This is a genomic window from Micromonospora sp. DT53, from assembly GCF_049841535.1.
Classification (GTDB): domain Bacteria; phylum Actinomycetota; class Actinomycetes; order Mycobacteriales; family Micromonosporaceae; genus Micromonospora.
This window is the reverse complement of sequence record NZ_JBNCKM010000004.1, coordinates 213073-269661: the sequence shown is the minus strand read 5'-3', so window position 1 is coordinate 269661 and position 56589 is coordinate 213073. Positions and strand designations below refer to the sequence as shown.

Genomic DNA, 56589 nt, shown 5'->3' with positions numbered 1-56589 from the left:
CGTGCGTGCACGTCTGCTCCACCTCGGCCAGCAGGTGACTGGAGACCAGCACCGCCCGACCGTCGGTGGCGTACCGCTGGAGCACCCGGCGCATCTCGGCGATCTGCGGCGGGTCGAGCCCGTCGGTCGGCTCGTCCAACACCAGCAGTTCGGGGAGGCCGAGCATGGCCTGTGCGATGGCGAGACGCTGGCGCATGCCGTGGCTGTAGTTCTTGATCCTCCGGTGCACGGAGTCACCCAGCCCGGCGATCTCCAGCGCCGCGTCGAACTGGGCGTCCTCCCAGGGCCGTCCGGTGGCCCGCCAGTACGCCTTCAGGTTGTCCAGACCGGACAGGTGCGGCAGGAAACCCGGCCCCTCCACGAGCGCCCCGATCCGGGACAGCACAGGCGAGCCGGGCACCAGCCGACGACCGAAGACGTAGATCTCCCCGGCGGTCGGCTGGGTCAGCCCCATCAGCACCCGCAGGGTGGTGGTCTTGCCGGCGCCGTTCGGCCCGAGCAGACCCACCACCTGACCCGGGTGCACCTCGAAGTCCACGTTCGACACGGCGACGAAGCCGTCCGCGTACTCCTTGCGCAGCGCGCGCACGGCCAGCGGTGTGTCCGCGTACTCCGGATGCACCGACCGGTCCTGTCGGCGGTGCCGGCGGCGAACCAGGGCGACGACCACGACGAGCCCGATCACGATGGCGGCGAGCAGGCCGGCAAGCACCCAGCGCCAGATCGTCGCCGCGGTGGGGATCGGCTCACCGCTGACCGTGGGCAGGCTGACCGCGCCGTCCGCCGCCACCGTGTAGACGGTCGGCGCGGCGGGCGTGGTGTACGCCTGGTCGGAGGTGGCCACCACCAGCCGCAGCCGGTGCCCGGCCTCGACCCGGCGGACGATCCCGGGCAGCGTCACGGTGACCGGGCGGGCGTCCTGCACCTGCTGCGGCAGGCCGGTGAGCCGGATCGGGGCGACCAAGCCGTTCGGCAGGGTGGCCGCGCCGTCCGGGTCGACGTCGTAGAGCTTGACGAAGAGCACCGCCTCGCCTGTCGGTGACGCGGCCCGCAGGGTGACGGTGGGCGCACCGGCCACGTCGACCGCCTCGGTCAGCGGGGTCGACTCGAACTGGGCGTGCTGGCCGGGCACGTCGCCGGCCACCCCGTCCAGCAGCGAGGCGAGCCCGCCCGCGAACGGGATCGAGGAGATGGCGGCCGGGTTGCCGTTCGGCGGGTTCGCGATGGGCTGCACCGGACCGGTGACCGTCACCTCCCGGCGGGCGTTGCCGGTCAGGCCCGGGTAGTCGGCCCGGCGGAAGCCGGTGGCGACGAGACCCCGGTCGAGCGCGTCGAAGCCGGCGATCCGCGACCAGGTGAAGTCGTCACCGGGCGCGTCGCCCTCGCCCTTGACGTAGTGGTCGAGCCACTGGACGGTCAGGAACTTCACCCGGTCTTCGTCCGAGCGGGGGCCACTGCCGCCGTCGTGCCCGCCGGTGAACCAGGCGACGCGTACCGGGGTGCCGGTGGCGGCGATGCCGCGCGCGTTCGCATCCGCCTCGCCGAGCGGGAAGAGCGTGTCGGCCTCGCCCTGCACCAGCAGGGTGGGCGCCTTGATCCGGTCCAGCACACCCGCCGGGCTGGAGCGGCGCAGCAGGTCCACGGCGGCCTGATCGGCGCGGCCGGTGGTGGCGATCCGGAGGTACGCGGCGCACACGTCGGCGGCGAACCGTCCGCAGGACGGGTCGGCCGCACCGGTCGGGGCGCCACCGGGGCCGGTGCCCGGACCGGCGCCCGGCTCGGGGCTGGGCGGGTTGGCCGACGCCGGTGCGCCCTGCGGCTGGGCCGCGGTCGCACCGGAGAGCCCGGCCGGGCCGGAGCCGACATTGCCGCCCCCACCGAAGAAGAGGCCGGCCCAACCCTTCTTGAACACACCCTCGGTCGGCGCGCCGCCGGTGCTCTCCGGCAGGAACGCGCGGGACAGGTCGTTCCAAGTGATCATGGGCACGATCGCGTCGACCCGACGGTCCTGGGCGGCGAGCAGCAACGCCAACCCGCCGCCGTACGAGCCGCCGACCACACCGACCTTCGGGTCACCGGCGGCGTCGGTGCGCACCTCCGGTCGAGTGGCCAGCCAGTCCAGCAGGCGCTCCGCGTCGCGTACCTCGTAGTCCGGGTTGTCCAGGTGGATCTCACCGCCGCTGCGGCCGAAACCCCGGGCGGTCCAGGTGAGCACCGCGTAGCCGCGCCCGGCGAACTCCTCCGCGTCGGAGCGCACCGACTCCTTCGTGCCGCCGAACCCGTGCGCGAGCAGCACCGCCGGGACCTTCCGACCGGCCGATGCGTCGTCCGGCAGGTAGAGGGTGGTGTCCAGGTCCACCGGCTGGTCACCGGATGGTCCGGAGCGGACGGTGAGCATCGCGTTCTCGGTGCGTACGCCCGGCCCCTGCGGCCACACCGCCCAGGTCACGGCGGCGGCCAACAGTACGACGACCACCGCGGCGGCGGTCGCCCGACGGCGGGTGGGGAGGGCACGCCGGAACCACGCGGCCGGCGACGGCGATGTCATGCGGCACACGGTACGGCCCGCAGCCTGAGCGTTGGCTGAGATCGGCCGTACGTCCGTCCGGTTGCCCCGATCGGTGCGCAGTGGGGTGCGAGCGCGCAACGTCCGACGCGGCACAGCGAGTTGAGTTCGGATCCCGTGAATTCCGATCTTCCGCGGATATCCACCTCGATCCCTCCATGTCACACCCACAGACGACACAGAGCGTGCCGGTAACGAGGACAAATGGTGACATGGCTCGAAGTGACGCGAACCTGACTCGCCGAGTGAGGTCTGACCAGTGGAGGGTTCGATTAGTTTTCCGGTCCGGTGCACGGGACTTGTCGGCGAGTCCGACGCCGCGCCGATCCGCGCCCCACGCCGGAGGAGAAACACATGACAGTCCCCGCGCCGCGGGCCCGTCGACGGCCGTCCACGCTGGGCCGACTGCTGCCCCTGCTGCTCATCGGAGCACTGTTGGCGCCGTTGGGCCTGCTCGTCACGACGAACTGGCGACAGATCACCGACGACCGGGACCTCGCCGCCCGGGAACGGCTCGGCGTGCAATACCTCAAGGCGCTGGCCCCGGTCACCGACGCCCTCGTGGAGGCCCAATCCGCTGCGGTCAACGCTCGCCCGGTCCCCCGCGAAGCGCTCAACCAAGCGGTCGAGGTGGCCGCCGAGGTGGACGCCCGCATCGGCGGTGAGCTGCTCACCCAGGAACGCTGGGCCGGCGTGCGGGCCAAGTTGGAGGCGTTGCGCGGCCGGAGCGCCGCGGATCCTGACTCCGCCTACACGGCGTACGGCGAGGTCTCCGACCTGCTACTGGCCCTGCACCGGAAGGTCCGGGAGAGTTCCGGGCTGGTCCGCGACCCGGAAGCCGACTCGTTCTTCCTGCAGGACAGCGTCGGCCAGGAACTCCCCGAGGCAGTGGTGGCCGCCGGCCGGCTCGGCGACCTCGGCTCGCTGGTCGCCCGCCGGCCGGCCGCCGAGCAACCTCGCGGACTGCTGGAGCTGACCGGCCTGCGGGTCACCGCCCTGGCACCCGCAGCCGACGTCGTGGACAATCTGCGCTCGGCCGTGGACGGCTCGGAGAGCACCGACCTCGGCGCCAACGTGCTGACCCCGCTGGACACCTACCAACGGTCGGTGGAGGCACTTGCCGCGTACTCCGCGCCGCGCCCGGACACCGGCAAGGTGGACCCCACCCAGTTGGGCGCCGCCGCGCTCAACGCGCACCGCGCGGCCCGCCAGCTGCAACCGGTCGTCCTCGCCGAGCTGGACGCACTGCTGGTCGAGCGCATGGATGGCCTCGACCGGGACCGCTGGCTGACCGTCGGGGCCGGAGTCGTCGCCGCGCTGCTGCTGGGCTGGCTGGCCGCACTGCTGATCGCCGCCGGGCGCCGGGCCCGGCGCCGGGCCGCGCAGGCCGCGACCCACACAGAGAGCCCCGATACCCCGCTGCCCCTCGACTCCTGGCAACCGCCGGCCGGCGAGCCGCGGACCCTGCAACCGGCCGGGACGGTTCGTGAGCCGGAGACCGCACAGTGGGGGGCCTTCGATGCTGCTCGGTAGGCTCCGCATCCGCGGCAAGCTCGCGTTGCTCGTGGTGATCCCACTGCTCAGCATGGTCGGCCTGGCCGTACCGGTGATGCTCGACCGGGTCGCCGCGGCACAGCGGGCCGGCGACACCGCCGAACGGGTCCGGTTCGCCAGCCGGGTTGGCAGCCTGGTCCAGGACCTTCAGCAGGAACGCATCCTCTCCGTCGGCTTCCTGCTCGGCCGGGTCGAACGGAGTGAGCTGGTCCGCAAGTCCGCCGACGTGGACGACCGGGTGGCCGACCTCCGGGCGGCGCGCAGCGACGCGTTGACCGACCGGGTCGACAGCGCCCTCGACGGGGTGTTCAGCCTCGTCGAACTGCGGACGGCCGTCCTGGGCCGGACGGCGAACCCGGGCCAGGTGATGGATGCGTTCGGTCCGGTCAACATGGGGATCATCGCGTCGCTGCGGTTGATGTTCGGGGTGGACACCGACACCTTGCCGGGTCGGCAGGTGCTCGCCCTCGACGGTCTGCTCCGCGCCGACGAGGGCCTGGGCGCCTGCGCCACCCTGAGCCTGTTGGTGAAGGCGGTCGGCACCCCCGACACCACCGCCGGTTACGTGGCGTGCATCGCCGCGCTCCAGGTCGACAACACGCGCTTCCGCACTCTGATCACGCCCGAGCAGCTCACGGTGGCCCAGCTCAACGACGCCGCCGTGGCCGCGAGGACCAGCCCCGACTTCCTGGTCAGAAGCGCCCGGGATCCGGCCGCCGCGGTCCGCGACGTGCCGATGGAGGCGCTCTTCCCGGCCGTCCGCACGATGATCCGGCTCGGTCAGTTCGTCGAGAAGAAGCTGGTCGCCGACGTGCTCGCCGAGGTGACGGCGGAGCAGCGGCGCGCGCTGACCGCCGCGTACCTGGTCGGTGCCGTGGCGGCGGTGATCCTGACGCTTGTGGTGCTGCTCAGCGTGGCGGTGGCGCGTACGGTGGCCCGACCGCTGACCCGACTGACCCGTTCGGCCGACCGGGTCGCCAGGGTCGCCGAGGCGGAGCTGGTCCGGGTCACCGACGACGAGGCGGAGACACCTCAGGCGGTCCGGCTGGAGCCGGTGGACATCCGTGCCAAGGACGAGATCGGCGACCTGGCGCGGGCGTTCGACCGGGTGCAGAACACCGCGGCGCGGCTGGTCGAGCGGCAGGTCGCCGGCCGGCGCAACGTGGCGCAGATGTTCGGTCACGTCGGGCGGCGTACCCAGAACCTGGTGGGTCGGCAGATCGCGCTGATCGACCGGTTGGAGCAGCAGGAGGCCGACCCCGGCCGCCTGGAGCACCTGTACCGGCTCGACCACATCTCCAGCCGGTTGCGGCGTAACGCCGGCAGCCTCGTGGTGCTCTCCGGCTCGGCCGGGGCCGACGCGCACACCGCGCCGGTGCCGTTGGCCGACGTGGTCCGGTTGGCGCTCGGTGAGATCGAGGACTACACCCGGGTGGAGGTGCAGGTGCCGGCGGGTGTCTCGGCCGCGCCGGCGGTGGTCGGTGACCTCGTCCTGGCGCTGGCCGAGCTGATGGAGAACGCCACGGTCTTCTCACCGCCGCACACCCGGGTGCTGGTGGCCGCCGAGACGTCCGGCCTCGGTGCGCGGCTCACCGTGGTGGACCACGGCATCGGCATGAGCGAGCAGCGACTGGCCGAGGAGAACGCCCGGTTGACCCGCCGGGAACGACTCGACCTGGCCCCGACCGAGGTGCTCGGTCTGTTCGTGGTGGGCCGGTTGGCCCGTCGGCACGGCTGGCAGGTTGCCCTGGCCACCACCGGCGGCGGTGGAGTGACCGCACAATTGGAGATCCCGTCGGCGTCGCTGGTGCTGCGCCGCGCCGACCGCGCCGGGGCCGCCGTGGCCCGCGCCGCGGTGCCGGACCGGGGCCGGCGTACGACGGCGGCGACTCGCGACCCCGAGCACGACGCGCGGACCCGCGCGACGGCCGTCGCCGCCGTGCCGGCCCGCTTCGACTCGGACCTGCTCAGCCGGGCCACCCGCAGCCTGGACGCCGGCCCGTCCTGGAACGCGTTCGGTCAGGGCCAGCCGGAGCCGGCCGTTCCCGAGCCGCAGAGCCCGGAACCGCAGAGCCCGGAACCGGCGGGCAAACCGGCCGGGCCACGGGTGCGGCAGCGGGTTCCCGGGGCCACTCTGCACGCCACCGCAGCTACGACCCGGCCGGTGGACGCCACCGGCGCGGACCCCGCCGCCGCCCGCGCACTGGTCGAGGCATTCCAGGCCGGTGTACGCCGCGCCGAGCTGCACGTGACACCGGGCCTCGGTGGTGCGCCGGTGCGGACGGGCAGCGACCCGTCGGCCGGCGCCGGGACGGCCGTGGTGGACCCCGGTGCGACAGTCGACCTGCCCAGCACGCCGGGAGGCGCCGGCCCCACGGTGCCACGTGGTGGCGGCTCGGCCGACGCCGCGCCGGGACGGCCCCGGTTGAACCGACGGGTACCGGGGGCGAACCTCACCACCACCCCGGCCTGCCAACCGCTCAGTACGCATCTCGGTGACCCGGCCGAGGTCCGCGACCTCATCAACGAGTTCGAGGCGGGCGTCGCCCGCGCTCTCCGCGAAGTCAGCCCCGACCACCGGAACGAAGAAGGATCATCACGGTGACCAGCCCCTTCCTGCACGACAATGTCGACCAGAGTCAGCCCAGCGCCAATGGGGACCTCAGCCCGGAGGCCCGTACGTTCAACTGGTTGCTGGACTCCTTCACCTCCAGCACCGCGGGGGTCCTGGAGGCGATCGCGGTCTCCTCGGACGGTCTGCTGATGGCCATGTCGGCGATCAAGGATCGGTCCAACGCGGAGCGGTTGGCCGCTGTCGTGTCCGGGATGACCAGCCTCGCCGGTGGGGCCGCCAGTTGGTACGCGCTCGGCGGCTTGAACCGGGTGATCGTCGACATGGCCGACGGTTACCTGTTGATCAGCGCGATCAGCAGCGGTTCCGTGCTCGGGGTGGTCGCCGACCGGTCGGCGAACCTGGGCACCGTCGCGTACGAGATGACGCTCTTCGCCGGGCGGGCCGGTGGCGCCCTGACCCCGCGACTGATCGTCGAGTTGAAGAACGCCGTTCAGCAGTGACCCCCGACGGCGCCGGCGAGGATCCGGATCCGGAACCGAGGGTTCGGATCCGCCCGTACCTGCGCACGCCATCCCCGACCGGGGACGGCGCGGCGGCGACACCGGCCACACCGGGCACGCCGGCACTTTCGGAGCCGGACGGGGACCAGCCGGCCGGTCCCCGTCCGTTCGTGCTCACGTCGGGGCGGGTGGCGGGCGCCGACCCGGCGATCGGGTTGGAGACCCAGGTGACCGCCCGCACGGACAGCGGTTGGTGGGCCGGTCCATCAGACGGTCTGCTGGCACCGGAACTCCAGACGATCATCGCGCTCTGCGCCGAGCCGATCTCGGTGGCCGAGATCTCGGCCCGCGCCCGACTGCATTTCGGCGTGACGCGGGTCCTGGTCGGCGACCTACGCGCCGCCGGGCACCTGGACGTGCACGTCACCGACACCGACGACGCTGTCGACCCCGATCTCATCCTGCGAGTGATTGATGGACTCCGTGCGATCTCCTGAATGGCCGGCCGCCCCGCTCGGCGGGGTCGCCACCAACAGCGCCGCCGCCCGTTACGGCATGTCCCCGGGCACCGGGCCGGTCGCGGGACGAGCCGGTCCACCGCAGGCCGCGCCGCCGCCGTACCGGCCCTCGTCCGGGCCGGGGTCGGTGCCGCCTCCGGCCGGCAAGCCGGCCGCACCGCCGATCCCGGTCAAGATCCTGGTCGCCGGTGGATTCGGGGTGGGCAAGACCACCACAGTGGGTGCGATCTCCGAGATCGCGCCCCTGACCACCGAGGCCGAGATGACCACCGCCGGGATCGGCGTGGACGACCCGGGTGCCCGGTCCACCAAGACCACCACCACGGTGGCGATGGATTTCGGCTGCGTGACGATCGATCGCAGCCTGAAGCTCTACCTGTTCGGCACGCCGGGGCAGACCCGGTTCGGCTTCATGTGGGACGACCTGGCCCGGGGAGCGCTCGGCGCGCTGGTGGTGGCGGACAGCGCACGGCTGGACGACTGTTTCCCGGCCATCGACTTCTTCGAGCGGGCCGGGCTGCCGTTCGTCGTCGGGGTCAACGCCTTCGACGGGCGACTGGCCCTGGAGCTCGGCGAGATCCGCTGGGCGCTGGCCATCGGCGATCATGTACCCCTGGTGCAGTTCGATGCCCGCGACCGGCTCTCGGTGCGGGACGCCCTACTGGTCGTCCTGGACCGCGCGCTGGACCGCGCTACCCGGGACAGGAGTGCCTGAGCCGACCAGCTCCGGCCGTGGCGGGAAGAGGTGATCTGGTGAGGGGCGACCTGGACGAGACGCTGGCCCGGCTGGCCCGACGTGAGGAGGCGTCGCGCCGTCGGGCCACCGACCGTGACGACACCACCGCACCGTCGAGCCCGCCCGGCCCCGGCAGTGACACCCGCACCGCCCGGTCGGGACGGCACGACCCGCGGCACGCGGGGGTGGAGGCCCCGGGCGACGTGGCCGGATGGGGGCCGGTCGAGGAGGTGGCCGAGGCGGTCCGCCAGGTCGTCGGCGCCTACCCCGGGCTGGCGGTGACCGTGCAGGTGGAGCACGCCGGGCGGACGTACCCGATGCGGGTCTCCTGGGACGGGCCCGCCGTCGCGGTCGGGCCGGTGCCCCCGCCAGCCCCGGTGGAACCCCCGCCGGCCTGGCCGCTCTCCGGCCGGACGGTGCCCGCCTGGGCGCCCGGCCCGGACGGGTTGACTCTGGACCCGGCGGCCCGGTTGGCCGAGCTGATCCGACGCGACCCGACGCTCCTGGACGAACTGGATCCGCGGCGCTGACCGGCGGGGCTGGCTACCGGCGGCTACGGTCGGGCAGTGGCGCAACCCGACCTGACCCTGACGGCGAGCCTGCGGCCGGCGGCGCTGGACGCCCGACGGGGCATCGTGCGCCTGCACCCGGAGGCGCTGACCGCGTTGGGGCTACGCCCCGGCGACCCGGTCCGCCTTACCGGCCGCCGGGAGACGGCCGGGATCGCGGCGGCGGCCGGGCCGGACGCGAGCAGCGCCCTGCTGTACGCCGACGACCTGACGTTGGGCAACCTGGGTCTGCGTGACGGCGGTCAGGTGCGGGTGAGTCCGGTGCCGTTGGTGCCGGCGAGCCGGGTCGTCCTGGCCGGGCCGGTGGGGGTCGTCGCGGCGGTCAGCCCGGAGATGCTCCGGCTCGCCCTGCTGGGCAAGGTGCTCACCGCCGGTGACGACGTGTCGCTGCTGCCGCAGGACGTGCTGCCGGACGCCTCGGTCCGCAGCCTGGTCGAGGCGGCGCGACGCAGCCTCGCCAACACTGTCGGTTTCGCCTGGACCAGCACCCTGCTCACCGTGGTCACGGTCGAGCCGGCGGCCGGCGCGCTGGTCACCATGGGCACGGTGATCGGTTGGGAGCACGGCGCGACCACCCACGGCGGGCCCGCCCCGGCCGGCACCGGGCCGAGCCGTCCGGGTACGAGCGCCGACCCGGTTGCGGCGGAGGACGCGCCCGACGTGGACGAGCTGCCTGGGCTGCGGGCCCAGGCCGAGGAGCTGACCGAGCTGCTGGACCTCGGCTTCCACCACCGGGAGGTGTTGGGCCGGCTCGGCACCACCATCTCGTTGGGGGTGTTGCTCGTCGGCCCGGCGGGTTCCGGGAAGTCCGCGCTGGTGCGGGCCGTGGCTGCCCGGGTCGGTGCCCGCGTTCACCCACTCTGGGCGCCGGAGGTTGCCGCGCTGGCCAGTCCGGCCGCCGCCGAGCGGTTGCGCGTCGCGGCGACGGCGGCCCGGGCGGCCGGGCCGGCGGTGCTGCTGGTCACCGACGTCGAGGCGCTCGCACCCGCGGACGATCCCGGCCCGGTGGCGACGGTGTTCCGTCAGGTGCTCGCGGAGAGCATCCGCGCCGGCGTGGCTGTGGTCTGCACCACCGCTCGGCCGGAGGCGGTCGACCCGGCACTGCGCGCGCCCGACCTGCTGTCGCTGCGGATCAGCGTCGCGCTCCCGGATCAGGCGTTGCGCCGAGAGCAACTCACCGTACTGACCCGGCAGGTGCCGTTGGCCGACGACGTCCGGTTGGACGACGTGGCCGCGCGTACTCCCGGGTTCGTCGCGGCGGACCTGGCCGCACTGGTCCGGGAGGCCGGGGTACGCGCCGCGCTGCGACAGAAGTCCGCCGAGACGCCGACGGTGTCGATGGCCGACTTCACCGCCGCCCGGGAGGTGGTCCGGCCCACCACCATGGCGTCGTCCACCCTGGACCTGGCCTCGGTGACCCTGGACGACGTGGGTGGCCTGGACGAGGTCAAGCAGACGCTCACCGAGTCGGTGCTGTGGCCGCTGACCTACCCGGACACCTTCGCCCGGCTCGGCGTGCAGCCGCCGCGCGGTGTGCTGCTCTACGGGCCGCCGGGTTGCGGCAAGACCTACCTGGTCACCGCGCTGGCCGGGTCGGGGCGGGCCAACGTGCTGTCGGTCAAGGGCGCCGAGCTGCTCTCCAAGTGGGTCGGTGAGAGCGAACGCGCGGTCCGCGAGCTGTTCCGTCGGGCCCGGGAGGCGGCCCCCACCCTGATCTTCCTGGACGAGGTGGACGCGCTGGCGCCGGTACGCGGCCAGGCCACCGATGGTGGCACCACGGACCGGGTGGTCGCCGCCCTGCTCACCGAACTGGACGGGGTCGAGACGCTGCGCAACGTGGTGGTGGTCGGCGCGACGAACCGTCCGGACCTGGTCGACCCGGCGCTGCTGCGGCCGGGCCGGTTGGAGCGGTTGGTGTACGTGCCACCGCCGGACGGGCCAGCCCGCGCGGAGATTCTGCGAGCCGCGTCCCGGCAGGTGCCGTTGGCGCCGGACGTCGACCTGTCCGCCCTCGGCGACGAGCTGACCGGCTTCTCCGCCGCGGACTGTGCGGCGCTGGTCCGCGAGGCGGCGCTGGCGGCGATGCGGGAGTCGCTCGCCGCCGCCACGGTCACCGCCGAGCACGTGTCGACCGCTCGGGCCCGGGTACGCCCGTCGCTGGACCCGGACCAGGTCAGGTGGTTGGCCGCGTACGCCGCCGACCGGGAATGATCAGAGCAGCACAACCTTTTGTCGCGCCCGGGGCGTTCCTAGTACGTCACATTCCTCAGTGGAGTCATCCACTGCGACGTCAGGTGGTGTTCCTTGCGCAAGCGGCTTTCTCTCCTCCTCGTTCCCCTCGTGGCGGCGGCGACCCTGGTCTCGGTCGGCGCACCGGCGACGGCCCATCCGGTGAAGCCTTTTCCCGCCCGGATCGCGCTGCCGGACGGGTTCACCCCGGAAGGGTTGACGATCGGCCGGGGCACGACCGTGTATGTGGGGTCCATTTTGGACGGTGCTGTGTGGCGGGGCGACTTACGCACCGGCCGCGGCTCGGTGCTGATCCCGGGCACTCCCGGCACCGACAAGGCGGGCCTCAAGCTCGACCCGCAGGGCCGGCTCTGGACCGCCGACTTCTCCGGCGGCGGCGCGAGCGTGTACGACGCGGGCACCGGCGCCAAGCTGGCCCACTACCAGTTCACCGACGTGCCGGGCAGCTACGTCAACGACCTGGTGATCACCCAGCGGGCGGTCTACTTCACCGACTCCGCTCGCCAGGTGCTGTACGTGGTGCCGCTGGGGCCGGGTGGACGCCTTCCCGCCCCCACCGCCTTCCGGGTGCTGCAGCTCAGTGGTCCGGCCGCCACTCCGGACGTCTACCACAACGGGATCGTGGCGCTGCCGGACGGCGATCTGCTGGTCGCGCAGATGCTGTCCGGTCGGCTGGTGCGCGTCGACCCGCGTACCGGCGGCAGCCGCCTCGTCGACCTGGGCGGCTACTCGGTGGAGCGGGCCGACGGGCTGGTGCTGCGCGGACGCACCCTCTACGTGATCCGGAACCTGACAAACGTCGTAGCTGTGGTCCGGATGAACGCCGGATACACCGCCGGGGTGGTGCAGCGCGAGATCACCGGCCCGCAGCTGCGGTCACCGGCCACCGGCGACCTGCTCGGCTCGGCGTTGTACGTGGTGAACGGCAGGTTCGACGTGGAGTCGACGCCGACCACCGACTACGACATCGTCCGGCTACCGGCCTGACCCAGGCGGCCGGCGGCGGCCCCCGCGGTCGCCGCCGGCCCGACGGGCACCTCAGAAGGCGGGTGGCGTCGAATCGAGGCAGATCTCGGCGCGCACCTTGCCGTCGTCCTCGCGCAGTTTCGCGCCGCACTTCCGCAGGACGGCGACCGCGCCGATGTTGTCCGGTGTCGTCTCGGCCACCACCGCCCGCATACCCGCCCGGGCTGCGGCGTTCAGCAACTCCCGCAGGGCGGCCGCGCCGATCCCCTGCCCCCGTGCCGAGCGGCCGAGCCACATCCCGGTCTCGACCGTGCGCGGCTCGTCACAGCGCGTCATCCGGATCATGCCCAGCACCTCACCACCGACGACGATGGCGTACATCTGTGCCCGGGTCGGGCCGTCCAGCCCGCCGAAGCTGGCCCGGTGGAATTCCCGGAACGCCTCGCGACGGGCGAGCGACCAGCCGGCAGGCGCCTCCACCGGGGGCATCACATCACCGGGCTCCGCCTCCGCAGCCGCTACGGAGAGCAACGACTCCAGGTTCCGCTCGTCCACCGGCTCCAGCCGGACCGCACCCGCCACGTGCCGCAGTCTGCCGCCCTCATCGGCCGAAGTCCACCCCATTGGCCATCCACTGGCGGTCCGGACAGCGGTACCGGCCGGTCGGAGGGCCTGGGTGTTCCACATCACGCTCTGTTGTCACCCGACCGGGTGTCGAACGCTCAAAACGCCGACCCGAACTCGCAGAACACCACCGACGCGTCGTCGGTGGACTTGTGCCGGCGCAGCCGGTCGGGGTGGTCGCGCTCGGCGTCCCGCACCCGGTCGATCAACACACCCGGGCCGTCGGCGCTCAGCAGGTCCAGCAGACCAGCCCAGTCGGTCAGCGCGAACTGCTCCACCGCGCTGGACGCGCCGTCACTGAGCAGCGCCGCCCGCCGCAGCGCCCCCGGACCATGCCGGGGCGCGGTCCCGGTCACCGCGTGGAAGGCCGCGTCCGGGTCGGAGGCCGCCACCCAGTAGCCGTGGGTGCGGTTCATCCGCTCCCGCTGGACGCTCACGGCGTGCCGGAACCGGGTGACCGGGTCCGCCGCGCCGCCCGGCACGATGGCCACCGTCTCCCGCAGCTCGGCCATCGCCGCGTCCAGCCGGTTGTCGGTGACCACGCTGACCTGCCCGCCGACGTCGAGGACCAGTGGGCTGTCGCAGAGCACCAGGTAGTCCACCTGGTCGCCGCAGTCCCGCAGCAGACAGACCGTGCTGGACGGGGTGCCCGGATGGTCGAGGTCGCACTGCCCGCCGTGGTCGGCGCGCACCGCGAGGATGGCCGCGGCCAGGTTGCTGGTCAGCCGGGCGGCCGGGCGTACCGCCTCGGCGACCCCGATCCGGGCGGCCAGGTGCCGGACGTACCACTCGGGCCCGTGCACGCAGCCGGTGTCGAACCCGTCCGGCACCGTCGCGCCGTCCAGGACACCGACCAACGGGCCGAACCGGAAGACCAGATCCTCGTTGACCGGCCGGCCCGGGGCTGGCGCGGACGCGGAGCGTACCCGCATCACAGGCGTTCCCCCGTCGGAATGCTGCCCCTCATAGCCCGCCCCCTCCGTCGCCTCGGGCTCCCCGCGTACCCCTTGGGTTCGGCTACATTCCTGCCCCGGCCGGTAGCGCTCAGCGGCGGCGGTTGCGGGCGCGCGACGAGCGCAACCGGCGGAGTCTGCTGATCAGCACGGGGTCGGCGGCGAGTGCGGCCGGATTGTCCAACAGACCGTTGAGCAGCTGGTAGTAGCGCGTCGACGAGATCCCGAAGGTGTCCCGGACGGCCTGCTCCTTGGCGCCGGCGTGCCGCCACCACTGCTGCTCGAAGGCGAGGATGGCGCGCTCCCGCTCGGTCAGCCCCGCCGCCGCATCGGCGGGCTGTGCCGACTCGTCGGCGGGCGGCGCGTCGGCGGTCTCGATGGGCGGCGCCGGTCGGGGACTCGGGACGGTCGGCCCGGCGGCACCCGCTACCTCACCCGGACGAGCGTCGATGGACGGCTCGGGGGCGGCCGGGGTGGTGTCGGCGGACATGTCGCTCAGCCTAGCCAGCGGCGACCAGGGACGCAGCAAGCGGCGCGGCCGGTCCGCACCGCCGGGAACCCCGACGGCCGGGCCGGCCGCGCCGCGTCACTTCGGTCAGGTCAGGTGATGTCGCGGCGACGCATCGCCCAGAGCGACGCTCCGAGGATCACCACCACCCCGACCGAGAGCAGGACGGAGGACTGCTGCCAGGTGATGTCCATCGTGGCCGGCTTGCACTCCCCGTAGTAGGTCGCGTTGCAGGCGTTCCAGTCCTGCAACGTGACCTTCTTCGTCATCCAGGCCAGCGCGTACGTGGGCAGCAGCCACGCCTCGGCGAACCGCACGCTCGCCATGGACAGCAGGATGCCCAGGCCGAACTGGCCGACCACCATCAACGCCACCACGCCACCGAGGGCCATCGCGGTGTGCCGACCCAGCGAGGCGAGGGCGAAGCCGATGGTGGTGAGCACCAACACCAGCACCACACCGCGTACGCCGGTCAGCATGAACGACTGCCAGACCCCCGAGGTCATCTTCTCGGTGCTGCCCCGGAAGTTGGCGACCGCCCAGAACCCGGCAAACCACAGCACCGCGGCCGGAAGCGTCACCGCCAGGATGCCGGTGAGCAGCGCGGCCAGCTTGGTGAGCAGCACGGTGAGCCGCTTCGGCCGCCAGAGCAGCAGGTTCATCATGCCGCCGGTGCTCCACTCGGCGCCGACGAAGGACGCGCCGACGACGAACCCGACAAGGGCGAGGATCGCCGCGAACGGAATCAGGGTCTCGTCGAACGTCTCCTTGAAGTCGAACGTCGAGGGCAGGAACCAACTCGCCTCGATCTGGTCCCGGGACGGCGCCGTGATCATCGCGCAGTCGGGCGGGTAGCGGCCGTCGGTCGCCGTGCCGGCCGTCTTGGCCTGCTCACACGCGGCGCGCTCCTGCTCGCTCCAGCGCACCTGCTCCTGGTACTGCTGGTCGGCCTGACGCTCGGCCTGGGCGAGCTGGCCGGCGTCGATCTTCTGGTTGGTGAAGAACACCCCGACCACCACCGCGGCCAGCACCAGCAGGCCGAGCAGTGTCATGTAGCGGGTGAAGCGCCGCTTGCTGAGCCGGCGCAGCTCGGTACGAAAGAGGCTCACGCGCCCCACCCTCCCCCGGCGGGACCGGGCTGACCCGTCCCGCCGACCTTCATGGACTCGTCGACCTGCCGGTGCTGACCGGGTACCGGAGCGGTGGCGGTCAGTTCGAGGAAGACGCTCTCCAGATCGACGGCGATCGGCGCCAGCTCACTGACGTAGAGGTTCTTCTCGGCGAGCAGCCGGGTCACCGACGCCGGCTTGTCGACGCCGGCCAGCATCAGGTGGTCCGGGTGACCGGTGACCCGGATCCCCGCCTGGGTGAGCGCCTCGGTGGCCACCGGCAGGTCGCTTACCGCTTCCAGCCGGATCCGGACCGCACCGGACGAGTGCTGCGCGAGCACCTCGTCGACCGGGCCGAACGCGACCCGCCGGCCCAGCGAGATGATGGTGACCGAGTCACAGATCAGCTGGATCTCACCGAGGATGTGACTGGACAGCACCACTGTCATACCGGACTCGGCGAGGGTGCGCATCAGCGTGCGCATCTCTCGGATGCCGCCCGGGTCGAGGCCGTTGGCCGGCTCGTCGAGGATGAGCAGCTTCGGGTTCTTCAGCAGGGCCGAGGCGACGGCGAGCCGCTGCTTCATGCCCAACGAGTACGTCTTGACCCGCTCGCCGGCCCGGTCGCGTAGCCCGACGAGTTCCAACACCTCGTCGACCCGGGTCTGTGGCACCTCGCCCGCCCCGGCGAGCAGGGACAGCGTGTCCCGTGCCGTGAAGTGCGGGAAGAACTGCGGGCTCTCCACGATCGCGCCGACCTGGCCGGCGACCGTGGGCAGCGCGTCGGGAACCTCGTGCCCGAGCAGGGCCATCCGGCCGCCGTCGGGTCGGATCAGGCCGAGCAGGGTACGCAGCGTGGTGGTCTTGCCGGACCCGTTGGGACCCAGGAAGCCATGCACCTGCCCCGCGTCGACCCGCATGTCGAAGCCGTCGAGCGCGTTGCGGGTGCCGCGTCGACGACTCTTGTACGTCTTACGTAGACCTTCGATCTCCAGGACAGCTGGCAAGCTGCACCTCCCCCGATGGGTGGGCGTGACAGCCGACACCATACGCGGTATGCAGGAGCGCGCAATACGCGGTATGCATCGACGCGCCGAACGGGCTAGTTCATCGACGGAACGTGACCGTTCAGGCGCAGATGACCTGTACGCCGGCCGCGCGGAACGCGTCCACCACCTCCGGCGCGGCACCGGAGTCGGTCACCAACGTCTCCACCCGCTCGACCGGGCAGATCCGGGCGAAGGCGTGACCCCCCAGCTTGGACGAGTCTGCAATGATCACCACGCGCTTGGCGCGGGCCACCATCAGGTTGTTCATCGCCGCCTCCCCCTCGTGGTGGGCGGCGGCGCCGAGCTGCGGGTCGATCGCGTCCACACCGAGCAGGGCGACGTCCAGGGTCACCTCGCGCAGCAGTGCCCCGCCCAGCGGGCCGACCAGCTCGAACGACTTCGGGCGCACCACTCCGCCGGCCACCACGACCTTCATCCGGGATCGGACCAGCAGCTCGTTGGCGATGTTCAGCGCATTGGTCACCACGGTGAGCTGGGCGCCCTCGGCGCTGGTGTTCAGATCCGGTCGTACGGCGAGCGCCCTCGCCACCTCGGTGCTGGTGGTGCCGCCGTTCAGGCCGACCACGGTGCCCGGCGTGACGAGCGCCGCGGCGGCCGCCCCGATCCGCTGCTTCTCGGCCGAGTGCTTGGCCGTCTTGTAGCGCAGCGGCAGGTCGTACGACACGCCGTTGGCGACCGCGCCACCCCGGGTCCTCGTGATCATCTGCTGCTGGGCGAGCTGGTCGAAGTCACGCCGGATGGTGGCCTGGGAGACGTCCAGTCGCTCGGCTGCCGCCTCGACGCTGACCCGGCCGTTGTCGGTCAGCATTTCGAGCAGGGCGTTCCATCTGGCGTACCGGTCCACTGCGGGGGCCCTCCCAGCAACTGCACGGACGGTGATTGATTGCGTGCACACTAGTGCGCAAAACTAGGCTGGTGCAAAAGACCTACCTGCGCGATCGGCTGGTCGGTTGCCATGGTCACCCGCGTTCGCGCAGAATAACGCGCGAAATGCGGGTCTAACGAGCCGTATTGCGCACCGATCGGCCCTGCGAGGAGTTTCCCATGGCGCACGTGGACGCGGAGATCGCGAGCCAACCCGACTGCTGGCGGGAGGCGGCCAGGCTGGCCGAGGTCGTCCACGGTGACCTGCCGCGCCCCGGCGAGCGGGTCGCCGTCGTCGGTTGCGGCACGTCGTGGTTCATGGCGATGGCGTACGCGGCCCGCCGCGAGCAGGCCGGCCAGGGTGAGACCGACGCGTTCCAGGCGTCCGAGTTCCCCGCCGGCCGCCACTACGACCGGCTGATCGCGATCACCCGTTCCGGCACCACCACCGAGGTGCTGGAACTGCTCGCCGCGCTACGCGGACGGACACCCACCACAGTCATCGTGGGTGACCCGGCGTCCCCGGCGGTCGAGCTGGCCACCGCCACCGTGGCCATGCCCTTCGCCGACGAGCGGTCGGTGGTGCAGACCCGCTTCGCGACCACCGCGTTGGCCCTGCTCCGGGCGCAGCTAGGCGACCCGGTGACCGCGCTCGCCGCCGACGCCGAGGTGGCGGTGCGATCCCCGCTGCCGATCGACCCGGCCACCATCGGGCAGGTCACCTTCCTCGGTCGGGGGTGGACGATCGGGCTGGCTCAGGAAGCGGCCCTGAAGTGCCGCGAGGCGGCCACCTTCTGGGCCGAGGCGTACCCGGCGATGGACTACCGGCACGGCCCCATCTCGGTCGCCGCGCCGGGCCGGCTGGTCTGGGCGTTCGGTGAGCTGCCCGACGGGCTACCCGAGGATGTGGCCGCCACCGGCGCGGCCTTCGTGCACAGCCGCACGCACGGTTGGCGCACGGTTTTGGGCAGCTGGTCCGCCGGCCGGACCCCGGTCGACCCGATGGCCGACCTGATCCTGGCCCAACGCTTCGCGGTCGCGCTGGCCACCAGCCGGGGCCTCGACCCGGACGCGCCCCGACACCTGACCCGGTCCGTGGTGTTGGCGTGAGCGACCGCGTGGTCGTTGCGCTGGACGTCGGCGGCACCGGCATGAAGTGCGCCCTGGTCCGACCGGACGGCGTGGTGGTCCGCACCGAGCGGCACCCCACCGACGCCGCTCGCGGCCCGGCCGCCGTGGTCGGCACCATCCTGGACGTGGCCGGCGGGCTGGCCGACAAGGCCCGCGCCGACGGGCTCACCCCGATCGCGGTCGGCATCGCCGTGCCGGGTGTGGTGGACGAGGCACGCGGCGTCGCGGTCTGGTCGGCGAACGTGGGCTTCCGGAACGTACCCCTGCGGGACCTGACGGTGACGCGGCTCGGCCTGCCGACGGCGCTCGGCCACGACGTGCGTGTCGGTGGTCTCGCCGAGGCCCGGCTCGGTGCCGGACGCGGCACCGGGCATGTGCTGTTCGTGGCCATCGGCACCGGCATCGCCGCCGCGCACGTCGTCGACGGCACGGCCGCCGTGGGAGCCCACGGCGCCGCCGGGGAGATCGGTCACATCCTGGTCCGGCCGGGCGGCCCGCGCTGCGGCTGTGGCCGCCCCGGCTGCCTGGAGGCGGTCGCGTCGGCCGCCGCGATCGGCCGCCGCTACGCCGAACTCGACGGCGAGACCGCCGACGCGCCGGTGACGGCGGCCGAGGTGGCCGAACGGGCCGCGGCCGGCGAACCGCTCGCCGGCCAGGTCTGGCAGGAGGCGGTCGAGGCGCTCGCCGATGGCCTGGCCAGCGGGCAGGCGTTGTTCGACGTGGCGACGATCGTGCTCGGCGGTGGCCTGGCCCAGGCCGGGGATCTGCTGTTGACGCCGCTGCGGGCGGCGCTGCACGAACGAATGACCTTCCACCGGGAGCCGCGGCTGGTCGCGGCAGCCCTCGGCGACGAGGCCGGTTGCCTCGGTGCCGCCCTGCTCGCCCTGGACGCCGTGGGTGTCCGTGACCATCAGGAGAAGCGATGACCGTACGGGTGAACGGCCGAGTGGTGACCCCGACCGGAGTCGTCCGCCAGGGCTGCGTCGAGTGGGACGGGGGTCGGATCACAGCGGTGGCCGAGTATCCGTCGGTGCGCGACGGGCACTGGATCCTGCCCGGCTTCGTCGACATGCACACCCATGGCGGCGGCGGCCACACCTTCACCACCGGGGACGCCGACGAGGCCCGCGCGGCGGCCGGTTTCCACCTCGCGCACGGCACCACCACGCTGCTAGCCAGCCTGGTCAGCGCGCCCTTTCCGCTGATGCGTACGGCCACCGAGGCGTTCGCCCCGCTTGTCGACGAGGGGGTGTTGGCGGGGATCCACTTCGAGGGGCCGTACCTGTCGGCCGCCCGCTGCGGCGCGCAGAACCCGGAGTTCCTGCGCGACCCGTCGACGGACGAGCTGACCGAGCTGATCGAGCTGGGCCGGGGCGCGATCCGGATGGTCACCCTCGCCCCGGAACGCGACGGCGCGCTAGAGGCGATCAAGCTGCTCACCGCGCAGCGGGTGGTGGCGGCGGTGGGCCACACCGACGCCACGTACGAGCAGACCCGCGCCGCGGTCGCCGCCGGCGCCAGCGTCGGCACCCACCTGTTCAACGGGATGCGGCCGGTGCATCACCGCGAGCCGGGGCCGGTGGTGGCTCTGCTCGACGCGCCCACCGTGATCTGCGAGCTGGTCGCCGACGGGGTGCACCTGCACGACGGCATGCTGACCTTCGTCACGGCGACCGCCGGTCCGGACCGCGCCGCGTTGATCACCGACGCGATGGCCGCCGCCGGAATGCCCGACGGCGAGTACGAGTTGGGCGGCCAGGCCGTCACCGTCGCCGACGGGGTAGCCCGCCTCGCCCGCGACGGCGCGATCGCCGGCAGCACCCTGACCATGGACGCTGCGCTGCGGCACGCCGTGAACGCCGGAATCCCGATCGCCGACGCCGCGCGGATGGTGGCCACCACCCCGGCGCGGGCCATCGGCCTGGGCGACCGGGTCGGGGCGCTTCAGGTGGGCCTGCGCGCCGACCTGGTGGTGCTCGACGACGACCTCAACGTGGTGCGGGTGCTGCGCGGAGGCTCCTGGGTGGAGTGACACCGAGGCCGGTCGCGCCGGTCGCGCCGGTCGGGACTGTTGCGCCGGTCGGGCCGGTCGGGACTGTCGCGCCGGTCGGGCCGGTCGAGACTGTCGGGCCGGTCGAGACTGTTGCGCCGGTCGGGCCGGTCGAGACTGTTGCGCAGCCTGTCGAGCTGCCCCACGTGTGGGGTGCACGGCGGGCAGCGGGCGGCAACGAGCGGGCAGCGGGCGGGCAGCGGGCGGGCAGCGGGCACTTCGCGGGCAGACGTACATGCGGATGCTCGTTGTCGGCAGCGGCACCGCAGCCCGCCCCACATTTGGGGCAGCTCTACAGGACTACCAGAGACCGTCCGGAGCTGAATCGTCTACGACATCAGCTCCAGAGGCAGCGCCCAGACGCCACGTCACGCCACGCCGGGCCGTCGGGCAGCCGGTGAGCACGACGACCCGGCCGCATCTCAGCCGAGGCTGGGAACCTCGACGCCGAGGACGGCCTGCTCGTCGGGGCGGTGCACCAGCACGTCGGACAGGTACGACTGGACCGCGTGGCGCATCCCGACGTCCCGGCCGGCCTGCTCGGACAGCAACCACTTGTGCTCGATGATCTGGGCGAACAGCTCCTGCGGCTCCAGCTTGCGGCGCAGGTGGGCGGGGACGGCCCGGACCACCGGCTCGAAGACCTCGGTGAGCCAGCGGTGGGCGGCCTGCTGCTCGTCGATCAGGTCGCTCTCCGCGCGGTAGGCGTCCAGGTCGTTGAGCAGCTTGCGTGCCTGGTTCTCCTCGGCGTCCAAGCCGGTCAGCCGCAGCAGTCGCCGGGTGTGGTAGCCGGCGTCGACGACCTTCGGCCGGACCAGGAAACGCCCGTCGTCGATTGACGACATGGCCACCTCGGCGACGTCGAAGCCCAGCTCGTTGAGGCGGCGGATCCGGCCCTCGATGTCGTGCCGGGCCTCCCGCTCGACCGCCTGCTCATAGGTGATCTCGTGCCAGAGCCGCTCGTAGCGCTGCACGACCTCCTCGCAGACCACCTCCGGGTCGATGGACTCGTGCAGCAGGCCGGCTGCCTGCAGGTCCAGCGCCTCACCGAAGATGTTCACCCGGGCGATCTCCAGGTCCTCGCCGCGCTGACCGTTGGAGAGCGAGTTGTGCAGGGCACCCGTCTCCGCGTCCACCAGGTAGGCGGCGAAGGCGCCCGCGTCCCGCCGGAACAGCGTGTTCGACAGTGAGCAGTCGCCCCAGAAGAAGCCGGTCAGGTGCATCCGCACGATCAGGGCGGCGAGCGCGTCGAGCAGCCGGCTCATCGTCTCCGGCCGAAGGGTGTGCGAGAAGAGCGCCCGGTACGGCAGCGAGAACTGCAGGTGCCGCGTGATCAGCACCGATTCGAGGGGTTCCCCGTCCGCAGTCTGCCGGTCGGCGACGACCGCCACCGCCTCGACCGAGGGAAAGTCGATCCGCTCCAGGGCCCGGAGCAGGTCGTACTCCCGCTCGGCGATCCGCTCGCGGGTCTCCTTGAACGCGTACACGAACTCGCCCAACCGGACGAACCGGACGATGTGCCGGGAGATGCCCTGCGGCAGCGCGACCAGGTGTTGGGCAGGCCACTCCTCCAGCGGTGTCGACCAGGGCAGGTCGAGCAGCGCCGGGTCCACGAGGGCAGACGTGATCCGCACGGGCACAAGCATGACTGGTCGCCCCCGCATCCGCCCCTGATCGTGGTTCGGCCCACAGCGCCGGACACCCCGGCCTCGCGCCGTGCCGGTAGCGTGGTCGCGTGCTCAAACCCACAGCGGTACGACGTGAGCTGCGGCTACGGCCCGTCCGCCCGGCCGGCTGGTGGTTCGACGCGCTCCTGCTCGTCGGGTTCGGCGCGTTGACCCTGGCCCTTGCCCGCGGGGCGCTGCTCGGTCTGGATCTCGCCGTTCGCGAGTGGGCGTACGCCCATCACCCGGCGCCGATCTACTGGACGGCGCGGGCTTTCAACTTCCTCGGGCAGGGTGGCTGGCTGCTGATGCCGATCGCCGGGGCGCTCGGCCTGGCGGTCGCGTGGCGTGCCCGCACGGTTCGGCCGCTGCTGCTGCTGGCGGGGGCGTTCGTGCTCCTGTACCTGACGGTCGGCCCCCTCAAGGTCCTGACCGACCGGGCCGCACCCAGCTCGCATCTGCCACCGAGCGAGTCGGTCCGGATCTTCAACGACCTGCCGCCCACCGAGTACGACCTCTCCTACCCGTCGGGGCACGTCGCCAACGCGATCGTCTGGTACGGGGTGATCGCCGTGCTGCTGACGGCGCTCATGGCCGGGCGGATGCACCCCGTCGTGCACCGGCTGATCCGTTTTGCCCCACCGGCGATCCTCCTGGTCACCACCACATACCTGAACTTCCACTGGCTCACCGACGGCGTGGCGGCGTTGCTGCTGGGGCTGTTCCTGGACCGGCTGCTGCACCGGGTGCCCTGGGACGATCTGCCGCTTCCCGGCCGGCTACGCCAATGGGACCGGCCGTTCACCTCGTACCCCTAGATTTGGCCTGTGGATCAACTGGCGCGGCGGCTGGGCGTACCCGATGCGGTTGTCATCGGGTTGGGCTCGATGCTCGGCGCGGGCGTCTTCGTGGTCTTCGGCCCGGCAGTGGCGGCGGCCGGCGGCGCCGGTCTGCTGCCCGCGCTGGTGCTGGCCGGCTTCGTGGCCTTCTGCAACGCGACCAGCTCGGCCCGGCTGGCGGCCCGTTATCCGGAGTCCGGCGGCACCTACGTCTACGGCCGGGAGCGTCTCGGGCCGTTCGCCGGGTTCGTGGCCGGCTGGGGCTTCGTGGTCGGCAAGACGGCGAGTTGTGCGGCGATGGCGTTGACCGTCGGGGCGTACCTGTGGCCGGGTCAGGCTCGGCTGGTCGCCGCCGGCGCGGTGCTCGCGGTGACCGCGGTGAACCTGCGCGGCATCGCCAAGACCGCCGCCGTGACCAGGGCGTTGGTGGCGCTGGTGCTCGCGGTGCTGGCAGTGGTCACCGTCGTCGGTGTGGTCGGTGGGCCGGTGCGCCTGGACCGGCTCGGTGAGGCCGGCGGTTCGGCGCGGGGTGTGCTCGCCGCCGCCGGGTTGCTCTTCTTCGCCTTCGCCGGGTACGCCCGGATCGCCACGCTCGGTGAGGAGGTTCGCGACCCGCAGCGGACCATTCCGCGGGCGGTGCCGTTGGCGCTCGGGGTGGTGCTCGTGATCTACCTGGTGCTGGCCGTGGTCACGCTCGGCGTGCTCGGCGGCGACCGGCTGGCCGATTCCGCCGCGCCCCTGGTCGACGTGGTGACCACCGCCGGGCTGCCCAGCCTGGCGTGGGTGGTCCGCGCCGGCGCCACCGTCGCCGTCGTCGGGGTGCTGCTGTCCCTGGTCGCCGGGGTCGGTCGGACCACCCTCGCCATGGCCCGCCGCCACGACCTGCCCGGAGCGTTGGCCGCCGTGCACCCGGTGCGCCAGGTGCCGCACCGGGCCGAGCTGGCGGTCGCCGCCGTGGTGATCGTGGTGGTGCTGCTCGGCGACGTGCGCGCCGCGATCGGCTTCTCCAGCTGCACGGTGCTCGTCTACTACGCGATCACCAACGCGGCGGCGCTCACCCTGGGCCGGGACCCGGACCGGCGGTTGCCGGTCCGGGTGCTCGCCGGCCTCGGGCTCTTCGGTTGTCTGGTGCTGGCGGTCAACCTGCCGCTGGGCAGCGTTCTCGCCGGCTTCGGCGTGCTCGCCGTCGGTGCCGCCTCCTACGCCCTGCGGGCCCGCCACTGACCCCGGCAGGCGGCCGCAGTCAGCGACTCAACCGCCGGTAGCGGCGCACGGCCAGCGGGGCGAACGTCGCGATCAGCAGCACCGGCCACAGCACCGCCAACAGCATCGCGTGCTCCGCCGGCCAGGAATCGCCACCCAGGCCAGGGTTGCCGAACAGCTCGCGGATCGCCGCCACTGTGGCCGACAACGGGTTCCACTCCGAGATCGCCCCGATGACCGGTGGCATCAGCTCGGGCGACACGAAGACGTTGGAGATCGCGCTCAACGGGAACGCCGCCGGAAAGACGATCACACCGACCGTGTCCGGGTTGCGGACCAGCAACGCCAGGTAGATCCCGACCCAGGTGATCGCGATTCGCAGCAACAGGAGGAGACCGACGGCGAGCATCGCCTTGCCGACACCCTGTCGCCACTGCCACCCGACGAGCAGCCCGCAGATCAACAGGGTGGACATCTCCAGCAGGGCGCGCAGCAGATCGGCGGCGCTGCGACCGGTCATCAGGGCGGACCGTGCCATCGGCATCGACCGGAACCGGTCGAGCACACCCCGGCTGAGGTCCAGCGCCACGCCGGTCGCGGTGGCCCCCAGCCCGTACAGCATCGTCATCACGAACACCCCGGGCAGCAGGAACTCGCGGTAGTTGCCGCCACCCGCCACCTGCATGCCGCTGCCGAACACGTACCCGAAGACCAGCACGAACATGATCGGCAGCGAGAAGTAGAGGATCAGCTCCTCCGGCGCGCGGACCACGTGGGTCATGTTCCGCCTGGTCATCGTCCAGCCGTCGGCGATCACAGTGGTCATGCCATCTCCACAGTTCGTCCGGCCCCGACAGGCTCGCGGGCCTCGTCCGGCCGGTGCCCGGTCAGGTGCAGGAATGCCTCGTCCAACGTCGCGCGCCGCAGGCCGACGTCCTCGACAGCGATCCCGGCGTCGTCCAGCGCGCGAACCACGTCGACCAGGCCGGCGACGCGATCGACCACCGGCACGCTGAGCCGTCGGATCTCCGGATCGAGTTCGGGCTCCGCGCCGCAGATCGAAGCGACGAGGCCTGCCGCGTGGCCCAGCTCGGCCACGTCGCGGACCACCACCTCGACCCGGTCACCACCGGTCATCGACTTCAGCTGGTTGGGCGAGCCCTCCGCCACCACCCGACCGGCGTCGATCACCGAGATCCGGTCGGCGAGCTGATCGGCCTCCTCCAGGTACTGCGTGGTGAGCAGCACCGTCGTCCCGTCCGCCACGAGACCGCGGACCAGGTCCCACACCTGGTTGCGACTGCGCGGGTCCAGGCCGGTCGTCGGCTCGTCCAGGAAGAGCACGCGCGGCGTACGGATCAGGCTGGCGGCGAGGTCCAGTCGGCGGCGCATCCCACCCGAGTACTCACCGGCGGACCGGCCCGCCGCCTCGTCGAGCCCGAACCGTTCCAGCAGTTCGCCAGCGCGTCGACGGGCCTCCCGTCGGCCGAGCCGGAACAGCCGCCCGAACAGCTCCAGGTTCTGCCGGCCGCTGAGGATCTCGTCGACCGCGGCGTACTGCCCGGTCAGCCCGATCCGGGCGCGCACCTCGTCCGGCCGACGCAGCACGTCGTACCCGGCCACGGTCGCCCTTCCCGTGTCGAAGCGCAGCAGCGTGGTGAGGATCCGCACGGCCGTCGTCTTGCCCGCGCCGTTCGGTCCCAGCAGTCCGTGGACCGTGCCGGGCGGCACGGTCAGGTCGAACGTGTCGAGCGCGCGGGTCGGGCCGTACCGCTTGCCCAGACCCTCGGCGACCACCTCGAATGTCGTCATGCCCCCACGGTGCGGTGGGGCGCTGACGGGTCACGCACCGTCCGCTGACGGCCGCGCACCAGCCTGTTCCGCCTCGGTGATCTGCTGGAGCACGAGGATGATCTCCGCGCGGGTGGCCTCGCCGATGAACCAGCCGGTGAGCCCGCCGGCCAAGGCCTCTTCGCAGAGTCGCCTCGCCTCGGCCAGGTCTCCGCGCAGTCGGGCCAGCTTGGAGAGGCCGAGCCGGGCGCTGGAGGCGAACTCGGGAGCGCCGCTGCGCTGCGCGAGGAGCAGCGCACGCCCGAAGTCATCCCGCGCCGCGGCGAGGTCACCGGTGTGCAGCCTTATCTCACCCCGGGTTCGCACCATGTCGGCCTGGTCGACGGCCGACCCGAGGTCCTCGGCCAACCCCATGGCCTGATCGATGTGGGCGCCGGCCGCCTCCGGATCGCCGCGCCAGGCCGCGAGTTCACCAAGCGCGCCGAGCGTAATCATCGATCCCCACCGGTCTCCGGTGCTCCGGAAGCCGTCCAGCGCAGTGGTCAGCGCGACAATGGCCCGGTCGCCCTCGCCACTCCACATCAATGCCGAGCCTCTCCCCATGCCGCCGAGCGCGTTGATCCACCCGTCCGGGCCGACGAGCTGTCGCAACTCCCCCATCAGCTCGTCCACGTCCTCGACTCCACCGGACGGCGGGCCGGTGGAGATGCCCGACAGGTACAGCAGGAACGGCTGTCGGGGCGGGCGGTCGAGGCTGCGGATCACGGACCGCTGCGTTCCGAGGGTCGGCAGGGGGCCGGAGCCGGCGAGCGAGGCGTTGTAGACGCAGAGGGCGAACTCCTCGTTCAGCCCCGGCGGTGCCTCGGTGCCGAGCAGTTCGAGGACGTCGGTGGCCAGCCGCGCCCCCTCCCCGCGCATGCCGCGCAGCCACCAGTAGAACGACAGGGCCGCGACCATCCCGGCCGCGTCGGACGCGTCACCGGCGGCCGTGGCCCGGCGCAACGCCGCGTGCAGGTTGTCCCGCTCGGCGTCGAGCCTGCGCAGCCAGTGCAGTTGCTCCGCGCACCGGAGGTGGTCACTCGCGGTCCAGGCGAACTCCAGGAAGTACGCGGTGTGCGCACGACGGAGCCGGTCGGCCTCACCGGCCTCGGCGAGACGCTCGGCGCAGAAGGCCCGCACCGTTTCGAGCATCCGGTACCGGCCGCCGGTCATCTCCACGAAGGACTTGTCGACCAGACCGGTGAACGCGTCGACGAACTCGGAGGTGGGCAGACCGCAGACCTCCCCGGCCGCCTCCAGCGTGGCTCCACCGGCGAAGACGGTCAGCCGGCGGGCCACTGTCCGTTCGGCGTCGTCGAGCAGATCCCAACTCCACTCGACCACCGCCCGGAGGGTGCGGTGCCGCGGCGACACGGCCCGGCTGCCCGTCGACAGCAACCGGAACCGATCGTCGAGACGGGCGGCCACCTCGGCGACGGACAGCGCCCGCAGCCGCGCGGCCGCCAACTCGATCGCCAACGGCAGACCGTCCAGGCTGCGGCAGATCCGCAGCACCATCTCGACGTTGGCAGGCGTGACGGTGAAGTCGGGCGCGACGTCGACGGCCCGCTGGGCGAAGAGACCGACCGCCGCGTAGTCGTCGGCGTCCAGCACGGACGCGCCGAGCGGTGGCAGGGTGAGCCCGGACAGCGGGCACAGCGCCTCACCGGCCAACCCGAGCGGCTCCCGACTGGTGGCCAGGACGCGCAACGCCGGGCACGCGCTCAACAACCGGGCGGCCAGCCGGGCCGCGTCGACGAGCACGTGCTCGCAGTTGTCGAGCACGAGCAGCAGTCGCCGCTCGGCGAGCGCCTCGACCAGCCGATCGGTGGTCTGCCGGCCCGGCTCGGCCGGGGCGCGCAGGCCCGCGTCGCGCAGGCCGAGCGCGCTCAGCACCGCCTGCGGTACGTCCGAACCGTCGGCCAGCCCCGCCAGCTCGACCAGACGGACCTCCCCGTCGACTCGGCCCGCAGCCTCGATCGCCAGGCGCGTCTTGCCTGCTCCCCCGGGACCGGTGAGGGTGACGAGCCGGCGCTCGCCGAGCAACTCGCCGACGCGCTTGAGCTCCTCCTCCCGCCCGACGAACGTGGTGAGCTGACTCGGCAGCGCCGGTTCGGCCGACAGGCGTTCCTCGCCACGCAGCACCGCCAGGTGGACCGCGGCCAGCTCCGCCGACGGGTCGACGCCCAGCTGCTCGGCCAGCGTGCGCCGGGCGTCCTCGAACTCGGCCAGCGCCTCCGCCGACCGATCCAGGGCGGCCAGGGCGCGCATGAGCTGGCCCCGCAAACGCTCCCGCAACGGATGCGCGACGACCAACTCCCGCAACTCCGCGATCAGCGCGCCGGGTGCGCCCAGCGCCAGGTCCGCCTCGATTCGATCCTCGGTGGCGGCCAGTCGCAGCTCGTCCAGTCGGGCCGCCTGCGCGGGCGCACCGGCCGCGCCGATGGCGTCGGCCAGCGCGGGACCACGCCACAGCCCCAGCGCCTCACGCAACACGGCCGCCGCCCGGGGCCAGTCTCCGTCGACGAGCGCGCGGCGTCCCGCCTCGGCGAGCCGTTCGAACCGGTACGCGTCGACGTCGCCGGGATCCACCGCCAGGCGGTAACCGGCCGGGTGGAACTCGACCGGGTCGGGCTCCGCGCTCAGAGCCTGGCGCAGGCGCGACACCTGGGACTGGAGGGCGTTGGCCCCACCCCGGGGCGGATGCTCCCCGTACAGGCCGTCGATCAACCGCTCGGCGGAGACCACCCGGCCCGCGTCGAGCAGGAGGAGCGCCAGCAGGGCGCGCAGCCGCAGACCGCCCACGGGGACCTCTCGCCCGTCGGCCAGCACCACCTGGGTCGGCCCCAGGATGCGGAAACGCATGCCATGGATTGTCGCTCAGCGCCTGGCGGTTCTGACCGCGCCGGGTGGCGTCAGCTCCCCTCGCCGGTCCCGTCATGCCGGTGGGTCAGCTCGAACTCGTCCGCTGGGCCACCGTTGGTCGTCGTGGGCGCGTCCCCGACGGGGGGAACGGGATGTGCCGCGTCGGCCCCCGAGTCCGTCTGTACCGGCACCGGAGGAGGCGCTGCCGCTGGAGCGTGCACCCCGCCCTGGACCGGCCCGGCCGGCCGAGAGACCGGCCCCGGCTGGGCCGGCGGGGCGCACTGCCGGGTCAGCCAGTCCAACCCGCGCCGCCGGGCGACCACCGTCAGCCGGTCACCAGCGAAGATCACCTGCCGGGGGTCGAGGTCCTTCCACCAGATCGTCTTGGCACCGCCCGCCGGGGTACGGGCGATCAGCCGGACCTGCCCGTCCCGGTTGACCACGTTCAGCGGTCGGCCGTCCAACTCGGAGCCGGGGGCGACCGGCACCTCGGCGACCGGCAGCGCGTGCCTGTCGACCGGGATGGTGGTGATCACGGCGCGTTCGGTGAGCGCCCCGATGAAGGCCGGGGCGGCCAGGTAGGAGACCGACCGGGACACCCCGAGCGCGAAGGTCTCCTCCACCCGTTCGGCGAAGTCACCGTCGAAGAGCCGAAGCACCACGCGCAGGTCGGCACGGAGGTCGCGGGCAGCGAGCGCCGCCTCCAGGTTGGCCACGTCGTCGGTGGACGCCACCACAAGCGCCTGGCAGTCGGCCACCGAGGCGGCGATCAGCGTCTCGGGCAGAGCGGCGTCACCGACGATCAGCGGCACCTCCAGTTGGCGGGCCAGGGTTGCGCCACGCGGCTCCGGGGCCTTGTCGATTGCCACCACCTCGACGTCGTACTCGCGCAGTTGCGCCATCACCCGCGTGCCGACGTTGCCCAGGCCGATCACCACCACGTGCCCCGCCCGCGCGGGTTGCAGGCGGCCGGTGTGCAGGGCCAGCCGGGCGTTGACGATGCCGTCCACCACGACGGCGGTGATCAGTGGGATCAGCGCCAACCCGGCCAGGTTGAGCACCACCTGCATGATCTGGGCGTCCGCCGCCTTGGTGGTGTCCGGGTCCGCGCCGCTGAGCGTGGTGACCAGCGTCAGATAGAGGGCCTCCAGCGGAGAGACGTCCTCGGCACGGGAGATCAGCGCCCCCAGCACCGCGATCAGCGCGAGCACCACCATCACCGCAATACCGATCTTGCGGGTGGCGAAGCCGCGTACCGCACCCATCACCACCGCGACCGGACGACGCCGCCGACGCGCGTGGACCAGCCGGCGTGCGGCGACCTCGGTGCCCGGTGGCTGACCGGTCGCCTCGGCGAGCACCAGGTCGGCGCCGGCCTGCTCGGCCGGCAGCAGCTCCACCCCCTGCGCCTCGCTGAGGTGCGCCAACGCGCAGACCACGTCCTGCGGTCGCACGTCGGCCCGACGCGCCACCCGCAGTGTCTTGTCCCGATGTTGGAAGGAACTCGGGTCGACCTCGTTGAGCGCGGCGGCCACGAAGGCCGGCGCGGCCATCTCCGCGTCGGAGAGCACCTCGACCGGGGCCTTGATCAGCTTTCGTACGCCGTCGGCGAGGGTGCCGTTGAACATCCGCAGCACCTGGCGGACCCGCTGGTCGACAGCCTGGGCGCAGAGCGCGGCGTGCAGGTTGCCCACGTCGTCCTGGTGCAACAGGGCCAGCCCGGTCGCGCCGGCCAGGCCGGCGGCCTCGAAGGTGGCCACGTCCAGCCGGTCCGAGCGGACCACCCGCACCCCGCGCAGCCCGGCCACGTCCGGCCCGTTGCTGCGGTAACGCTCCGGCACCACGACTGTCACCCGGGCCCCGCCCGCCGGCAGCTCGGATTCGAGCACCGCCCGGGCCACGTAGTAGGCCAGCGCGTCCTTCCCGCAGATCACGTAGTGCGGGCGCGGATCACCGACGGACCGCAGCCGCCAGTTCCACTCGACCGCCCGTCGCGCCCGGTCCCGCCACGGCTCCGCCATGCCCGGATCGTAATCAGCACGGCCCTGGTGGGCGACCCCGTCCGGATCATCCCGGGACCAGGTATGCCCGCCCCGGCGACGGGTAGAGCAGCGACATGCAGACGTTCCTCCCGTACCCGGGCTTCTTGGCCAGCGCCCGCACGCTGGACCAGAAGCGGCTGGGCAAGCAGCGGGTGGAGGCCATCCAGGTGCTGCGTGGGCTCACCCGACCCGGGTACGGCTGGCGCAACCACCCGGCCGTGAAGATGTGGGCCGGGTACGAGGAGGCGCTCGTCCGCTACGGGCTGGACATGTGCGCGGTCTGGACCGAACCGGGGCGGGCCGACACCTGCGCCGCCACGATGACAGTCGACCTCGCCGCCGCCTGCGGGGGCGGCGTCGTACGGACCCAGGACGAGCTGGCCCGAGCCGGCGAGCTGCCACCGTGGCTGGGCCGCGACGACCTGCACCTGAGTCACCGCTCGTCGCTGCTGCGCAAGGACCCGGCGCACTACCGCCCGCTGTTCGGCGACGACGTGCCGGAGGATCTGGAGTACGTCTGGCCCGCCTCCGACCGGCCCCGCCGTTGCTTGCCGGCCGACTGAGCGAAGGTGCGGCAGACTGGGCCCATGGCGCTGTCGCAACTGGTAGGTCGGCTGCTCGGCGTACGGCAGCACCAGGTGGACCCGGGCGGCGGTGGCGCCGACCGCGTGCCGCGACCGACCACGGCGCTGGTGGTGGGTGGCGGCATCGCCGGCATGTCTGCGGCGGTGGTGCTGGCCGAGCGGGGTGTGGCGGTCACGGTGCTGGAGGCGGCGCCGACAGTTGGCGGTCGACTGGGCGCCTGGCCGGAGGCGCTCGCCGACGGCAGCCAGCGAAACGAGCACGGCTTCCACGCGTTCTTCCGGCAGTACTACAACTGGCGGTCGATCCTCCGCCGGGTCGACAGTGACCTGGGCTTCCTCAAGCCCATTCCGGGTTACCCGATTCTCAGCGAGCGGTGGCCGACCGAGGAGTTCGGCAAGTTGCCGCCCGCGCCGCCGGCGAACCTGCTGGCGTTGCTGTTGCGCAGCCCCAGCCTGCGCCTGGCCGACCTGCGACACATGGATCGGGACGCCGCGCTGCCGCTGCTCAGCTACGACCCGGTGCGCACCTACGCCGACCTGGACGACACCACCGCCGACGAGCTGCTGGCATCGCTGCGACTGCCGGACCGGGCGCGGGCGATGCTGTTCGAGGTCTTCTCGCACTCGTTCTTCAACCACGAGGCGGAGATGTCGGCCGCCGAGATGGTCGCCCAGTTCCACTTCTACCTGCTCGGCAACCCGGAAGGGCTGGCCTTCGACTGCCCCGACGAGGACTACGCCACGGCGATCTGGGAGCCGCTGACCCGGCACGTGCAGAAGCACGGCGGTCGGGTCCTCACCGACTGCGCCGCCACCGGGGTGCACCGCGACGCCGAGGGCTGGCGGGTGACGACCACCGACGGCGGCAGCCATCCGGCGGGTCACGTCGTGCTCGCCGTCGACCCGCCGGCGCTCGCCGCGCTGGTCGCGGCCTCACCGGACCTGGCCGGGCAGGCACCCGACCTGGCGGCACGGATGCCGGCCTTCGGCACCCCAGGCCCGCCGTACGCGGTGGCGCGGTACTGGTGTTTCGGGGACGTGGCCGCCGAGCGGGCGGTGTTCAGTGGCGTGTCCCGCCAGCCCACTCTGGACTCGGTGACGCTCTATCACCGGCTGGAGAACGAGCCGCGCCGCTGGGCGCAGCAGACCGGCGGGTCGGTCATCGAGTTGCACGCGTACGCCTGCGAGCCCGGCGTGCCGGCCGACGAACTGGCCGAGCGGATGCGTCGCGAGCTGATCGCGCTCTGGCCGGAGGCCGGCGACCTGCGGGTCCGCGAGCTGCGGGCCCGGGTGGAGGCGCAGGCACCGGCGTTCACGCCGGGCAGCCACGCCTGGCGACCGGGGGTACGCACCGATGCGAACGGCCTCTACCTGGCCGGAGACGGCATCGCCACGGACTTCCCGAGCGCGTTGATGGAACGCTCCGCCGCGACCGGGATCATCGCCGCGAACCACATCCTGCGCGCCGAGGGTGGCGCGGCCGAGCCGGTGCGCTCGATCCGACCGCGCGGGCTGCTGGCCGGCAGGCCAAATCAGCAAAAAACGACATAAGCCACAGTGCGCTGCCGTACGCTCGAATGATCAACCGTCGATCGGCCGGGCGGGAGGGCAGCGGAAGATGTCACCACTGCACCGCGCCGGCGCCGGGCACCGCTCGCCGATCGACGAGATCGGCCGCGACGACGCGTACCCGCTGATCCGCGACGAGCGCGCCTGCATCGTCACCGCACTCCGGCTGGGTTGGTGGATGGCCGACGCCTACCACCACGGACAGCACGCGGAGCCCGCCGCCTTCGTGGAAGCCCGCCCGGCCGTACCGCCGGCCAAGCTCTCCAACCTCACCGAGATGTCCGCCCACCGGCGGATGCGGATGTACCTCGACGGGGTCGACGTCGCCCTGGCCCAGATCGCCGACCTCACCCGACACACCGGGCCGGTACCCGACACGTCGGCCGCCCGAACCCTGCTCCCCGACCCGGGCCGACCCGACCCCGCCGACCCGGTGCCGCTGCTGCTCGCCCTCGACGACCTCAACGTGGAGGTGCTGCGCTGGGCGATGGCCGCCAACCACCGGGTCGGGCTGGCCTACCGACTGGGTCGGTCGGTGGCCGACACCGTCCGAGCCGGTGACGTCGCGCAGTTGCTACGGCAGTTCGGCGGCCGGCAGGTCCAGATCAGCCGATGGCTGGACGAGCTGGCCAGCGTGCTGCCGCCGTACTCGGCCGCCGTGGTGCGCCGGTCGCTGGCCGCCTGGGCGAGCGCGGTCGACCGCGCCGGCCACGGCGACCCGACCGAGCCGACGCCCACCGCCCTGAGCCAGGCGCTGCGCGGTCAGGGCGACCTCTGGCGCGACGTGCTCACCGGCGGCCTGCACCCCCGCGACCTGCTCGACGAGGAGGACTACGCGGTGGTCGCCAGGAACCTGATCATCCGGGACCGGCGACTGGTGGCGCAGGCGGCACGCGGCATCTTCTGGCCGGTGCTCGTACCCCTGCTGTTGGTGCTCTTCGCGGTCGTCGGGGTGAGCGCCGCCGCGGCCGCCGGCTCACCGACCACCCGGGCCACCGTCGCCCTGGTGGGCCTCGGCGCCGGGCTGGCCGCGATCTGGCGGTCGGTCTCCGGGCCCGCGCTGGCGGTCGCCGCCGAAGTCAACCGGCCCCTGCTGGACAGCGAACTCACCGCACGGATGGCGCTGCGGCTGAACCGGCCGCTGACCACCGCCCGGGCCGCGGCGAAGGCACCTCCCCGCACCCGCCGGCAGCGGCGTCCCGAGGAGGCCGGCCGATCGAAATACGTTGCCCGTGTCTCCCGCGTCGACCTACCGTGAGCACGCAAGGTCAACCACCACCGCGGGAGCACTTCATGCCGATGTCGCACGTCACCACCGTGCCGTCGACGCTGCCCGGTGACGGTTACCGAGCGAAAGGTCCCCGGGCGGGCCGGCCCGACTGACGCGCACCCGTACGCGCCGAGCCGCCCCGTCCGACAGCCGGACCGGGCGGCTTTTCGCTGTCCGTCAGCATCTGGAAAGGAGTCCCGGTGGACGCCGTCCTCGTCATCAACGCCGACCTCGGCCCGCTGCACCGGGTCACCGTTCAACACGCCGTGCGGATGCTCTGCCGTCGGGTGGCCGAAATCCACGAGGCCGAGCCGGACCGGGTGATCGGGGTCTTCCCGATGCCCCGGGTGGTGCGGCTGGTTCGGTTCGTGGTCACCCGGTGGAGGTTCAACTCCGGGCCGGCCTGGTCGCGCGCCGGTGTGCTGCGCCGCGACGACAGATGCTGCGCGTACTGCGGTGGCCAGGCCTCCACCATCGACCACATCCTGCCCCGCTCGCGCGGCGGCCGGAACACCTGGCGGAACACCACAGCCGCCTGCTACGCCTGCAACCAGCGCAAGGGGGACCGGACGCCGGCGGAGGCCGGCATGCCGCTGCGCCGGGAGCCGGTCAACCCGGGCTGGGGGGCACTGGCCGGGCGGTGACGGACCGGCCGGCGGGAACGGGGGGCCGCGTCCCGGGCACGTCCCGGGCGCGGCACCCGCCGGCCCCCGATCAGGCGGCGCGTTCCTTGACCTTCGACTTCAGCCGGCCGTCGGGGCACTGCACCCGGATCTCGCTGCGGTACTCCGCGGAGGTCAGCTCGACCACGATCTGCTTCGCCGGCCCCGGGTCGTACGCCTCGACCCGGAAACCGGGCGCGAGCGTCACCGTGAGCACCTCGACCGACTGTCCCACACAGCGAGCGGTGATCGTCCCGCCACGCGCGTCCACGGGTACGCCGGGGGCAGGGGTGGGAGTGGGCGTGACCCTGGTCGGGGTCGGGCCTCCAGTGGTGGTGGTCGGGCCCGGCGAGGCTGTCCCGCCCGGACCGGTCGGGGGGCCGGTCCGGGTAGCGGAGGCCGTGTTCCTGGCCGGCGGTACGGCAGCCGGACCGCTCTCGGCCAGCTCGATCGGCTCCTCGGCGCGGGGCATCCCCACCGTGGTGGTACCCGGGCTGCTGCCCGTCGGCGCGGCACTCTGCCCCGGTTGACGATTGCTGAAATCGCCGAGCGACCCGGCAAGCGCCACCGCGGCGATCACCGCGCCGCCGACCGTCAGGATGGCCCGCCCCCGACGCCACGGCCTGCGCCTCGTCGGCGCCGCCGAACCGCCAGTCGGCCCGGCGGCCGCTGCCGGCCCGGCGGCCGCTGCCGGCCCGGCGTCCGCTGCCGGCCCGGCGTCCGCTGCCGGCCCGGCGTCCGCTGCCGGCCCGGCGTCCGCTGCCGGCCCGGCGTCCGCCGATTCGGCGGCAACGGCAGCGGCCTCGGGCGCGGCTCCGCTGGCGGCGGCGAGCAGGATGCGGGCCGCGTCGGCGGCCGTCGGCCGGTCGGCGGGGTCGCCGGCCAGGCACCAGCGGTAGAGCCGGTGCACCCCGGGCGGTACGCCATCGAGCGAGGGCAACGAATCCGGCTCGACATGCGTGTGCGCGCGCAGCATCGCGGTCTGCGCCTCGGCGGGCCACGGCAGCCGGCCGGTGAGCACCCGGTGCAACAGCAGGCCGAGGGCGTACACGTCACTGGCGGGCAGAACCTCGCCGGCCTGCAACCGCTCCGGCGCCAGGTACGCCGGTGTACCCAGCAGCCGCCCCTCGAAATCGATCTCCGGCGCGCCGACGGCTGCCGCGATGCCGAAGTCGAGCACCTTCGCGCCGGTCGGCGTGAGCATCACGTTGCTCGGCTTGATGTCGCGGTGGACCAGCCCGTGCTCATGCGCGGCGGCGAGCGCCGAGGCCACCTCGGCGCACACCCGCAGACCGGCGCGTGGTGGCAACGGCCCGGCCACCAGCCGGTGTTCGAGGGTGTGACCGCCGAGCAACTCCATCACCACGAACGGGACCTGGGCACCGTCCAATGCCGACTCGCCGTAGTCGTAGACGCCCGTGACGTGTGGATGCGACAGCCGGGCCGCAGCCTTGGCCTCGCCCCGGATCCGCTGTCGGGCGTTGGTGTCCGAGGCGACCAGCACCTTCACCGCCACGTCCCGTTCGAGCACCTCGTCGTACGCCCGGTGCACCGCCGACATGCCGCCAATGCCGAGGCGCTCCAGGAGCCGGTAGCGGCCCGCAAGCAACTGATCACGCTGCACGACGGACAGCCTGCCGTACCGGCCTGGGAACCGGGTACCCGGGATCGAAATATCGCGATGAGTGGGAGCGACTTGCGGCTATCGCCCGCTCAGATCCGGGTGGTCCCGCAGGAACGCCTCGCCCCGGCGAGCGTTCCGGAGGACCGACACGATCAGCACCGCCCAGATCACCAGCAGCAACCCGCCGGTCATCGCGAAGAACGGCGCGATCCCCAGGAATGCCTGACCGACGCTCGTCATCGCCAACCCGGCGACCAGCACCACGAACCAGCGCTGGTCGACGAACTGTCGGGCGGTCTCCACGAGGAGGGCCGGGTCTTCGTCGGCCTCGGGTGTGCCGCGTCGAACCTGCCTCGCCAGCCGCCGCCGGTGCGACCAGCCCAAGTCCAACAACGGGGACTGTCGGGCCGCCCGGTAGCGCCTGGTGCGTACGGCCCAGACGACAGCGGCCACCTCGACGATGACTCCGAGAATCACCAGAACGCGTCCGACGTTACTGGCCCAGCGCGGCGGGTCACCGTCGAAGATGCCGGTGTTCCGACCACCCATCGCCGCACCGACCGCGAGCGCGCCGACCACGGCGGCCAGCAGCATGAGGAGCAGGATCAGCCGTAGTCGCCGTGGTTGCCGACCGGCCCGGTCCGGATTCGTCGCTGCCGCGTCCATAGTGGTCCCCCGATCACCGAGTGGATCGGGATCTACCCATCGACGGCCGTACGACAAACGCGATAAGCGCTATGCGCCCAGGGGTCGGCTGTGCGCTCAGTCGCCGGTCGGTGGCCGCCAGGCGAAGCGGGGCGTACGCCGCTCGGTCATCGCCGCGACCCCCTCCCGGGCCTCGCCGGTCGTCGTCACCTTCCGGTGCCACCAGGCGATCCGCGCGGGTGCGGCCCGCTCGTCGATGATCTCCTTCGCGGCGGCGATGCTCAGCGACGACCGCTGGGCGATCGTCGCGGTCAGTTCGTCCACCCGTACGGCGAGCCGGTCGGCCGGCAACACCTCGTCGACCAGGCCGATCCGCAGAGCGCGCTCGGTGTCGATCAGCTCGGCGGTGAACAGCAGATGCTTGGCTGCGGACGGGCCGACCAACCGGGCCAGCCGGCGCGTCGTCGGCGCCGGATAGACCAGCCCGAGCCGGGCCGGCGGTACGCCGAACCGGGCGCCGTCCGCTGCGATCCGCAGGTCGCAGGCGACCGCGAGCTGAGCCCCACCTCCGACGCAGGCGCCCCGGATGGCCGCGACTGTCGGCTTGGCGAACCGGGCCAGCCGTTCCTCGGCGGCCACCGCGATGCTGGCGTCACCGGCGTCCAACAGCTCGGCCAGGTCACCGAGGTCGGCACCCGCGCAGAAGGTGTCACCCGCGCCGGTGAGCACCAACGCCCGTACGGCGGGGTCGGGCTCCAGCCGGTCGAGCAGTTCGGGGAGCTGACGCCACATGGCCGCGGTCATCGCGTTACGCCGAGCCGGGTTGCGCATCACCACGGTGGCGACCGGCCCGGCCACCTCGACCGTCAACTCCGCGTCCGACACGTCCGCTCCTTCCCGCGCCACCCGTGGGCGACGCCGCCAATCTGATCACCGACGTCGCGTCGGTGCGGTGACCCTAGCCAAGACGATCGGTACGGACCGGCGCAGGCGCACTGCTGAAGCAATCTTGGACACTTTCCGTTACGCGCTAACGGAAAGTGTCCAAGATTGCCAGAACGGCGTGGACCGCCTCCGGTCCGATGGGGGAACCAGCGGTTGGGGTCGCGCGTCGGACGGAGATGAGACCCGCATCGACGACCGCCGTCACGGTCGCGCTCCTGGCCGCGCTCCTGACCGGTTGCACAAGCGCCGACCGAGCCCCTATCACCACCGCGACCCAGCCCTCGGCCACTACCGCTACCGGTCCGACTGCCCCCGCCACCGGCACCGCGCAGCCGACCACCGCCCCCACCGTCAGCGCCGCCCCGACCGTCAGCGCCGAGGCCAGCGGTGTGGCCCCCCGAGTGACGTTGCGAGGTTCCGGCGGCTTCGCCGGGCGCGGTGACTCCATCGTCGTCGAGCCGGACGGCCGGTGGACCGTGACGGACCGGGCCGGCAGTCGACGCAGCGGCCGGCTCACCCCTGCCGATCAGGGCCTCCTGGCGGGGCTGGCCGCCGACCCCCGGCTTCCCAATGAGGCGCGGCAGCCGACGACCGCGACCACCTGCGCGGACGTCATGCACTACCGCCTCACCGTCGGCAGCACCGAGACCGGGTACGCCGACTGCCCGGCCGAAGGGCCTCCGCCGCCGGCCACCCAGGCGGTGGTCAAGCTGCTGCTGCGAGCCACCAACACCTACGTCAGGTAGTCCGGGGGCAGGCCGGTGCCCCGCAGCTCCGGCGGAAGGTGGGCCACGTCGTTGACGGCGACCAGACTCGGCGGGCCCGCCGCGCTGTACCGGATGACGGTCAGGCCCGCGTTGTGGGAGTTCAAGCCCAGCCACCGCCACTCCGGCGCGTCGAGGGCATGCCGCACCAGCCAGGCGATCAGGAAGCTGTGCGTCACGACCAGCTCGCGAACCGGCTCACCGCCGGCCGGCCCCTCGCCGACCGGGCCGGCGAACCGGCGCACCGCGTCCGCCGTCACTCGCGGCCCGTCGACCCGCTCGGCCGCCGAGAACTGCGTCAGGAATTCGGCGTACGCGGGCGGCAGTCCAGCCGGGTCCGTGTCGTGCGGGAGGTGGTCGCCGGCCAGTTCCGTCTCGTACACCGGAACCTCGGGCAGCGACTTGGCGATCAGCTCGGCGGTCTGCGCGGCCCGGCGCAGCGGCCCGTGATGGACGGCGGCGAACCGACGGGCTCGCAGGCGTTCGCCCAGCAGGGTGGCCTGCTGCCGGCCGCGCTCCGACAGGCCGGTATCCGGTTCGGCCGCATCGGGTCCACCCAGCTCGGGCAGGTCCTGCTCGGCGTGTCGGGTCAGGTACAGCAACCGGGTCACCATGCGGCCCAGCACAACACACCGGGAGGTACGGGTTCGACCCGCACCTCCCGGCCCTGCGGCCCCGCTCCCCTATGCCTTGGGGAACATCTGGCCGATGCGGATCCGGTTGCCGAACGGGTCCCGGATGCCGAAGTCGATTCCGTACGGGCGCTCGGTCGGCTCGTCGGTGATCTCGACGCCCTTCGCCACCAGATCCTCGTGCGTCTTGCGGGCGTCGTCGGTGGTCATGAAGAGGTACCCACCGAGGGCACCCTTGGTGAGCAGCTCCCGGACCTGCTCGGCGGTGGCCGGGTCCAGCGCGGGCGGACCCGGCTTCTCCAACAGGATCTCGCGCTCCGGGTCGCCGGGCAGGTTGACCGTCAGCCACCGCATGAAGCCGAGGTCCTGGTCGGTGTTGACCTCCATGCCGAGCGTGTTGACGTAGAAGTCAAGCGCGGCGTCCTGGTCGAGGACGTAGATCTGGGAGCGGCTGATCGCGTTCATCGTCATGCCCATGACGCTAGAGGTTGACCGTGACCTGCGGCTTATCCAAAACTGCTGGGTCGGGTCCAGGCTTTGGTGAAACACGACGGCACGTTGGCCGGCGCGACACGACGACGCCGGAAATCCGAGGGCGAATCGCCGACGATCTGCCGGAACGTACGGCTGAACGTGCCCAGGCTGCCGAAGCCGACGGCGTAGCAGATGTCCGTCACGTCCCGGTCGGTCTCCACCAGCAACGCCATCGCCCGCTCCACCCGGCGGCGTTGCAGGTAGCGGTGCGGGGTCTCACCGAAGGTGGCCCGGAAGGTACGGATGAAGTGCGCCTCCGAGACGTGCGCGATCCGGGCCAACGCGGGAATGTCCAGAGGCTCGGCGTACGCCCGGTCCATCGCGTCCCGGGCGCGCAACATCGCCCGGTTCGACTCCTCCACCGCGCGACTCATTGACCCCCGGCCCCACTTCGCTCGTCGCCGGAGCCCAGGCTACCGCCGGGCACTCCGTCGTCCGGTCGGTAGCGCGCCGCTCAACCCGGTGCGCCGGATGTGACAGGTTTCCGGTGCGGCCGAGCTGTCACTTTCGGTAGTAGAAGTCGGCGGCCTCACCAGCACCCTTCGGCGCGGTGATCTTCAGGGCCTTCCCGTGATCTTTCATGGTGGTGGTCATCGTCAGTTTCGGGCCGTCGCTTGGGCTCAGCTCCACCTTGATCGAGGTGACCCAGCCCTTGTCGTCGGTGGTGATCGTGAACGGCGACGGGCGTGCGCCGAGCGAGACGATGCTCGGTGCACCCACGGGAAGGAACGAAGTGGCGTCCTTGCCGTTGGGATCGAACCGGCCGGTGTAGGTGTGCGGGTCGGTGCGGTCCACCGAGACGATCGACGAGGTGAACGCCTTCAGCCCGGTCGGGTCGGCCCAGTCGAAGCGCAGGAAGATGTCGTCGGGCTTCACCCGCTTCAGATCGACGTGCACCCAGTCCTTCTCGTCCGACGGCCGTAGGTAACTGTCGGTGCCGATCACGATCCGGCTTCCCGCCGACGGGTTCTTCCCACCGGTGACCGAGATGGTGGTCTGGAAACGGCGCTTCTTCGGGTCAAAGGCGCCCGTGCCGGTGACCTTCTGCCCTTCGGGCAAGCCGCCGCGCACCGTGTACCGGTGGGCGACCCCCTGCGACCGCTGGAGACCCGCGACCAACTCGGCGCGAGCGTCGGGCGTCGGAGACGGCGCCGCGGTGGTGGCCTGGACCGGTTTCTCGGCGCGTGTGGGCTCCGCCTCAGGAGTGCATCCGGCAGCGACGAGCAGACAACCTGTCAAACCCAGCACGAGCACTGTGGTGCGCTGTTTCATTGTGGTTCCCCCGTGGAGCGCCGCCTGGTCGCGGACGGAGGCACGATAGCGAACTTGGTCGACACCCGGCGCCCCGCTGGGCGGACCGTGGGCTGAGACCTGCTGCCCACCGGACGTGATGCTCTCGTGAGTGCCGTTGTTGTCAACTGCTCGACTCGTGGCAGCGCCACTCGGAAAGGTCTGATGTAATTGGAGCCCCCGGCCGGGATCGAACCGGCGACATCTCGCTTACAAGGCGAGTGCTCTGGCCAGCTGAGCTACAGGGGCGCGTGCGTCGAGGTCAGCATAGCGACTGGCGTCCGGATATCCCGATCGCGAGGCCTCCCGAGCACGGGAATCGTCAGCAACCCGACGCACGCTCGTTTGTCGCTGCGTCGATTGATGTCTGACCGTGCCCGAGTGACCGGAATGTGCAGCCCACCTGGTGGGTCCGGCGACCCCCCCGCCTTGGCAGCACGGGTAAACGCGTTTACGGTTCACTGACACGGACGACAACCGGGCGCCCCCGCGACCGGGCCGCCGTCCGCTGACCGGCACGGGCTCGTGCCGGTTTGCTCCTTCACTCGGATCGTCCGGCACGTTCCTGCCGGTGAAAGGAAGCGCTTCACCATGGCTACGGTCACCTATTCCAAGGCGTCCCGGGTCTACCCGGGCCAAGAGCGTCCCGCCGTCAACGAGCTCAACCTCGAGATCGGCGACGGCGAGTTCCTCGTCCTGGTCGGTCCCTCCGGTTGCGGCAAGTCCACAAGCCTGCGGATGCTCGCCGGCCTGGAGGACGTGGACGCCGGTTCGATCTACATCGACCAGCGTGACGTCACCCACCTGCCTCCGAAGGCCCGCGACATCGCGATGGTCTTCCAGAACTACGCCCTCTACCCGCACATGACGGTGTACGAGAACATGGCGTTCGCCCTCAAGCTGCGCAAGACCTCCAAGTCGGAGATCGACAGGCGGGTCAAGGAGGCAGCCGCGCTGCTCCAGCTGGAGGAGTACCTCGGCCGCAAGCCGAAGGCGCTCTCCGGCGGTCAGCGTCAGCGTGTCGCGATGGGCCGGGCGATCGTCCGCGAGCCGCAGGTCTTCCTCATGGACGAGCCGCTGTCGAACCTCGACGCCAAGCTCCGTGTGCAGACCCGTACCCAGATCGCGTCCCTGCAGGCCAAGCTGGGCGTCACCACGGTCTACGTCACGCACGACCAGGTCGAGGCCATGACCATGGGTCACCGGGTCGCGGTGCTGCTCGACGGTGTCCTTCAGCAGGTGGACACCCCGCGGGCGCTCTACGACACCCCGGCCAACGTGTTCGTCGCCGGCTTCATGGGTTCTCCCGCCATGAACATCAAGACCGTTCCGCTGAACGAGCGGGGCGCCGAGTTCGCCGAGCTGCAGATCCCGCTGACCCGGGAGCAGGTCGAGGCGGCCCGCGCCGAGGGTGGCGACGGCAAGGTCACCGTGGGCTTCCGCCCGGAGGACTGCGAGCTGGTCAGCCCGACCGAGGGCGGCATGCCGGTCGTGGTCGAGCTGGTCGAGGACCTCGGCTCGGACGCCAACGTCTACGGTCACGCCGCGCTGGGTGGCAACTCGGAGCGCTTCGTCGTCCGCACCGACCGGCGCAACATGCCGAACATGGGTGACACCGTGTTCGTCAAGCCGGTCGCCGGTCGCAGCCACGTCTTCCACGCCTCCACCGGTGGCCGGATCTGACGTAACGCCGTACCGACAGGGGCGGTCCGCTTCGGCGGGCTGCCCCTTTCGTCGTACCGGAATGGGCTCTTCACCCCGTGGAGCCAGCGCGGAGGTGGCTCTGTGGGGTGATTTGGCACGGCGGGCCGCTCTCATACGGTCACGGCGACCCGAACCCGAGGAGGCGCCGTGCCCACCGATCTCGCCCAGTCCGCCGCCGACCACCCGACCGCGCGTTCCCGGTCGTACCGGATGGTTCGCCTGGCCGGCCGCAGCCTCGCCTACTGCGCGACGCTGGTGCCGGTCGCCGTACTCGCGCTGGTCACCGCCCCGCTGGGCGGAGCCGGCGCCGCCGTCGCACGCTGGCGTGCCCTGCGCACCGGACTGCTCGGGATGCCACCGACGGCCGTGCCCGGCCGACGGCCCGGCACGGTCGCGGTGCTCGGCCACGCGCTGCTCAGCGTGCTCGTGGGTGCCGTGGCCCTGCTGCCGCTCGGCGTCGAGCTGCTGGTGGTGCTGCGCGGCGTGCTGTACGGCCTGGTGGACTCCGGGCCGTACGTCGGCGCCTGGGGTGGGCCGACCCGGGCCGGCGCGTGGCTGGCGCACTTCCTCATCGGCCTACCGATGGCCGCCGCCGGCCTGGCCGCCCTGATCGGCATCGCCGCCGTGCATCAGCGGCTGACCAGACGCCTGGACGGCGAGCGCGGCCCGGTCTGGTTGTACCCGACCGTGTTGCTGATGGCGGTTGCCGGGGCGCTGCTCTTCGTCGGGTGGACCCGGCAGATCTGACCACGAAGGCCCCCTCCCGCGCTCGGCGGGAGAGGGCCTTCGTCGACGTGCGCTACAGCTCGACGGAGCGTCGGCGGGCGACCTCGGCCAGGGCCACAGCCGCTGCCACGCTGGCGTTGAGCGACTCGACCTCGGAGATCATCGGAATGCTGACGGTCAGGTCGCAGGTCTCCCCGACCAGGCGGGAAAGACCACGCCCCTCGGAACCGACCACCACCACCAGCGGACCGACCGCAGCCTCCAGGTTGTAGAGGTCGGTGTCGCCGTCGGCATCCAGGCCGACGACCATGAAGCCGGCGTCCCGGCACGCCTTCAGCGACCGGGTCAGGTTGGTCACCTGCGCCACGGGCACCCGCGCGGCCGCGCCGGCACTGGTCCGCCAGGCGGTCGCGGTGATCCCGGCGGCACGACGCTCGGGTACGAAGACACCCTGCGCGCCGAACGCGGCAGCCGACCGGATGACGGCGCCCAGGTTGCGTGGGTCGGTGACACCGTCCAGCGCGACCAGCAGCGGGGCCTGCTGCTCCAGGGCAGCGGCGACCATGTCCTCGAACGGCTGGTACGCGAAGGGCGGCACCTGCAAGCCGACGCCCTGGTGCAGCACCCCGCCGGTCATCCGGTCCAACTCGGCGCGGCTGATCTCCAGATTGGCGATGCCCCGGTCGGCGGCGGTCCGGATGATCTCGTTGATCCGATCGTCCATGTCGATGCCCTGGGCGGTGTAGAGCGCCGTCGCCGGCACGTTGGCGCGCAACGCCTCCAGCACCGGGTTACGCCCGACCAGCAGCTCCGGGGTGTCCTTGGACGGGTTGGACTTGCGCCCCGGCGTGACCCGCGGACCGGACCGCCCGGTGGGCTTGCCGCCCCGTCCGCCGGTGGCGGCACCCCGACCGACAGGTACGCCCCGACCGCCACCCCGGCCCCAGGTGGTGTCCTTGCTGCCAGGCTGGCCGATCTTGGGGGCGCGCCCCTCCTCGGCCGCCGCGCGGCGCTCCTTGTCCTGCTTCCAGGCGGTGCGCTGGGGCAGCTTCTCGGTGCCCGAGTAACCCTTGTGCCACGGACGCTCATCCGCGGGCAGGGTGCGGCCCCGCCCGGCCAACGAGTCCTTGTTCTTGCCGCCGGTGCCCTTGGGGGCGCCTGCCTTCGACGTCAGTCGCCGGCCACGGCGCTGCGAGTTGCCGGCCATCAGTCCTGCTCTCCAATAGTCCAACGGGGGCCCTGGGGGGTGTCCTCGACCACCACGCCGGCCAGCTTGAGCTGGTCACGCACCGCGTCCGCGGCAGCCCAGTCCTTGCGGCCCCGCGCCTGCGCACGCTGCTCCAGGGCCAGCGCGATCAGGGAGTCGACCACGGCACGAAGATCGTCCGATTGGCCGCCACCGGTCCAGGCCGGGTCGAGGGGGTCGATCCCGAGAATATCCAGCATTGCCCGCACCACGGCCAGCGTGGTGCGGACGGTCACATCGTCGCCGACGCTCAGGGCGGTGTTGCCGTCCCGAATGTGCTGTTGCAGGACGGCCAGCGCGGCGGACGTGTTGAGGTCGTCGTCCATCGCCGCGACGAAGCCAGCGGGCAGCTCACCGAGCTGCCCGGCACCGACCCGCTCGGCGGCCCGCTGCACGAAACCCTCGATCCGCCGGTACGCGGTGGCCGCGTCGCGCAGCGAATCCTCCGAGTAGTCGATCAGCGAACGGTAGTGCGCGGCAGCGTAGTAGTAGCGCAACTCCACCGGCCGCACCCCGAGCGAGTCCACGTACGCCAAGTCCAGCGCGTTGCCGGCGGACTTGCCCATCTTGGCCCCGCCGATGCTCAACAAACCGTGGTGCACCCAGTAGCGGGCGAACGGCAACCCGGCCGCCTTGGACTGGGCGATCTCGTTCTCGTGGTGCGGGAACGTCAGATCCAGGCCACCGCCGTGAATGTCGAACTCCGGGCCGAGATAGCGCCAGCACATCGCCGAGCACTCGATGTGCCAACCCGGACGGCCCAGCCCCCACGGCGAGGGCCAGTAGGCGTCCGCCGGCTCGTCCGGTTTGGCGCCCTTCCACAGCGCGAAGTCGCGCGGATCCCGCTTGCCCCGATCCGGGGCGTCCCCGGCGGACTGCATGGCGTCCGGCGACTGACCCGACAGCGACCCGTACGCCGGCCACGACGCCACGTCGAAGTAGACGTCACCCGAGCCGTCACTCGCCGGGTACGCGTGCCCATCGGCGATCAGCTTCGTGATCAGCTCGTGCATCTCGGGGATGTGCCCCGTGGCGCGCGGCTCGTAGGTGGGCGCCAGCACGTTCAACGACCGGTACGACTCGGCGAGCAGCAACTCGTTGGCGTACGCGATCGACCAGAACGGAAGACCCTGCTCGCCCGCCTTGACCAGGATCTTGTCGTCGATGTCGGTCAGATTGCGAATGAAGGTGACCTCGAAGCCTGCGGTCAACAGCCAACGGCGCAGGATGTCATAGTTGACGCCGGAGCGAAGATGACCGATGTGCGGCGGGGCCTGGAGGGTGAGACCACACAGGTAGACCCCCACCTTGCCGGCTTCCCGCGGGACGAAGTCCCGCACCGATCGGGTGGCGGTGTCATACAGGCGTAGCGTCACCGTACAAGGGTAGCTGTCCGTGCCTGTCCGGGTCCGCCGGTGCCGGGTCGTACGCTGCCAGGCGTGGATGCGACCGCACGCTCCGGTGGCTCCGGTGACACGCCAGCCAACCCCACCGCCCCGGCCCACCCGCCCTCCGGGCCGCCCTCCGGGCCGCCCGACGCTGGCGCGGGGCGGGCCGAGGCGGTCTCCGGCCCGGCCTCCGAATCGTCTGACCTTGGCGCGGGGCGGGCCGAGGCGGTCTCCGGGCGGGCCGACGCCGACGCCGGCGCGGGGCGGGCCGACGCCGGCGCGGGGCGGGCCGACGCCGGCGCGGGGCGGGCCGGGGAGACGTCGCAGACGCTGGACCGGGGTTTGCGGCTGCTGCACCTGGTCGCCGACGCCCCTGGCGGTCTGACCGTCACCGAGGCCGCGAGTCGGCTCGGCATCGGCCGGGCCGCCGTCTACCGACTGGTCAGTGCGCTGACCGGGCACGGCATGCTGCGCCGCGACGGGGGCGGTCGGTTGCGCCTCGGAGCCGGGTTGCTGCACCTGGCCCGACGGGCCCAGCCGCTGCTCGCCGAGGGCGCGCTGCCCGCGCTACGCCGCCTCGCCGAGCAGGCCGGCGCGACAGCACATCTGACCGTCGTCGAAGGTGGAGAGGGCGTTGCCCTGGCCGTGGTCGAGCCGAGCTGGACGTCGTTCCACGTCGCGTACCGGGCCGGGGCACGGCATCCACTGGACCGGGGAGCGGCGGGCCGGGCGATCCTGGCCGGCCGAGCCGGGGTGGCAGAGCCGGTGAGTAGCAGCGGAGAGTTGCAGGCCGGGGCGTACGGGGTGGCCGCGCCGGTGCTCGGCGTACCCGGCCTGGAGGCCAGCGTCGGCGTGGTCGCGCTCGCCCCCCTGGACGTCGACACCATCGGCCCCCAGGTGCTGGCCACCGCCCGAGCCATCACCACCGCCCTCAGCTGACCGTACGCCGCCCCACCTCACCCCCGGGCCCCCTCGCCGCCGCCCACCGCCCGCTTCCGTGGCTTGATCAACTCGGGTTCACGGAAGTCGCGGTGTCCCAGAGCCGGTGACCGCCCGACTTCCAGGAACGCGAGTGGATCACCGCACATCGGCGGCCCGAATGCCTGATTGGTCGGCCAATCCGGCCGGTGCCATAGCACGATCGGCAGGCGGATTCGTGGTTGTCCACAGGTCCGGCGGCACGCGCGGGCCGGGTTGTCCACAGGGGTTTCGGTGGCCGGTCGGCGGTCGGCACGCTGCTCGACATGCCCCCACGTCCGCATCGCCCCGATGCCCTGGCCTGGCAGGTCTTCCGCGGCTCCGACGCTGTCCGGGACGGCCTGCTCACCGAACATCAGCTGCGCAACTCCGCCTGGGTGCGGTTGCGCCACGACATCTACGCCGATTCGCGGCTGGACCGGGACCACGCCCTCGCGTGTCGCGCCGCCCTCCTCCGGCTCCCACCCGGAGTGGTGGTCGGCGGCCCCTCGGCCGCCTACCTGCACGGCGTCCAACATGCCGCGAGCTTCACCGACGATGTGCACGTCCTCGTGCCCCGACCGCTGCGGATCGGTTCACAGCGCGGCCTCCGCGTGCACGTCAACGCCATCACCCCGTTGATGGCGAGCGAGACCGCTGAGCTGGCCGCGCCAACCACACGACGACCGGCAGGCACGAGACGACCATCAGACGCAGGCCGGCCACCAGACGCAGGCCACCAATCAGCCATGAGTCGACCGCCAAACGCAGGCCGACTCCCAGGTGCAGGCCGACCGCCGGACGCAGAACGACCGCCGAGCGCAGAACGTCCACGTGATGCAGCGCGACCTACCGGAGTAGGCCGCCCACCTGCCGGCGGATTGTCGCCACGCCCAGCACGGCACCTGTCCCGCCCGGCCACCGTGCCCGTCGGAGCGGGGGGCATTGTGGCGGCCGGCCGGGTCGTTGGGTGGGCGGCGGCCAGCCCGCTCAGGGCCAGCGAGCGGGATCTCCCGATCCCCCGGTCAGATCCCGGGCGGGCCGCCTGGGAGACGGCGGTCTGGCTCGACCCGGTCCGGGCGGTCGCCATAGTCGACTCGCTGCTCGGGCAAGGGCTGGCCGAACGCGACACCCTGACCGCCATGGCTGCCCGCAATGCTGACCGGCCCGGTGGACGACGAGCACGCTGGGTGTTCGACCTGGCCGACGGCGGAACCGAGTCTCCGCCGGAGTCACATCTACGCGTGCGGTTGGTGCTGGGTGGGCTGCCGCGCCCAGCCGTTCAACATCCGGTACGCCTGCCCACCGGCGTTGTTCTGCACCCCGATCTGGCCTGGCCGCAGTACCGGGTAGCGGTCGAATACGACCGGAAGTGGCACTCCGACCCGGAGCAGCTGCACCGCGATCGCCGTCGGCTGAATCAGCTGGTCGCCGCGGGTTGGCTGGTCCTGCATGTGACCAGCCGACGGCTGCACGGCGAGTTTCCGGCGGTGCTTCGAGAGGTACGCGACGCGCTGACCAGCCGTGGCTGGCGACAGGGATCGCCCAGATGACCAGGATCAACTCGGGTTCCTGGAAACCGCGCCATCCTTCAGAGGCCCCAACACCGCGCCTTCCAGGAAACCGAGTCGATCATGGCCGCGCGTCGGGCGTCGGCGTCGGGCTTCGGGCGGTGACAACAGGCCCAGACGACCCAGGGCCCGGTCGACGACGTGTCGACCGGGCCCCGGGGACGGTGGCGGTTGGGCCGCCACCGCAGTGCGAAGTGCGTTACGGGCGGGCGTTCGGCTTGAGCGGGGTCTTCACCGCCGCGTAGGCGTCGACGATCCCGTAGCCGTAGAAGCCGTTGAAGTTGACCCCACCGGCGCAGTACGCGTCGTAGGTCTCGTCCCGGCCCTCGTTGCGGTACTGCTGAAGGCGCGGCTCCGGGCAGGCGTGCTCGGCGGCCGTGCGGTAGAGGTGCTGCTCGACCTGGTCCGGCGACATCCCGAAGCCAGTGCGACCCTGCGCCTTGCCGTACCGGCTGACGATCAGCGCGGCGACACCGGCGGCGTGCGGGGACGCCATCGAGGTGCCCTGGAGGTACGTGTAGTAGCCGCACTCACCGTTGGCCTTGCACTGCTTGAAGACCGAGTTCTCGAAGCCGGCGACGATGTTGCCGTCGGCGTCGACCGACTCCTCCTCCTGAAGCACGTGTTTCGGGTACGAGGAGAGGATCATGTTGGCGTCGGTACGGAAGGTGTCGGTGCCGAAGCCGTCCCGGAACCAACCACCCGGCGCGGCGACCGAGATCTGCTCGGTGCCGTAGTTGGAGAAGTCCGACTTCTTGCCGGACGGGCCGACCGACGAAACGCCGATCACGTGCGGGCCCTCGGTGGGCAGGTCCCAGCAGCTCTCGTTGTCGATCGGTCGGGGGTACGGGTCGGCACCGTAGTCGGGGCTCGTGACGTCGGTGCGCGGTGCACCCAGGTCCTCGTTGTTGTTGCCGAGCGCGCCGACGAGGGTCACGCCCTTGTTGTGCGCGAAGATCAGCGCCCGCTTCATCGCCTTGATGATGGCCCGCTGCTCGGCTTGGGCCTCGGGCGAGTCGGCCGGGTTGGCGGTGCAGTTGTAGAGCCACGGGTCGACGTAGAACGACATGTTGACCACGTCGATGCCGGACCGGCCGGCGTAGACCAGCGCGTTGACCACCGGGTCGAGGAAGAAGTAGCCGGAGTCCTGGCCGCCCTTGAGCTCGACCAGCGAGACGTTCGGGGCGACGCCGGAGAGGCCGAAGCCGTTGGCCGCGGCGCCGATGGTGCCGGCCACGTGGGTGCCGTGCCCGCCGTCGTCGGTGCCGACCGGGTCGAGGCAGCTCGACACCTCGCAGGGGCCGTCCACGTCGGTCAGGTCGGGCGCGAAGTTGCGCGACAGCGACCAGTTGAAGTTCGGCGCGATGTCCGGGTTGCTGGCGTCGACGCCGGTGTCCAGTACGCCGACGGTCACCCGACGGTCACCCGGCTCGACCTTGCGGGCCTTGTCGGCCTGGATCATCTCCAGACCCCACAGCTTGTCATCGAGCGGATCGAGCTTGGCGCCCTTCTTGGCAGCACCGGCAGCACCGGCACGGGCACCGGCCGTCAGGTGCTCCTGCTCGACCCGGTCCAGCTTCGGCTTGCGGCCGATGGCCTTCTGCTCGGCGGCGCCGATAAGCGTCGGCGCGGCGGTCGCCCTGGTCGCGAAGTCGGCCCGGTCGCTGCTGACCTGGAACATCCCGACCTCGTCGGACCGGGACACCACAGTGCCGCCAGCAGCCCGGATCGCGGCGACGGCCGTGTCGGCGGCGACGCCATCCTCGGCGACGACGGTGAAGGTGCGGGAGTCGCTCGGCGCGGCGTTGGCCGGTACACCCAACCCCGTAGCCGTAAGTGCCAGCACTGCCGCGGTCGCGACCGTGCGGGCGGTGAAGCGCTTGCTCACCACATCGGATCCTCTCGTTGAGGGACGTGGCAGCCATCACACAACATCGTTTCGGATTACGCCAGTTGAGCGCCCGTTATGGCCGTGAATCTCGCCAGTGCGGCCGGCAGGTCGGCCATGCTGGAGACCTCGGCGTCGGGCGTGCAGCCGGTCGGACGCGGCAGGCCGAGCCGGTTCAGCCACACCGTTCGCAGGCCGGCCCGCCGAGGCGCCACCACGTCGTGCTCCCACGAGTCGCCGACGTACACGATCTGCCCGGCTGGCACCCCGGCCGCTGCGACGACAGCGGCGTAGAACTCCGGGGCCGGCTTCTTGGGCAGGCCATTCTCGTGCGCGTAAAGCTCGAAGGCGAACTCGCCATCGAGCCCACACCGTTCGGCGCGGCTGTTGCCGTTGGTGGCGAAGCCCAGCGTGTACTGGCGGCGCAGCGTGGCCAGCGCTGGCGGTACGTCGGGAAACGGTCGGGTGAGAGCGAAGCGCTGGGCGAAGAAGAGGGCGGCGATCTCGTCCAGGTGGTCGAGCAGCGCGGCGCGGGCCAGCGACCGTGCCAGTGCGGCGCGCCGGATCCCCGTCACCGGGGCGGCGCTCAGTTCGCCGAAGACCGCGCGCCAGTCCGACTCCAGGTCGGCGAGCGTCACCCCGGCCGCCGCCGATGTGCGTCGCCGCATCTCGTCGAGGACGGCCATCAGCCCGCCCGTGACCGCCGGACGCAGGTCCAGCAGCGTCTCGTCAGCATCGAACACCACAGTGGTCAGCACGACGCCCACTCTTTCACCGCCCGCAGAACTCACCCCCCGCCGACAAGCGCCGACCATCAGGAGTACGACCGCCGACCCTCACCGCCCGTCGAGCGCCAGTTCGGGCTCGGGTGTGACCGGCGCGGGCGTCGCGGGCGACCCTCGCAACTCGTCGAGGCGTACCAGGGCGACGCCGCCGACGATCAGCACACCGCCGAACAACTGCCAACCGGTGGGCAACTCGTTGAGGAGAAGCCAGGCGATCAGCACCGCGAAGAGCACCTCCGTCAGCCCGACGAACGACGACAGTCGGGGGCCGAGGATCCGGGTGGCGGCGATACCTGTGAAGTACGCGATGACGGCGGCCACCAGCGACAGCCCGGCGATGGGCACCAGCCAGCTGGTGGGCTGCCCGGCGAAGGTGACCTCGCCGAAGGTGGCGTGCAGCGGCAGCAGACCGGTCAGCCCGATGAGGAGCAGCACGGCAGCGCCGACGGCCATCCCACCGCTGGCCATGGCGACCGAGGGCAGCCGGGGGTCGACCCGGCCGGCGAGCACGAAGTAGCCGGCCAGGCCGAACGCCGCGCCCAGTCCCCAGAGCACGCCCACCGGGTGGAAGTCGGCGGTGCCGGCGAGGTCGAGCACGAACGCCAGCCCTGCCAGGGCGGCTACCGATCCGGCGATGGTGAGCCGGCGGGGCGGTTGCCCGTGCCGCAGCCACATCCAGACCACGACGAGGATGATGCCCAGGTATTCCAGCAGCAGCGCGACACCGACCGGCAGGTAGCGAACGGCGTTGAAGTAGCACACCTGGGCCAGCGCCACCCCGAGGAGCCCGAACAGCCCGATGGCCGTCGCGTTGCTCCGCAGCACGTTCCATTTGCCGCGCAGCGACAGCAGTGCGGGGATCGCCAGCACCAGGGCAGCCACGCCGACGCGTGCGATCACCGCGGATTCGGCTGACCAGCCGGCCTCGATGAGCGATCGCGCGAAGGTGCCGGAGGTGGCGAAGGTGACTGCGGAGAGCAGCGCCAACCCGGCGCCGGCAGCAGGTCGTGAGTGCATGTCGCGCTCCTCGGGATGGGCACCGTGTCATGAGCAAACTATCCTCGTGCTGATGACGCTAGGCGGAAGCCATGACAGGAGTCAAGTTGCTATTCGCTCATGACACCGAGTGTTCGCTGATCGCCGCCGCGGCGCTGGTGAACACCGCAGGTCGGGACGGTGAGTTGCTGCCCGACATCGCGGCGCTCGACGCGTTCTACGTCCGCCACTCCTACAGCGGCCGGCACGAGCACACCGACGCCGAGCTACGCGCCGTCCGGGAGCTGCGGCCCCAACTACGCCGCATCTGGTACGCCGAGCCGCCCGAGATCGTCGCCCTGGTCAACGGTCTGCTGCTGGAACACAGGGCGCTGCCCCAGCTCATCGAGCACGACGACGAGCCGTACCACCTGCACGCCGTGCCCCGTGACGCGCCGCTGGCCACCCGGATCGCGGTGGAGGCCGCCATGGCGATGGCCGACCTGGTCCGCACCGGCGAGCTGAGCCGGCTACGCATCTGCGAATACCCGGACTGCGACAACGTGGTCGTCGACCTGTCCCGCAACCGGTCCCGGCGGTTCTGCGAGGCCGGCTGCGGCAACCGCGCGGCGGTGACCGCCTACCGGGCCCGTCGGGCCGCCGGCCGCTCCTGACCGATTGTCGCCCACTCCTCGGCCCGCACCTCGTACTCCACCTCGCCCTGCTCGGTCCCCGGAATCGGGTCGTCCCACTGCAGGTAGAAGGTCCGCACGTAGTGCAACCCGGCCTTCACCATCACCCGTCGGGAAGGTTCGTTGATCGTCATCGTCTCGGCCCAGACCCGACGCACCCCGACGGCGTCGAAGGCGTACCGCACCAGCGCCCGCGACCCCTCGGTGGCCAGCCCTCGCCCCCACGCCGAGCGGCGCAGCCGGTAGCCCAACTCGGCCTCGGCGCCGTCCTCCGACGGATCCAGCGCGAACCAACCCAGGAACTCGCCGGACTCCCGATCGTGCGCCGCCCACCGACCCAGCCCGGGACACCTGTCGTACTGGGCCAGCAGCCTCGGCAACTGCTCGTCACGCACGGTAGCCAGGGGGGTAGCGACGCCACCGGTGAGGAAACGCATCACCTCGGGGTCGCTGTCCAGCTCGACAAGCGCGTCCACGTCGGCCATGGTCAACCGCCGCAACCGCAGCCGCTCGGTAGCCGGCGGAACCACATCATCGCCACCCATGACGGAAATCATCCCGCCCACCCGCAAACCCGTCGAGCCGTTTACCCGCAGCGCAAGATCCGCGCAACCTCGGGGAAACTGCTGCCTCACGCCGCGCCGAGGCAGCAACTTCGGTGAAGTTGCGTGGAGACCCCCCGACCGCCGTCGCGGGCGAGGCGATCGCGTCAGCGCGGGGGCGCGGCCACGAAGAGCCGCCAGGAGTACGCGTCGACAACGAGCACGGGCCCGTCCAAGTCCTTGCTGTCGCGCACCCCAACCACGTCCCCGAGATTCGTCGCCACCTCGACGCAGTTGGCGTCCTGGTTGCTGCGGCTGCTCTTACGCCATCGAGCGCCGGTCAACTCCACCACTCGGCCACCTCGCTCATGAACTCGATGGACGCCTGCGGGGGCAGGGCCTCGCCCAAGGTAGCCTCCCAGACCCGCTGCAACCGCAATAGATCCTGCGGCTGGTCCAGCTCCTGACCACGGACCTGACAGTCCAGGTAGGCCAACTCGGTGCCGTCGGGCAGGGCGGCGAGCGCGAACTGCCCGCCAAGCCCCGGGTACTCCTCGGCGGATCGCGGCACGATGTGCAGCCGGACCCGCGGGTGCCCGGTGGCGATGCTGGCCAGGTGCAGCGTCTGGTCGCGCATCACCTTCCGCCCGCCCACTCGTCGCCGCAGCACCGCCTCGTCCAGCACCGCCACGATCTGCGGCGCACGATCGCTGTGCAGCACCTCTTGGCGGTTTATCCGGTCGGTCAGCCGCCGCTCAACCTCCTCGGGAGCGAGCAGGCCACCGGCCTCGAAGACGGCACGGGCGTATTCCTCCGTCTGGAAGAGCCCGGGCACGTACCGGGGCTCGTACCACCGGAGCGTGCGCGCCTGTTGAAGGATCGCCTGCCATCCGCGCAGCCAGGGCTGCGCCCGGTCCAGGCTGACCAGTTCGGTGGACATGCGACCGAAGAGGCCGCCGGTGTCCAAGGCGCGGTCGACGAGTTCCAGGTACTTGACGGTGGGCGGCTGCTGGCCCAACTCGACGGCGCTGACCATCGACGCCGAGTAGTTGACCGCCTTGGCCAACTCCTCCTGGCTCCAGCCGCGTCGGACCCGCGCCCGGCGCAGCTCCGCGATCAGGAACGCCGCCGCCGTCATCTGCCCATCGGCCATGCCGTACCGCCTCCAACCCGCCGACGATCAACTCCAGCCGGCCGCCAGCGGTCCCGCCACCCGACACAGGGCGGCTATGACGACGCGGCCAAACCCTTCCGACCGTAGTCGCCTGATCACCAGACTGTGAAGCGCGACGCCGCTCCCCGTCCCCCGGGATCTGCCGGCACCGCCCGGGACCGCCCGCTCCCCCGGCCGGGCGGTCCCACCTCCCAGACAGCCACGACCGAAACGCGCCACGGCCGGAGCGAGCGCACCAAGACAAGCGGACGCGACGTCACAAACCCAGCCAGCCACGACCGAGCGCGCCGAGGCCGGAGCACACCGACCAGGACAAGCGGCCGCGATGTCACAAACGATTCAGCTCCAAGGGATCCGCCCACGACACCCCGGTCCCCGACCACCACCCGGACCGAGCCCCGACCACGCCGGCCACTACGACCTCGATCACGCGGGCCACCCCGAACGACCACGCAAGATCGTGCTCGATCGTGGAAAGAGTGGGGTCCTCGCGTGCGGAAGCCACTACATCCAGGATCGAGCGCGATCTTGCGCGGTCGGTCGGCGCCACCCAGCGCAGCCCAACCCGGCGCAGCCCCGCGCAGCCCCGCGCAGCCCCAGCGCAACCCAGCGCAACCCAGCGCAACCCAGCGCAACCCGGCGCAGCTCCAGCGCAACCCAGCGCAGCCCCGCGCAACCCGCCGCAGCCCGGCGCAGCCCCAGCGCAACCCAGCGCAACCCAGCGCAGCCCCGCGCAACGCGCCGCAGCCCGGCGCAGCTCCAGCGCAACCCAGCGCAACCCCGCGCAACCCGGCGCAGCCCGGCAAGGAAGGCCCCCAGCATGTCCCGGACCAGCCCGGACAACCGCGCGACGACGCCGTGTCGACCGCACCTGCCACTGCGCCCGCTCTGGATCTGCCGGGTCTGCGCCGCGCCCTGGCCGTGCCCGGTCGCCCGACTCACCCTGCGCCAGGAGTACGCGCACGACCGGGTCGCGCTGAGCATCTACCTGTGCGCGGTCCTGCACGAGGCGGCTGCCGACCTGTACCGACTCAACCCGCACGACGGCCCCGACCCCGGGGCGCTCTTCACCCGCTTCCTCGGCTGGGCGCGACCACGGCACCTGCCCTGAGCGACAGTCCAGGGCAGGCCAGGGCCGGGCAGGGCAGGCCAGGGCCGGGCAGGGCAGGCCAGGGCCGGGCAGGGCAGGCCAGGGCAGGCCAGGGCAGGCCAGGGCAGGGCAGGGCAGGGCAGGGCCGATCAGGCCAGGGCCGGGCAGGTGGCCCGGATCAGGGGTGGGTCATCCGGAGCAGGTCCAACGTCTCGTCGAGCTGGGTTTCGGTGAGCTTGCCGGAGTCGACGTGACCCCGGGAGATCACCACCTCGCGGATCGAGGTCTGCTTGGCCAGCGCCTCCTTGGCGATCGACGCGGCCTCGTCGTACCCCAGGTAGCGGTT

Annotated in this window: 53 protein-coding genes and 1 tRNA gene (2 of these 54 cut by a window edge); 24 read left to right on the top strand and 30 right to left on the bottom strand. The window is 72.2% G+C overall.

Features of this window, described 5'->3' with window-relative positions:
- Nucleotides 1-2548: the 5' portion of an alpha/beta fold hydrolase gene (locus tag ACLQ3B_RS15435; RefSeq protein ID WP_425781280.1), read on the bottom strand. It extends 317 nt beyond the left edge of the window; the window shows 2548 of its 2865 coding nt (coding positions 1-2548); it begins with the start codon at nt 2546-2548; its stop codon lies beyond the left edge, outside the window.
- Between the two features lie 372 nt (nt 2549-2920).
- On the opposite strand from ACLQ3B_RS15435, the gene ACLQ3B_RS15430 reads away from it, so the two are divergent.
- The 8 genes from ACLQ3B_RS15430 to ACLQ3B_RS15395 all read left to right on the top strand — a co-directional run bounded on the left by ACLQ3B_RS15430 (nt 2921) and on the right by ACLQ3B_RS15395 (nt 12255).
- The gene (locus ACLQ3B_RS15430; RefSeq protein WP_425781278.1) at nt 2921-4099 is read left to right on the top strand and encodes a hypothetical protein; all 1179 of its coding nucleotides are present in this window, start codon (nt 2921-2923) and stop codon (nt 4097-4099) included.
- Nucleotides 4086-6725: a nitrate- and nitrite sensing domain-containing protein gene (locus ACLQ3B_RS15425; RefSeq protein ID WP_425781276.1), complete on the top strand. Its 2640-nt coding sequence runs from the start codon at nt 4086-4088 to the stop codon at nt 6723-6725. Before ACLQ3B_RS15430 ends, ACLQ3B_RS15425 begins: the two co-directional genes overlap by 14 nt.
- The gene (locus ACLQ3B_RS15420) at nt 6722-7195 is read left to right on the top strand and encodes a roadblock/LC7 domain-containing protein (protein ID WP_091402960.1); all 474 of its coding nucleotides are present in this window, start codon (nt 6722-6724) and stop codon (nt 7193-7195) included. Before ACLQ3B_RS15425 ends, ACLQ3B_RS15420 begins: the two co-directional genes overlap by 4 nt.
- Nucleotides 7192-7692 carry a DUF742 domain-containing protein gene (locus ACLQ3B_RS15415; protein WP_425781274.1) on the top strand — a complete coding sequence of 167 codons (501 nt, stop codon included), beginning with the start codon at nt 7192-7194 and terminating at the stop codon, nt 7690-7692. The genes ACLQ3B_RS15420 and ACLQ3B_RS15415 overlap by 4 nt, the downstream gene beginning before the upstream one ends.
- The gene (locus ACLQ3B_RS15410; protein ID WP_425781273.1) at nt 7670-8428 is read left to right on the top strand and encodes a GTP-binding protein; all 759 of its coding nucleotides are present in this window, start codon (nt 7670-7672) and stop codon (nt 8426-8428) included. The genes ACLQ3B_RS15415 and ACLQ3B_RS15410 overlap by 23 nt, the downstream gene beginning before the upstream one ends.
- A 38-nt stretch (nt 8429-8466) precedes the next feature.
- Nucleotides 8467-8979 (top strand): hypothetical protein, encoded by a 513-nt coding sequence (locus ACLQ3B_RS15405; RefSeq protein ID WP_425781271.1) that lies wholly within the window; start codon nt 8467-8469, stop codon nt 8977-8979.
- 36 nt (nt 8980-9015) lie between these two features.
- Complete coding sequence (locus tag ACLQ3B_RS15400; protein ID WP_425781269.1) at nt 9016-11229, top strand: AAA family ATPase; 2214 nt, start codon at nt 9016-9018, stop codon at nt 11227-11229.
- A 93-nt stretch (nt 11230-11322) separates the two neighbouring features.
- Nucleotides 11323-12255, top strand: a complete 933-nt coding sequence (locus ACLQ3B_RS15395; RefSeq protein ID WP_425781267.1) for an SMP-30/gluconolactonase/LRE family protein — start codon at nt 11323-11325, stop codon at nt 12253-12255.
- A gap of 51 nt (nt 12256-12306) precedes the next feature.
- Here ACLQ3B_RS15395 and ACLQ3B_RS15390 read toward each other — a convergent pair whose 3' ends face one another.
- The 6 genes from ACLQ3B_RS15390 to ACLQ3B_RS15365 all read right to left on the bottom strand — a co-directional run bounded on the left by ACLQ3B_RS15390 (nt 12307) and on the right by ACLQ3B_RS15365 (nt 17342).
- A complete protein-coding gene (locus tag ACLQ3B_RS15390) occupies nt 12307-12816 on the bottom strand; it encodes a GNAT family N-acetyltransferase (RefSeq protein WP_425781265.1) in 510 nt (169 codons plus the stop codon).
- 140 nt (nt 12817-12956) lie between these two features.
- Nucleotides 12957-13790, bottom strand: coding sequence for a hypothetical protein (locus tag ACLQ3B_RS15385; protein ID WP_425781264.1), 834 nt, complete (start codon nt 13788-13790; stop codon nt 12957-12959).
- A 112-nt stretch (nt 13791-13902) separates the two neighbouring features.
- A complete protein-coding gene (locus ACLQ3B_RS15380) occupies nt 13903-14301 on the bottom strand; it encodes a DUF3263 domain-containing protein (protein ID WP_425781262.1) in 399 nt (132 codons plus the stop codon).
- Between the two features lie 110 nt (nt 14302-14411).
- Nucleotides 14412-15428: an ABC transporter permease subunit gene (locus ACLQ3B_RS15375; protein ID WP_425781261.1), complete on the bottom strand. Its 1017-nt coding sequence runs from the start codon at nt 15426-15428 to the stop codon at nt 14412-14414.
- Nucleotides 15425-16435, bottom strand: a complete 1011-nt coding sequence (locus ACLQ3B_RS15370) for an ABC transporter ATP-binding protein (protein ID WP_425781259.1) — start codon at nt 16433-16435, stop codon at nt 15425-15427. The genes ACLQ3B_RS15375 and ACLQ3B_RS15370 overlap by 4 nt, the downstream gene beginning before the upstream one ends.
- Before the next feature lie 121 nt (nt 16436-16556).
- Complete coding sequence (locus ACLQ3B_RS15365; protein ID WP_091403015.1) at nt 16557-17342, bottom strand: DeoR/GlpR family DNA-binding transcription regulator; 786 nt, start codon at nt 17340-17342, stop codon at nt 16557-16559.
- 200 nt (nt 17343-17542) lie between these two features.
- Between ACLQ3B_RS15365 and ACLQ3B_RS15360 the strand changes: the two genes are divergently transcribed.
- From ACLQ3B_RS15360 to nagA, 3 genes are read left to right on the top strand one after another with little or no spacing between them, the layout of a single operon-like run.
- Nucleotides 17543-18472, top strand: coding sequence for an SIS domain-containing protein (locus ACLQ3B_RS15360; protein ID WP_425781257.1), 930 nt, complete (start codon nt 17543-17545; stop codon nt 18470-18472).
- A complete protein-coding gene (locus tag ACLQ3B_RS15355; protein WP_425781255.1) occupies nt 18469-19419 on the top strand; it encodes an ROK family protein in 951 nt (316 codons plus the stop codon). The genes ACLQ3B_RS15360 and ACLQ3B_RS15355 overlap by 4 nt, the downstream gene beginning before the upstream one ends.
- Nucleotides 19416-20525 (top strand): N-acetylglucosamine-6-phosphate deacetylase, encoded by a 1110-nt coding sequence (nagA, locus tag ACLQ3B_RS15350; protein ID WP_425781253.1) that lies wholly within the window; start codon nt 19416-19418, stop codon nt 20523-20525. The genes ACLQ3B_RS15355 and nagA overlap by 4 nt, the downstream gene beginning before the upstream one ends.
- A gap of 440 nt (nt 20526-20965) precedes the next feature.
- On the opposite strand, the gene ACLQ3B_RS15345 is transcribed toward nagA, so the two are convergent.
- Entirely contained in the window at nt 20966-22189 is a 1224-nt protein-coding gene (locus ACLQ3B_RS15345) for a DUF4032 domain-containing protein (RefSeq protein ID WP_425781252.1), read from the bottom strand.
- 89 nt (nt 22190-22278) lie between these two features.
- Between ACLQ3B_RS15345 and ACLQ3B_RS15340 the strand changes: the two genes are divergently transcribed.
- Nucleotides 22279-23025, top strand: a complete 747-nt coding sequence (locus ACLQ3B_RS15340; protein WP_425781250.1) for a phosphatase PAP2 family protein — start codon at nt 22279-22281, stop codon at nt 23023-23025.
- A 9-nt stretch (nt 23026-23034) separates the two neighbouring features.
- Nucleotides 23035-24270, top strand: coding sequence for an APC family permease (locus ACLQ3B_RS15335; RefSeq protein ID WP_425781248.1), 1236 nt, complete (start codon nt 23035-23037; stop codon nt 24268-24270).
- Between the two features lie 19 nt (nt 24271-24289).
- Here ACLQ3B_RS15335 and ACLQ3B_RS15330 read toward each other — a convergent pair whose 3' ends face one another.
- From ACLQ3B_RS15330 to ACLQ3B_RS15315, 4 genes are read right to left on the bottom strand one after another with little or no spacing between them, the layout of a single operon-like run.
- Entirely contained in the window at nt 24290-25075 is a 786-nt protein-coding gene (locus ACLQ3B_RS15330; RefSeq protein WP_425781246.1) for an ABC transporter permease, read from the bottom strand.
- Entirely contained in the window at nt 25072-26061 is a 990-nt protein-coding gene (locus ACLQ3B_RS15325) for an ATP-binding cassette domain-containing protein (protein WP_425781244.1), read from the bottom strand. The genes ACLQ3B_RS15330 and ACLQ3B_RS15325 overlap by 4 nt, the downstream gene beginning before the upstream one ends.
- 30 nt (nt 26062-26091) lie before the next feature.
- A complete protein-coding gene (locus ACLQ3B_RS15320) occupies nt 26092-28944 on the bottom strand; it encodes a BTAD domain-containing putative transcriptional regulator (protein WP_425781242.1) in 2853 nt (950 codons plus the stop codon).
- Between the two features lie 50 nt (nt 28945-28994).
- Complete coding sequence (locus tag ACLQ3B_RS15315) at nt 28995-30965, bottom strand: potassium channel family protein (RefSeq protein WP_425781241.1); 1971 nt, start codon at nt 30963-30965, stop codon at nt 28995-28997.
- A gap of 95 nt (nt 30966-31060) precedes the next feature.
- Between ACLQ3B_RS15315 and ACLQ3B_RS15310 the strand changes: the two genes are divergently transcribed.
- The 4 genes from ACLQ3B_RS15310 to ACLQ3B_RS15295 all read left to right on the top strand — a co-directional run bounded on the left by ACLQ3B_RS15310 (nt 31061) and on the right by ACLQ3B_RS15295 (nt 35053).
- Entirely contained in the window at nt 31061-31549 is a 489-nt protein-coding gene (locus ACLQ3B_RS15310; RefSeq protein WP_425781239.1) for an MSMEG_6728 family protein, read from the top strand.
- A gap of 24 nt (nt 31550-31573) precedes the next feature.
- On the top strand, nt 31574-33121 hold the full coding sequence (locus tag ACLQ3B_RS15305; protein ID WP_425781237.1) for an FAD-dependent oxidoreductase: 1548 nt from the start codon (nt 31574-31576) through the stop codon (nt 33119-33121).
- A 67-nt stretch (nt 33122-33188) separates the two neighbouring features.
- Nucleotides 33189-34397 (top strand): hypothetical protein, encoded by a 1209-nt coding sequence (locus ACLQ3B_RS15300; protein WP_425781235.1) that lies wholly within the window; start codon nt 33189-33191, stop codon nt 34395-34397.
- A 212-nt stretch (nt 34398-34609) separates the two neighbouring features.
- Nucleotides 34610-35053 (top strand): HNH endonuclease, encoded by a 444-nt coding sequence (locus ACLQ3B_RS15295; protein ID WP_425781234.1) that lies wholly within the window; start codon nt 34610-34612, stop codon nt 35051-35053.
- A gap of 70 nt (nt 35054-35123) precedes the next feature.
- On the opposite strand, the gene ACLQ3B_RS15290 is transcribed toward ACLQ3B_RS15295, so the two are convergent.
- The 3 genes from ACLQ3B_RS15290 to ACLQ3B_RS15280 all read right to left on the bottom strand — a co-directional run bounded on the left by ACLQ3B_RS15290 (nt 35124) and on the right by ACLQ3B_RS15280 (nt 38225).
- Complete coding sequence (locus tag ACLQ3B_RS15290; RefSeq protein WP_425781232.1) at nt 35124-36695, bottom strand: serine/threonine-protein kinase; 1572 nt, start codon at nt 36693-36695, stop codon at nt 35124-35126.
- Between the two features lie 78 nt (nt 36696-36773).
- Complete coding sequence (locus ACLQ3B_RS15285; protein WP_425781230.1) at nt 36774-37361, bottom strand: hypothetical protein; 588 nt, start codon at nt 37359-37361, stop codon at nt 36774-36776.
- 96 nt (nt 37362-37457) lie between these two features.
- Nucleotides 37458-38225 carry an enoyl-CoA hydratase/isomerase family protein gene (locus ACLQ3B_RS15280; RefSeq protein ID WP_425781228.1) on the bottom strand — a complete coding sequence of 256 codons (768 nt, stop codon included), beginning with the start codon at nt 38223-38225 and terminating at the stop codon, nt 37458-37460.
- A gap of 236 nt (nt 38226-38461) precedes the next feature.
- Between ACLQ3B_RS15280 and ACLQ3B_RS15275 the strand changes: the two genes are divergently transcribed.
- Nucleotides 38462-39031 (top strand): hypothetical protein, encoded by a 570-nt coding sequence (locus tag ACLQ3B_RS15275; RefSeq protein ID WP_425781226.1) that lies wholly within the window; start codon nt 38462-38464, stop codon nt 39029-39031.
- On the opposite strand, the gene ACLQ3B_RS15270 is transcribed toward ACLQ3B_RS15275, so the two are convergent.
- From ACLQ3B_RS15270 to ACLQ3B_RS15250, 5 genes are all read right to left on the bottom strand, one after another.
- The gene (locus ACLQ3B_RS15270; protein WP_425781225.1) at nt 39019-39663 is read right to left on the bottom strand and encodes a histidine phosphatase family protein; all 645 of its coding nucleotides are present in this window, start codon (nt 39661-39663) and stop codon (nt 39019-39021) included. The genes ACLQ3B_RS15275 and ACLQ3B_RS15270 overlap by 13 nt on opposite strands.
- A 69-nt stretch (nt 39664-39732) precedes the next feature.
- A complete protein-coding gene (locus ACLQ3B_RS15265) occupies nt 39733-40152 on the bottom strand; it encodes a VOC family protein (RefSeq protein WP_425781223.1) in 420 nt (139 codons plus the stop codon).
- Nucleotides 40153-40187: 35 nt separating this feature from the next.
- Nucleotides 40188-40589 carry a helix-turn-helix domain-containing protein gene (locus ACLQ3B_RS15260; protein ID WP_196929246.1) on the bottom strand — a complete coding sequence of 134 codons (402 nt, stop codon included), beginning with the start codon at nt 40587-40589 and terminating at the stop codon, nt 40188-40190.
- A 127-nt stretch (nt 40590-40716) separates the two neighbouring features.
- Complete coding sequence (locus ACLQ3B_RS15255; RefSeq protein ID WP_425781220.1) at nt 40717-41487, bottom strand: hypothetical protein; 771 nt, start codon at nt 41485-41487, stop codon at nt 40717-40719.
- A gap of 190 nt (nt 41488-41677) precedes the next feature.
- Nucleotides 41678-41754 (bottom strand) — tRNA-Thr (locus ACLQ3B_RS15250).
- 342 nt (nt 41755-42096) lie between these two features.
- On the opposite strand from ACLQ3B_RS15250, the gene ACLQ3B_RS15245 reads away from it, so the two are divergent.
- Nucleotides 42097-43188, top strand: coding sequence for an ABC transporter ATP-binding protein (locus ACLQ3B_RS15245; protein WP_210817699.1), 1092 nt, complete (start codon nt 42097-42099; stop codon nt 43186-43188).
- Between the two features lie 168 nt (nt 43189-43356).
- Nucleotides 43357-43956, top strand: coding sequence for a hypothetical protein (locus ACLQ3B_RS15240; RefSeq protein WP_425781218.1), 600 nt, complete (start codon nt 43357-43359; stop codon nt 43954-43956).
- A 52-nt stretch (nt 43957-44008) separates the two neighbouring features.
- On the opposite strand, the gene rlmB is transcribed toward ACLQ3B_RS15240, so the two are convergent.
- Both rlmB and cysS read right to left on the bottom strand, forming a co-directional pair.
- Nucleotides 44009-45142 (bottom strand): 23S rRNA (guanosine(2251)-2'-O)-methyltransferase RlmB, encoded by a 1134-nt coding sequence (gene rlmB, locus ACLQ3B_RS15235; RefSeq protein ID WP_196920053.1) that lies wholly within the window; start codon nt 45140-45142, stop codon nt 44009-44011.
- Complete coding sequence (cysS, locus tag ACLQ3B_RS15230; protein WP_425781216.1) at nt 45142-46557, bottom strand: cysteine--tRNA ligase; 1416 nt, start codon at nt 46555-46557, stop codon at nt 45142-45144. Before cysS ends, rlmB begins: the two co-directional genes overlap by 1 nt.
- A gap of 342 nt (nt 46558-46899) precedes the next feature.
- Here cysS and ACLQ3B_RS15225 point away from each other — a divergent pair, with 342 nt between their 5' ends.
- Nucleotides 46900-47508, top strand: a complete 609-nt coding sequence (locus tag ACLQ3B_RS15225) for an IclR family transcriptional regulator (protein WP_425781696.1) — start codon at nt 46900-46902, stop codon at nt 47506-47508.
- 17 nt (nt 47509-47525) lie between these two features.
- Here ACLQ3B_RS15225 and ACLQ3B_RS15220 read toward each other — a convergent pair whose 3' ends face one another.
- On the bottom strand, nt 47526-47903 hold the full coding sequence (locus ACLQ3B_RS15220) for a hypothetical protein (RefSeq protein ID WP_425781214.1): 378 nt from the start codon (nt 47901-47903) through the stop codon (nt 47526-47528).
- A gap of 570 nt (nt 47904-48473) precedes the next feature.
- Here ACLQ3B_RS15220 and ACLQ3B_RS15215 point away from each other — a divergent pair.
- Nucleotides 48474-49079, top strand: a complete 606-nt coding sequence (locus ACLQ3B_RS15215) for an endonuclease domain-containing protein (RefSeq protein WP_425781212.1) — start codon at nt 48474-48476, stop codon at nt 49077-49079.
- Nucleotides 49080-49296: 217 nt separating this feature from the next.
- Here the strand turns inward: ACLQ3B_RS15215 and ACLQ3B_RS15210 are convergent, their stop codons facing one another.
- The 3 genes from ACLQ3B_RS15210 to ACLQ3B_RS15200 all read right to left on the bottom strand — a co-directional run bounded on the left by ACLQ3B_RS15210 (nt 49297) and on the right by ACLQ3B_RS15200 (nt 52787).
- Complete coding sequence (locus ACLQ3B_RS15210) at nt 49297-50985, bottom strand: S8 family serine peptidase (RefSeq protein WP_425781210.1); 1689 nt, start codon at nt 50983-50985, stop codon at nt 49297-49299.
- Between the two features lie 56 nt (nt 50986-51041).
- Complete coding sequence (locus tag ACLQ3B_RS15205) at nt 51042-51743, bottom strand: HAD family hydrolase (protein WP_425781694.1); 702 nt, start codon at nt 51741-51743, stop codon at nt 51042-51044.
- A 78-nt stretch (nt 51744-51821) separates the two neighbouring features.
- Complete coding sequence (locus ACLQ3B_RS15200) at nt 51822-52787, bottom strand: EamA family transporter (protein ID WP_425781208.1); 966 nt, start codon at nt 52785-52787, stop codon at nt 51822-51824.
- Nucleotides 52788-52873: 86 nt separating this feature from the next.
- Here ACLQ3B_RS15200 and ACLQ3B_RS15195 point away from each other — a divergent pair, with 86 nt between their 5' ends.
- A complete protein-coding gene (locus ACLQ3B_RS15195; protein ID WP_425781206.1) occupies nt 52874-53419 on the top strand; it encodes a CGNR zinc finger domain-containing protein in 546 nt (181 codons plus the stop codon).
- Here the strand turns inward: ACLQ3B_RS15195 and ACLQ3B_RS15190 are convergent.
- The 3 genes from ACLQ3B_RS15190 to ACLQ3B_RS15180 all read right to left on the bottom strand — a co-directional run bounded on the left by ACLQ3B_RS15190 (nt 53386) and on the right by ACLQ3B_RS15180 (nt 55132).
- Entirely contained in the window at nt 53386-53982 is a 597-nt protein-coding gene (locus tag ACLQ3B_RS15190; RefSeq protein WP_425781204.1) for a GNAT family N-acetyltransferase, read from the bottom strand. The two genes, ACLQ3B_RS15195 and ACLQ3B_RS15190, sit on opposite strands and share 34 nt — an antisense overlap.
- 164 nt (nt 53983-54146) lie before the next feature.
- A complete protein-coding gene (locus ACLQ3B_RS15185; RefSeq protein ID WP_425781692.1) occupies nt 54147-54329 on the bottom strand; it encodes a DUF397 domain-containing protein in 183 nt (60 codons plus the stop codon).
- Nucleotides 54320-55132 (bottom strand): helix-turn-helix domain-containing protein, encoded by an 813-nt coding sequence (locus ACLQ3B_RS15180; protein WP_425781202.1) that lies wholly within the window; start codon nt 55130-55132, stop codon nt 54320-54322. Before ACLQ3B_RS15180 ends, ACLQ3B_RS15185 begins: the two co-directional genes overlap by 10 nt.
- 841 nt (nt 55133-55973) lie before the next feature.
- On the opposite strand from ACLQ3B_RS15180, the gene ACLQ3B_RS15175 reads away from it, so the two are divergent.
- The gene (locus ACLQ3B_RS15175; RefSeq protein ID WP_425781200.1) at nt 55974-56264 is read left to right on the top strand and encodes a hypothetical protein; all 291 of its coding nucleotides are present in this window, start codon (nt 55974-55976) and stop codon (nt 56262-56264) included.
- Between the two features lie 157 nt (nt 56265-56421).
- Here ACLQ3B_RS15175 and ACLQ3B_RS15170 read toward each other — a convergent pair whose 3' ends face one another.
- Nucleotides 56422-56589, bottom strand: partial view of a class II fumarate hydratase gene (locus ACLQ3B_RS15170; RefSeq protein ID WP_425781198.1) — the 3' end only. 1242 nt of this gene lie beyond the right edge of the window; 168 of the gene's 1410 nt are visible here — the last part of the coding sequence; its start codon lies beyond the right edge, outside the window; it ends in the stop codon at nt 56422-56424.

Bases quoted from the DNA above. Each gene is read 5' to 3' on its own strand.
- ACLQ3B_RS15430 (WP_425781278.1), top strand. From the start codon at position 2,921: ATGACAGTCCCCGCGCCGCGGGCCCGTCGACGGCCGTCCACGCTGGGC.
- ACLQ3B_RS15425 (WP_425781276.1), top strand. From the start codon at position 4,086: ATGCTGCTCGGTAGGCTCCGCATCCGCGGCAAGCTCGCGTTGCTCGTG.
- ACLQ3B_RS15410 (WP_425781273.1), top strand. From the start codon at position 7,670: ATGGACTCCGTGCGATCTCCTGAATGGCCGGCCGCCCCGCTCGGCGGG.
- ACLQ3B_RS15385 (WP_425781264.1), bottom strand. From the start codon at position 13,790: ATGCGGGTACGCTCCGCGTCCGCGCCAGCCCCGGGCCGGCCGGTCAAC.
- ACLQ3B_RS15380 (WP_425781262.1), bottom strand. From the start codon at position 14,301: ATGTCCGCCGACACCACCCCGGCCGCCCCCGAGCCGTCCATCGACGCT.
- ACLQ3B_RS15360 (WP_425781257.1), top strand. From the start codon at position 17,543: ATGGCGCACGTGGACGCGGAGATCGCGAGCCAACCCGACTGCTGGCGG.
- nagA (WP_425781253.1), top strand. From the start codon at position 19,416: ATGACCGTACGGGTGAACGGCCGAGTGGTGACCCCGACCGGAGTCGTC.
- ACLQ3B_RS15345 (WP_425781252.1), bottom strand. From the start codon at position 22,189: ATGCTTGTGCCCGTGCGGATCACGTCTGCCCTCGTGGACCCGGCGCTG.
- ACLQ3B_RS15330 (WP_425781246.1), bottom strand. From the start codon at position 25,075: ATGACCACTGTGATCGCCGACGGCTGGACGATGACCAGGCGGAACATG.
- ACLQ3B_RS15325 (WP_425781244.1), bottom strand. From the start codon at position 26,061: ATGACGACATTCGAGGTGGTCGCCGAGGGTCTGGGCAAGCGGTACGGC.
- ACLQ3B_RS15320 (WP_425781242.1), bottom strand. From the start codon at position 28,944: ATGCGTTTCCGCATCCTGGGGCCGACCCAGGTGGTGCTGGCCGACGGG.
- ACLQ3B_RS15315 (WP_425781241.1), bottom strand. From the start codon at position 30,965: ATGGCGGAGCCGTGGCGGGACCGGGCGCGACGGGCGGTCGAGTGGAAC.
- ACLQ3B_RS15310 (WP_425781239.1), top strand. From the start codon at position 31,061: ATGCAGACGTTCCTCCCGTACCCGGGCTTCTTGGCCAGCGCCCGCACG.
- ACLQ3B_RS15305 (WP_425781237.1), top strand. From the start codon at position 31,574: ATGGCGCTGTCGCAACTGGTAGGTCGGCTGCTCGGCGTACGGCAGCAC.
- ACLQ3B_RS15300 (WP_425781235.1), top strand. From the start codon at position 33,189: ATGTCACCACTGCACCGCGCCGGCGCCGGGCACCGCTCGCCGATCGAC.
- ACLQ3B_RS15285 (WP_425781230.1), bottom strand. From the start codon at position 37,361: ATGGACGCGGCAGCGACGAATCCGGACCGGGCCGGTCGGCAACCACGG.
- ACLQ3B_RS15275 (WP_425781226.1), top strand. From the start codon at position 38,462: ATGAGACCCGCATCGACGACCGCCGTCACGGTCGCGCTCCTGGCCGCG.
- ACLQ3B_RS15270 (WP_425781225.1), bottom strand. From the start codon at position 39,663: ATGGTGACCCGGTTGCTGTACCTGACCCGACACGCCGAGCAGGACCTG.
- ACLQ3B_RS15265 (WP_425781223.1), bottom strand. From the start codon at position 40,152: ATGACGATGAACGCGATCAGCCGCTCCCAGATCTACGTCCTCGACCAG.
- ACLQ3B_RS15260 (WP_196929246.1), bottom strand. From the start codon at position 40,589: ATGAGTCGCGCGGTGGAGGAGTCGAACCGGGCGATGTTGCGCGCCCGG.
- ACLQ3B_RS15255 (WP_425781220.1), bottom strand. From the start codon at position 41,487: ATGAAACAGCGCACCACAGTGCTCGTGCTGGGTTTGACAGGTTGTCTG.
- ACLQ3B_RS15245 (WP_210817699.1), top strand. From the start codon at position 42,097: ATGGCTACGGTCACCTATTCCAAGGCGTCCCGGGTCTACCCGGGCCAA.
- rlmB (WP_196920053.1), bottom strand. From the start codon at position 45,142: ATGGCCGGCAACTCGCAGCGCCGTGGCCGGCGACTGACGTCGAAGGCA.
- ACLQ3B_RS15220 (WP_425781214.1), bottom strand. From the start codon at position 47,903: ATGTTCGGTGAGCAGGCCGTCCCGGACAGCGTCGGAGCCGCGGAAGAC.
- ACLQ3B_RS15200 (WP_425781208.1), bottom strand. From the start codon at position 52,787: ATGCACTCACGACCTGCTGCCGGCGCCGGGTTGGCGCTGCTCTCCGCA.
- ACLQ3B_RS15190 (WP_425781204.1), bottom strand. From the start codon at position 53,982: ATGGGTGGCGATGATGTGGTTCCGCCGGCTACCGAGCGGCTGCGGTTG.
- ACLQ3B_RS15180 (WP_425781202.1), bottom strand. From the start codon at position 55,132: ATGGCCGATGGGCAGATGACGGCGGCGGCGTTCCTGATCGCGGAGCTG.
- ACLQ3B_RS15175 (WP_425781200.1), top strand. From the start codon at position 55,974: ATGTCCCGGACCAGCCCGGACAACCGCGCGACGACGCCGTGTCGACCG.